Origin of the sequence: Pseudomonas quasicaspiana, from assembly GCF_021147825.1 — a bacterium.
GTDB classification, from domain to species: Bacteria; Pseudomonadota; Gammaproteobacteria; order Pseudomonadales; family Pseudomonadaceae; genus Aquipseudomonas; species Aquipseudomonas quasicaspiana.
The window spans coordinates 1-57,671 of record NZ_JAGTPI010000032.1; the positions used below are offsets into that span (position 1 = coordinate 1).

A 57,671-nucleotide genomic window follows, 5' to 3' on the forward strand; every position below is an offset into this window, starting at 1 on the left:
CGTCTTGTCTGATGCACCGCTATCGCGGCCTCGCGGTGCTCGTGCGCTCCTACAGGGGCAATGTTTGTTTCACGACAGCGTGATGCCATTGAGACCGAAGCCGCTCCAGGTGAGCGCAGAGTCCTTACTTCTTCTGCACAAACGACAACCAGCGTTCCTCTGCCTTGATACCGTCTGCCGATGCCCACCATTTGGCCGACAGCAAAGCCTGGCGTGAGATGTTTTCCGGTGCTGAAGGCAGCTTGGCAGCACGTTCTGCCGGAATCGTGCGGGTCTTGAACGCTTCCGGATTCAGCGGGCCGTAATCGATGATCATCGGCAATGCCGCCTGCAGTTTTGCGTCGATGGCTTCGTTGACGAATTTCATGGCCGCGACCTTGTGTGGCGAGCCTTTGAGCACGCACAGCGAGTTGGTTTCCAGCACACCCTGGTTGTAATCGAAGGCGACCGGGGCGCCGTCGGCCTGCACTGCTGTAATGCGGCCGTTCCACGCTTGAATCATGTCCACTTCGCCGTCGCTGATCAGTTGTGCGGACTGGCCGCCCGATGTCCACCAGGTCGCAATGTGCGGTTTGATTTCTTCCAGTTTCTTGAAGGCGCGTTCTACATCCAGCGGGTAAAGCTTGTCGGGGGCGACGCCGTCAGCCAGCAGGGCGATTTCCAGGGTCGGGCGTGGCAGGTTGCGCAATGAACGCTGGCCGGGGAATTTCTTCGTGTCCCAGAAATCCGCCCAGGTCTTCGGCGCCTTGTCGTCTTTGAAAGCGTCGGTGCGGTAAGCCAGCACGGTGGAATAGCTGATGTAGCCAACGCTGTAATCATCCTTGAGCTCCGCAGGCAATTGCGCTGCGTTGGGGATCAGCGCCAGGTCGAGCTTCTCGAACAAGCCTTCCTGCTGGCCGCGAACGCAGTCGCCGGTGGGCAGGTCCACCACATCCCAGGTGACTTTGCCGCTTTCGACCTGGGTCTTGATGATGGGATAGGCTTTGGGCGAGCTGTCCTGTTTCAGCGTAAGGCCGAGTTTCTTCGCGGCAGGCTCGAGGATCGCCTTGCTTTGCGCTTCCTGATAAGCGCCGCCTTGGGACACAAATGTGATGTCTTCAGCAAACGCCATATTGGCGCAGCCGGTAAGGATTGCCAGACTCGCCAGTTTGAAGCTGCGGATACTCGATGCTGTCATATGAAGGTCTCCCCGATGGTTGGCAGATTTCTTGAGCGAGCTGGAGATTTGCTGTCGGTCGCTCTGCGGGACCGTGCCTTTAATTTACTGGCATGTCGTGAAATGAAGCGGGCACAAATGCGCGGCGCAGAAGCGCTTTATTGCGAAAAGGGGAGGAGGGACGGCATGTCGTGCGTTGCGCGGCCGCCAAGTGTTTTCTCTGTCAGCGACGCGGTGTTTGTAGGAGCTGCCGAAGGCTGCGATAGCGGTGTGTCAGGTTAAACGCTATCGCAGCCTTCGGCAGCTCCTACAGAGAGAGTATGTCAGCTCGCGGTTTGCAGCACCGACACCGGATAAATCGCGGTGAAAGCCCCGTCGTCGACACTGATCGCCCGGCAGTCCACGCCATACACATGGGCAAGGTTTTCCGGGGTCAATGTGCTGCGCGTCGGGCCGCTGCAGTGAACGCGGCCGTGATGCAGCATCAACGTGTCATCGGCGTAGCGGCTGGCCAGATTCATGTCGTGGAAGATCGCCAGGGTGACGATGTTTTCCTTGCGGGTATAAGCGCTGACCGCATCGAGAATCTGCAATTGGTTGGCCAGGTCCAGCGCGGAAGTGGGTTCGTCGAGCAGCAACAGGCGCGGGCTGCGGACCAAAGCCAGTGCCAGGGAAATCATCTGCCGCTCGCCCCCGGACAACTGCCCCGGCTGGCATTCGGCAAAACGCTGCAAACCCAGCAGTTCAAGCATTTCACTGGCTTTGCGCTGCGCATCCTTGCCGGTTGCCCAGCCGCGTGCGCTGCCGTGCTGAGCGAGCAGCAGCAGTTCGTAGGTGGAAAGACGGACGTCCAGATGTGCCAGATCCTGAGCGACGTAGCCGATCAGTTTGGCGCGCACCGCTGCAGATGACCCCAGCAGATCGATGCCGTCGATGGTGGCCGAACCTTGCGCTTTGGTCAGCCCGCACAGGCCTTTCATGAACGTTGATTTGCCCGCGCCGTTGGCACCCAGCAGCGCCAGGGTACGGCCTGCTTCGGCTTTCACCGCCAGCCCGTCGAGGATGGTGCGGCCGTGGATCGTCACGCGATAGTCAGCAGTGGAGAAGCTCATCGGGAAGTCAGTCTCCGGTCGCGCAGGATAAGAATGATGAAGAATGGCAAGCCGATCAGTGAAGTCACCATGCCGATGGGCAGCACTGCGCCCGGCACGATCAACTTGCTGGCCAGCGAAGCGAGGGTGACGAAGATGATGCCGCAGGCAATGGTCACACCGATGGTGAAGCGTTGATCTTCGCCCACCAGCAAGCGCGCAACGTGGGGTGCCACCAAACCGACAAAGCCGATGATGCCAACTACGGAGGTCACCGCACCGGCCAGCAACGCAGCCAGCATCAGCATCACAGTCCGAATACGTCGCACCGGAATACCAAACACCACCGCCTGTTCACCAAAACTGCGCAGTGCGGTCAGCGCCCAGGCCTGAACCAGCACCACCGGAATGGCAATTGCCGCGATAATTGCGCACAGCGTGACCTTGTTCCAGGTCGCGTGCAGCAGCGAACCCATGAGCCAGAACACGATGCTTTGCAGTTGATCGACGCTGGCCACGTATTGCACCAGACCCAGCAACGAACTGAACACGAAGTGCACGGCGATCCCCAGCAGGGTAATCGCTTGCAGGCCTACATGGCCGCGGGTCAGCAGCAGAATGATGCCCACGGTCAGCAACGAGAACAGAAAGGCGTTGCCGGTGACCAACAGGTCGGCACCGAACCCCGGCAGGGCATTGCCGAGGGAAAAGTTGAAAGCCAATGCCAGCGATGCGCCAAAGCCCGCGGCCGAAGAGATACCCAGCGTGAAGGGTTCGGCCAACGGGTTGTCGAGTACCGTCTGCATCATCAGCCCGGCCAGCGCCAGACAGGTGCCCGCAAGCACCGCCATGAGCGTCATGGGCATGCGCAGCTCCCAGAGGATCACGCGGGTGCTGGCGTCGACGCTGTCAGGCTGCAACAGTCCGCTCATGGCCTGACCGAACGTCAGCGTCCCTGAACCGACGATCAGGTCGGCAATGAAAGCCACCACTGCGATCACCAGCAGGCTGATCAGCAACACCGTGCGCTTCCACACGGTGTGGGTGTAGCGGGTCTGGTAGCTGCTGGTGTCAGATGAAACGTTACCGATAGAGGTCGTCATGGTTGCGGGTCATTTACCGGTAGCAGGTGCAGGGGCGTACAGAATCGCAGGAACTGCCTTGATACCGGTCAGGGCGAACAGCGCCTTGAGGCTGGCGTCGGCATCCAGTTGTCTGGCACTGTCCGGATAGAACGCCTGACTGAGGTTTTCCACTGCCAGAATGTTCCAGCTGCTGGCGTAGAACTGATGGTAGACACCGTAAACACGACCGTTCTGGCTGGCCTTGAGTTGAGCGAAGCCCGGACGTTGCTCCAGCAACTTCAACTGACGCTGGATGGCGTCGAGTTTGACGCTGTCACCGAAGCCAAATGGTGGCGAGACGGAGGTATTGCCCGGGAACTGGGTGCCCGTCATGACGTACACGTCCGGCTGTTTGCCCAATACGGTCTCCAGCGTGACGTCGCCCGTCGCGCCCGGCAGCAGTTGCGAACCGAGGTTCACGCCACCTGCCGCTTGAACAAGCTTGCCCCAGTACACATCGCCGTGGGTGAAGCAGCAGGCCGATGCGCCGCCCTGGCCAGCTTTGGCTTCGACGAACACCAAGGGTTTCTTGTTGTGTTCCTGAGTGATGGCTTCGACTTTAGCCAGTCGGGATTTGTAGAAATCGATGTAGGCCTTGGCTTCTTCTTCGCGGTTCAGCACCTGACCGAGCAGGGCTACGGTTTTCTGGCTGTTGACCACCGGCTCCAGATCGCTGTCGACGAACAGCACCGGGATTTTCAGCGCGGCCAGTTTCTGCGCCACACCGGCGTTTTCCAGCGAAGCGCGGGCGCGGGTCTGGAATACCAGCAGGTCCGGGCGAGCGGCCACGACGGCTTCGAGGTTGAGATCACCGTCGTCGCCGAATTTCATGTCGGTGGCTTGATTGGCGGTTTTTGGCCACTGGTTTTCGAAGACTTGCCAGGTGTTGGGATCGGAACGCTTGATGATGTTGTTCCACGCCACAACGCGCTGGAACGGATCTGCGCGGTCGAGCAGGGCCAGGGTGAACAGGTCGCGGCCGTCCTGCAAAACGATGCGTTTTGGTTCGGCGGGGATTTCAACCTGACGGTTGGCAACGTCGGTGACAGTGACTGGATAGGTGGTTGCGAAGGCCAGGGTCTGACCGGCTAGCAGCAGGCTGACGCCGACTGCGAGATGTGTGAACAGGCGCATTGAATTACCCATACCGAGAGATGAGGACGAATCGGCCGCAGGCAGCACGACATATCCGCCGTAAAAAAGTGCGCACAGGGTAACGGAATTGTTCTCATTCGTCAGTTTTTAGCATTGTGGGAGCCGAGCTTGCTCGCGATAAGGATGAGCGCGATTGACCTCAGATCGCATGCGCCTTATCGCGAGCAAGCTCGGCTCCCACAGGTCCAGCGACCGGCTCAAATCATGGGGCAATATCAAAATCGGCGGCGGGAATTCCCGTGACCCACTGATCAGCAATCACTCCGCCAACAACACCGCCGCATCAAAGCCCATCCGCAGGTTGCCCCAGTGGCGGCCGTCGAAGAAGAAGGGCACGTCGATCTCGGTCATGATTTCGCCGGTGTCGCGCAGGTAGGTTTGAAGCAGGAAGCGTTGGGTGTTGCCCGCCGCGCGCAGGCCGATCGGGTCGGAGAACATGCGTTTGTTGCGGCACACCGGCAGGTCGATGGCGCGGTCACCGGTCGGTGGTTTGGATACCCAGCTGTTGTTCACCGGGCAGTAACCCTTGGTGTCGACGATGAAAGACACCTTGCCGCCTTTGGTGCCCTTGGTCAGCTTGTCGCACTCTTCCTGGCAGACCTGGGCGAAGCGTTCGGTGTAGCTGGTCAGGTACTGCTTGGGATCTGTGCCGGGGATCAGCTTGTAGCTTTGATCAAACAGGTTAAGCCCGCTGCGGTGCAATTCTGCCAGTCGCTCCTGCAAGATGTCCCGGCACTGGCTGGCGCGGGTAATGGCGGCATCCAGCGCGCCATGGCCCAGCACAAACTTGCCGAGCATGGTTTGCACACGTTCGGCAACGCCCGACAGATCACGGGTTGCTGTCGCTGAATGCTGCATGCGTTGGTCAATGGACTGGCTGTCGGCGTAAATCTGCGTTACCCGGTCGTTGATCCCGGTGTTACTTTCCGCGAACTGCAGGATGTGCTCGGCGATATCAGCGAGCTTGCCGTTGGTGGATTCGAAGTCGCCGATCATGCTCTCGAAATGACCCGAAGCGCGTTCTACGACTTTTTGCGTTTCCCGAGCGCTATGGCTGATCTGTGTGGTTTGCTCGTGGGTAGAGCTCACCTCTTTGAGCATGGCGTCGATGTTCTGCGAGATATCGTCAGTGGCTTTGCTGACGTTCTGCGCCAGAGTGCGGACTTCATCGGCGACCACCGCAAAGCCCCGGCCACTTTCTCCGGCGCGGGCTGCTTCGATGGCCGCATTGAGCGCCAGCAGATTGGTTTGCGAGGAAATCTGCTGGATCAGGCCCACGATAGACTTGATACTCGTCGAGCGCTGATTGAGCGCCGACACCAGAGTGCCGAATTCATTGAGGCTGCTGGATATTTCGCTGATGTTACCGGTGACTTCCAGCAATTCGGCGTAGGAGTCGCGGGCCATGCTCAGGTTCTGCGCGGTGGTGCTGGAGATGCCCTGGGTCTGCTGGGAAACCTCCTGGATATTGCCTACCGCCATGTTGCTCTGATCCATCACTTCCTTGGCAAAGCGTGCCTGATGGGTGGCGCTGTCGCTGGAGTCGCTGATGTTTTTCAGCGAGCGTGCCGATTCAACGGCGATGTGTACGGTCAGGGCCTGGACGTTGCTGATGATTTCCCGCTGCTTGCCCAGGAAACGGTTGCAGGTGCTGGCCAGCACACGAATCTCGTCGTGGGTCAGCAGGGGCAGGTCTTTGGACAGGTCGCCTTCACCGTTGGCGATCTCTGCAAGGGCATTGGTCATGTGCGTGACCGGGCGCACGATCAGGTGGCGAAAATACCAGACCATGAAGCTGACCATGAACAGCGTAAACAGCGTGCTGAACAGGATGGCGTTGCTGAGCCCGTTCAGGCTGCCTTCAATCTGGCCGAGCAGGGCAGCGTCCAGTTGTGCGCCGCGTAACTGCTGAACGATGTCTGCACGAATGCTCAAGGCAATCCAGTACAGCAATCCACTGACGGCAACCAGCAGAAAAAGGCTGGAGAGCTTTTTCGTCAGAGAATCGAAAAACTGCATTTCGATGGACTCATACAAGGCCTTGAATGTCCCCATGCCGCTGCTCCTCGGAAAACTTATTAATTATTCTTTAATGGGTAATCTTCGACCGCTGAGGCCAAAGCTTTAACCTGAACGGTCGTAGGCAGCTGTAAACAGAAGCGAACCCGCCAGATTGTCAGCAATCTGACGGATATTTTTATAGGTCCACGGTGGCGTTGCTCGCCACTCTGTTCCGGCCTGACGCCTTGGCATAATAAAGCTGCTGATCGGCCCGCTTGATCAACGCAGTTGTATTGGCATCTGCGGTATCGGCCAGGCCAATACCGATGCTCACGGTCACTTGCCCGACCAGGTCGAAGGTTGCATCGGCAACGGCCTTGCGAATTCTTTCTGCAACAACTTCCGGACTTTCCGCGCCTTCCGGCTCTGGCAGCAATACGGCGAACTCTTCACCGCCGTAGCGGGCCACGAAGTCGGTGGCGCGGGTATTTTCATGAATGATCTGAGCCAGTTGATGCAACACGTCGTCACCGGTGGCATGGCCGTAGGTATCGTTGACGTTTTTGAAGTGATCCGCGTCGATGAACAGCAGGGCGAAGGGGCGGCCGCTGCGTTCAAACAGCTGGTTGCATTCGGCAAGCTTTTCGTCAAAGCGGCGACGGTTGTAAACACCGGTCAAGGCGTCATGGGTCGCCATTTTCAACAGATCGGCATTGGCCTGGGTGAGGGCAGCGGTGCGCTGCTCGACGGTGGCCTCAAGAGAGGCGTTGGTGTCTCGCAGTTCGCGTTCCTTGGTCAGCAGCGATTCAGTCATGCTCTGAATGGACTGGCCCAGTTGGGCGATCTCCCGGACCGAATGCGTTTGAGGGAAATCTGCGCCGGGCTGTTTGGCCTCAACCTGTTTGGCAGCCTTGGCCAATTGTTCGATAGGGCGGCTCATGTGCTGCGCCAGGTAGTAAGCGACCAGGCCAAACGCCAGCGCGGCGAACACACCCAATATCAACAGCTTATAAAGCAGGATCCGCGCAGGTTGCAGCGCGGTATCAAGAGGCTGGCGAACCACGATGAACCAGGCCAGATTGGCGGACGGTGGCGTCGGGACCTTCAACACGCTGGACAGATAGTCGGCGTTTTCTGTCCATTCCGGCGCGCCGGCTGGCTTCTCGCTGCTAGAAAGTCGCTGCGTTGCCAGCAGCTCGGGGCGCTTTTGGCCGATCATCTGTTGTGGATACAGCACCACGCCATCGCCATTGACGATCAGCACTTCAAGATCAGCGGTCGCGCCTTCACGCAGAATGGCCGATTCGACAATTCGGGTCATCCAGCTCCAGTGCACGTGAGCGCTCAGCACGCCAACCACGGTGCCGTCGGCGGTGCGGATCGGCGCAGCAAAATCGATGAAACGCAGCAGTTCGCCACTGGCATTGGCGGGCAGCAGTTTGGCGAGCAATACCGCTTCATGAGGATCGCCGGTATACGGTCCTTGCAATCCGGCCTTGAACCATGGGCGTTCCAGCACGGACTGGTTGACCAGCAGGCCATGCACCGCCTGCCGAACGTTGCCTTTGATGTCAGCGACACCCATCCAGGCGTACTCGGAGTGAGACTGGGTGCGCAACTCCATCGACGGCAGAATGTCCGGGTCATCCAGGTTGCCACGTACCAGATGTGGCTCCCGGCTCAGCAGGAATATCTCAAGCTGACGCTCGCGTAACTGAGTGCCCAGCATCATTGCCGCTGACTTGGCGGTGCTCAGCAGCGAACTGCCACTGGCTTGTTTGATTTGCTCGGTGGCGATATGGCCGACATAGAAACCCACGCTCAGCAGGGCGAGCAGCGACAACCCGGCGAACCAGAGTGTCAGGTGGCTGCGCAGGCTGGCTATTATCATGGGTGATATCTGGCTATGTGGAATCACGGCATGTTATGCGCAAGTCGTGCCAGCCGCCAGTGGCGTTTTTTAGTTACGTGCTGATGGTTCGGGGCCGTCACCAGAGCGGCTCGACAGATATTCCCTGAGCCGATGCTGAAAGTGCGTTATAGCGACGTTATTCGCCAGGAAAGCCTCTATGGTCGTGACAGCCCAGCGCTGGCCTTCGTTGCCGAAACGTATGTTGGCGAATGTTCCCGACGGAACCTGTGCCACGAAGAACCAGGTATCGAGGCCGCCCAGCCCCTGGCCCGGGTAAACCCGAGTCCAGACGATATGTTCAGGGGCAATGGTCAGCCCAAACTCCTCCTCGGTTTCACGCAGTGCGCACGCCAGCGGCGTTTCTTCGCCCTCGCGTCCGCCACCGGGGAGGTCCCAGAGGCCAGGCCACGGAATAGAAGTTTTGTCATCGCGCAGGTAGCTCAATATCAAGCCTTCGCAAAGCAAGGCGATTTTTGCGCCGGAGAATGGCGGATGCTTGGGCATGTCTTGGGGCCTGGTGTGCGACTTCAGGGCGGACAAGCCGCTTTTAGTCTGATAAATAATCGATAATCGCACGCTTTTGTATTTCGTGAATCGTGCTACTGCGGCTATTTTGATCCGCTTTTTCGAAGGAAATGTCTTCGCAGAGGTTGGTTTTCGAGGAATTTCAAGAATATTCGATACGCATCTTTTCGGTTTAAGGGTCGATAACCAACGTTTTTGGATATTGACCGAATTAACCGGTTAGTACATTTTCCATGTCATAAACCTTTGCCATCAGAGCGAAGGGACAATAAAAACAATGGAGCCACCCTCATGCGACCGCAATTACTTGTTCTCGATCCCCCTCTCTGTGCTCGACTGTTATCCCCGAATGTAATGGCTCGCGGCGTTTGCGCGTGCGCACCTCAGACCGGTTCAGCCCGGTAACAGCGATGCCGGGTTAATCGCGTCAGGTTCAGGGTTTCCGCGAGGCAATAATAATGAAAAGAATAGTCGACCTGTATTTCAAGCTGCTCAAGTTGCTCATCGTGCTCTGCATGATTGGCATGCTCGTTCTGGTTTTCGGCAACGTGGTGCTCCGTTACGCCTTCAACTCAGGCATCAGCGTCTCGGAAGAACTGTCGCGCTGGCTGTTCGTCTGGATGATCTTTCTTGGTTCGCTGGTAGCGCTCAAAGAACGTGCGCATATGGGCTTCGACAGTCTGGTACGTCGTTTGCCAGCGGGTGGCAAGCGTTTCTGTCTGGTCATCGGCCATGTGCTGATGCTCTACATCTGCTGGCTGATCTTCAGCGGAAGCTGGCAACAAGCGGTTATCAATCTGGATGTGGTCGCGCCAGCGTCGGGTCTGTCCATGGCGTTGTTCTACGCGGCCGGGCTGGTCTTCGGTGCCTGTGCTGCGGTCATTCTGTTGTATGACTTGTACCTGGTGTTGAGCGGCAAGCTGGCGGACGACGAGTTGGTGATGGTCACTGACAGCGATGCCGCCGAGGAGATCAAGCACATCCATACCCCGTCATCGACCACCGAGAGAACTCACCCATGACTCTGGTTATTTTTCTCGGTTCGCTGATCGCCACCATGGCGCCGGGCATTCCAATCGCTTTCGCCTTGTTGCTGGTCAGCGTGGCGTTGATGGTGCAGCTCGATCTGTTCGATGCACAGATCATTGCGCAGAACCTGCTCAACGGTGCCGACAGTTTCCCGTTGATGGCCGTGCCGTTTTTCATGCTGGCTGGCGAAATCATGAACGCGGGCGGCCTGTCCAAACGCATCGTCAACATCGCCATGGCATTGGTGGGGCACAAGCGCGGTGGTTTGGGTTACGTGGCTATTCTTGCCTCCTGCCTGCTGGCCTCGCTGTCGGGTTCTGCGGTGGCCGATGCGGCTGCACTCGCCGCGCTGCTGGTGCCGATGATGGTGCGTGCCGGGCACAACCGGGCTCACTCGGCGGGCTTGATCGCGGCAGGGGGGATTATCGCCCCGGTGATCCCGCCAAGCATCGGGTTCATCGTATTTGGCGTGGCGTCCGGCGTCTCGATTTCCAAGCTGTTTCTGGCCGGGATCGTTCCGGGGTTGATGCTCGGCGCTTCGCTGGCAGTGGCCTGGTGGTACGTCTCCCGCAAGGAAAATATTCAGCCGCCTCCCAAGCAGAGTGCCGCGCAAATCATGCGCGCGTTGATCGAAGGCCTGTGGGCGCTCGGCTTGCCTCTGATAATTGTCTTCGGCCTGAAATTCGGCATTTTTACACCGACCGAGGCGGCAGTGGTCGCAGCGGTGTACTCGCTGTTTGTGGCATTGGTCATTTACAAGGAGCTGAAGATCAACCAACTGTACGACCTGATTCTTTCATCCGCGAAAACCACGTCGGTGGTGATGCTCCTGGTCGCTGCAGCCATGGTCTCCGGTTGGCTGGTGACGATCGCCGAGTTGCCTGAGCAACTGGCGGGCGTGCTTGAACCGTTCATGGACAATCAGACGATTCTCTTGGTCGTGATCATGCTGCTGGTGATTGTGGTGGGCACCGCCATGGACATGACTCCGACGATTCTGCTGCTGACTCCCGTGTTGATGCCCGCGGTGGTCATGGCCGGTATCGATCCGGTGTATTTCGGGGTGCTGTTCATGATCAATTGCGCCATCGGCCTGATCACGCCGCCCGTGGGCACGGTGCTCAACGTGGTGTGCGGCGTTTCCAGAATCAGCATGGATGAAATCATCCGCGGTGTCTGGCCGTTCATGCTGGCGCAGTTTGTTGTCCTGTTTCTGCTGGTGTTGTTCCCTTCGCTGGTGCTTGTACCGCTGAAGTTTTTCACCGGCTGATGTCGGTGGGCATTTCCGTAACTCGACTCTAAAAACAATATGGAGAGTGACATGCAAAAACTGATGAAAACCCTGCTGGCAGGTGCCTGCGCCACAGGCCTTTTACTGGGCAGCATGGCCAGCCACGCGGCGGAAATTCGCGAGCGAACCCTGCGTTTCGCATTCCAGAATGTGCAGGAGCATCCTCAGGGGCAGGGCGCGCAGAAGTTCGCCGAACTGCTGGCCAAAAGCAGTGGCGGCAAGATCAAGGTCAAGCTGTTTCCGGGCGGCACGCTGGGTGGCGACGTCGTCACCGTTTCCGCGTTGCAAGGCGGCACCCTGGACCTGACCGTACTCAACTCCGGCATCCTTGCGGCTCAAGCGCCGGACTTCGCCATGCTGGACTTCCCGTTCCTGTTCAACAACGTCGAAGAGGCTCATGCCGTTATCGACGGCCCGGTTGGACAGAAGCTTGCCGCACAACTGGACAGCAAAGGGCTGGTTAGCCTGGGTTACTGGGATCTGGGATTCCGTAACGTGACCAACAGCAAGCATCCGATCAATAAACTCGAAGACATGCAGGGCCTGAAAATCCGCGTGATCCAGTCGCCGATCTATCTGGACACCTTCAATGCGCTGGGTGCCAACCCGGTGGCGATGGCATTCCCTGAGGTCTATACCGGCCTGGAACAGGGCGTAATCGACGGCCAGGAAAACCCGCTCACGGTAATTCAGGGCAGCAAGTTCTACGAGGTGCAGAAATACATTTCAACCACCGGTCATATCTTCAATCCGCAGTCTTTCATCATTGGCCAGAAGACCTGGAACAAGCTCAATGATGATGAGAAAAAGCTGGTTAAAGAGGCTGCTGTAGAGGCTCAGAAGTATCAGCGAGAAGTCACCGCGAGCAGTATGGCAAGTGCGCGTGGTTATCTTGAGCAGCAGAAAAACGTTGCCGTGAACGATATTTCTGCTGAAGAGAAAGACCGTTTCCGCGAACGCGTTCAGCCTGTGATCAAGAAGTACTCGGAAAAACTGGATGGCAGTCTGGTGAAGCTGATGTACGACGAAATCGCCAAGGTGCGTGCCGGGCAGTAAGCCCTGACGACCAACGCCAGTAGCCAAGCCGTCCTGGAATGCCTTTGACGGCTTGCAGATAACTTTCCATCGGCGATGCGAGCCTTTTCAAGGGCGCGCATGGCTGTGCTCGTCCAAATGAAAGTGGGGATAACAAAAATGGCTAAATTAAATACCCTTGCAGCCAACGTTCTTGGCTTCAGCACCACCGCACTGGGCCTTTCGCTGATTGCGCCGGGTTCGGCAATGGCTGCGGGTTTTGTCGAAGACGCCAAGGTCAATCTGGGCCTGCGCAATTTCTATATCAATCGCAACTTCGTCGATCCTTCAAACCCGCAGAGCAAGGCGGAGGAATGGACTCAGAGTTTCATTCTGGATGCGAAGTCCGGCTTCACCCAGGGCGTGGTGGGTTTTGGTGTTGATGTGCTGGGCATGTGGTCGGTGAAGCTGGACGGCGGTGGCGGTACTTACGGCACGGCTTTGTTGCCCCGCCACAGTGACGGACGTCCGGCGGATGACTTCGGTCGATTGGCGGTCGCGGGCAAGGCGCGTATTTCCAAAACCGAGTTGAAGGTGGGGGAGTGGATGCCGGTATTGCCGATCCTGCGTTCCGATGACGGTCGCTCGTTGCCGCAGACCTTTCAGGGCGCGCAGATTACCTCCAATGAAATCGACGGCCTGACCCTGTATGGCGGCCAGTTTCAGGGCAATAGCCCGCGTAACGATGCCAGCATGGAAGACATGAACTTCGGTGGTGGCGTGTCTGACCGGTTCAACTTCGTTGGCGGTGAATACAAGTTCAACCAGAACCGCACCATGGTCGGCCTGTGGGGAGCGGAACTCAAAGACGTTTACAACCAGCAGTATCTGCAACTGGTTCACAGCCAGCCGCTGGGTGACTGGACGCTGGGCGCGAATCTGGGCTTCTTCAAAGGCGGGGAGGACGGGCGGGAGCTGGCCGGTAAGCTGGATAACAAGACGTACTCGGGGCTGTTCTCGGCCAAGTATGGAGCTCATGTGTTCTACGTGGGTTTGCAGAAAGTCAGTGGCGACACGTGGATGCGGGTTAACGGCACCAGTGGCGGCACCCTGGCCAACGATAGCTACAACGCCAGCTTCGACAACGCGGAGGAACGTTCATGGCAACTGCGTCACGATTATGATTTCGCCGCGCTGGGCGTCCCGGGCCTGACCCTGATGAACCGCTACATCAGCGGTGACAACGTCAGAACATCGGCCACCAATGATGGCAAGGAATGGGCGCGGGAAACCGAACTGGCTTACACCATCCAGAGCGGTGTGCTGAAAAAGCTCAACCTGAAGTGGCGCAACTCCACTATGCGTCGTGATTTCAGCAACAACGAGTTCGATGAAAACCGCCTGATCATCAACTACCCGTTGTCGATTTTGTAAGGCTACAAATGTCAGGTTGGAATGCCATTCCCTTGTAGGAGCGGCTGGACGGCATTCCCACTTGCCCACGATAAACGATAACGTGGTCTGTCTTGAAACTACGACACATGCATCGCGGGCAAGCCTCGCTCCCACAGGGTTCTGCGTTTTGCCTGGTTTACCGGTAGGAGCGAATTCATTCGCGAAGAGGCCGGTACAGACGCCGCCTGTGTTTGGTCTGAAACACCGCCTCCCGAATGAATTCGGTCCCACCGATTCTGCGTCTTGCCTGGGTTACCGGTAGGAGCGAATTCATTCGCGAAGAGGCCAGTACAGACGCCGCCTATGTTTGACCTGAAACACCGCCTTCCCGAATGAATTCGGTCCCACAGGGTTCTGCGTCTGGCCTAGGGTTACCGGTGGGAGCGAATTCATTCGCGAAGAGGCCGGTACATCCGCAGCCTGTATTTCGCCGAAATACCGCCCGGTTTTGCATCTGGCCTGAGTTACCGGTAGGAGCGAATTCATTCGCGAAGAGGCCGGTGCATCCGCAGCCTATGTTTGCCCTGAAACACCGCCTTCCCGAATGAATTCGGTCCCACAGGGTTCTGCGTCTTGCCTGGGTTATCGGTAGGAGCGAATTCATTCGCGAAGAGGCCGGTACAGACGCCGCCTATGTTTGCCCTGAAACACCGCCTTCCCGTGAATTCGGTCCCACAGGATTCTGCGTCTTGCCTGGGTTACCGGTAGGAGCGAATTCATTCGCGAAGAGGCCAGTACAGACACCGCCCATGTTTGGTCTGAAACACCGCCTTCCCGAATGAATTCGGTCCCACAGGGTTCTGCGTCTGGCCTAGGGTTACCGGTGGGAGCGAATTCATTCGCGAAGAGGCCGGTACATCCGCAGCCTGTATTTCGCCGAAATACCGCCTCTCGAATGAATTCGGTCCTACCGATTCTGCGTCTTGCCTCGGTTACCGGCGGGAGCGAATTCATTCGCGAAGAGGCCAGTACAGACGCCGCCTATGTTTGCCCTGAAACACCCCCTTCCCGAATGAATTCGGTCCTACCGGTTACTGCGTCTGGCTCAAGTGACGGTTATGCCCCGCCAGCCTCACTTCAACAGCTGTTTCACCAAATCCGGTGTCACGTAATGCGGGCCGTCGAACAGGTAGAGCGGATAGCCGTCATACGCTTCCAGTTGCGGTTTCAGCTCTTCGGCAGTGGCGGAGCGGAAACCGCCGCCGTATTGCGGCCTGAAAGCCTCGGCGATGATTCTGACGCGATCCTTGCCCAGTCGGTCGCGCATGGCATCGGCGTAAGTGCGAGCCACCGGAGCGGTGCGGGCATAGACCCCGACACCGTCCTGAAAGAACACACCAATGTCATCCGGCAACCATTGCTTGAGCCAGTCAGCGGTAGCAGCAGGGCCGATATTGGCACCGTCGTAAACACTGATCCAGAGTGGTCTAGGCAGCTTGGCCAGCAAGGCGGGCAGGTCTTTGGCCTTGGTCCAGCTTGGATCGACTTCAGCCGGGAAGTAATAACCCGTGACATGCAACGGCAAAGACAGCCTGGCAATGCTCTCCGAAAGTTTCGCCAATTGCTCGACGTTGTCCCGAGAGCGATTTTCGCTGAAATACCCGGCCAGACCGATGATGACGTCTTTGGCCCAAGGCTCTTTGCCGATGCGTGCCCAGTCCGGCATCACCGGTACGGCAGGCAGGCCGGTACCGGGAATGAACGCCTGATCATCGACCACCGTCCACTGCACCAGCAGTTCCCGAGCGCCGAGCTTGTGCCAGTCGCCCTTGATGCCAACCGTGGCATTGTCCGGTTGCCAGACCATACCGACGATGCCGGGTTTCAATGGTTTTACTGCGTTGGTAATCAACATGGCGATCCCTGTCCCTATCATGGCTGCAAGCAGCAGAGCGGTCAGAGTCGCACGGTTAAGGGGCCTTCCCAAAATCCTCAAGGGAGTGCCTGCTTGATGCGCTGATGCCACTGGCTCAACGACACTACGCCTTTGGCGTTCCAGTTGGCTGACGCATCAGGGCCTTGATGGAACTGCCCCTCGTTGAATTGCCAGACGATGACTTGAGGTTTGTGCTGGGCAAAATCCGGGGATTGCAGATATTGCAGCAGGGTAGCCCAAGGTCCGACATCACCGGGGTTCCAGGTCAGCGTAACGGGACGATCCAGCGCGTTGGACAGCTTCTGAGTGAAGCCCAGATAAGGCTGCACAAAGCTGTTGCCGATAACCTGTACAGGCGCTGGGGCATCATCGATCAGCAGGTCTTTTTCCACCTGATGCCGCACGGTGTAAATGTCGCGGCCAATGGCTTTGCGTTTGATGGCTGGCAGGAAGTTACTCGCCAGGTCACCAAAGGCGCGTTTGTCGAACCACTCTCCCAACACCGCACCGCCACCGGGTTCGCCTTGCAGCTTATAGCGCTGGTTTATGAGCCGGGCCGTCGCATCAGCGGTGTTTTCGGCGCTCCAGGCGGTCCAGTGATAGTCGGCCCGGTAGAACGCGGTGTGATCACCTTGTTCGGTCTGTTGCAGGATCGGCTTGATGTTAAGCGTGGTCAGGCCCGCTTTGCTCATCGCGCCCTGCAACTGATCGTAGCGTTGTGCAACAGCGGGACTCAGTGGCTGGTCAGCCGGCAGGCGTTGCGCATAAAACGGCGCTTTCATCGGCACCACCAACACAACCAGAGCGATCTTGTTGCGCTCTAGTTGCTGTTGCAGGTCCTTGATCAAGGCGATGCTGCGAGTCGTACCGGCATTGTCGACCTTGGTCAGGCTTTCCCAGGCCGGAAACAACCAGCCGTCCTTGCCGGTGATCACTGCCGAGGCTGCCTGCGCGGGCTGGCTGGAAACGCCCAGCAGCATCGCGGCGAGCATGGCCGATAACGGCAGACGGCGAGAGGGGCGGGTGTTCGTCGCGGGGACTGCTTTCATAAGCTTGATCATGGCGCAGTCTGATCGACGAGGCCCACCAGACGCGGGGTCTGACCAGAGCCGATCAGGAACAGGCTGTAGCGATCACCGGCCTTGAACGGTTCAAGTTTGAACGGCAGGCTGGCGCTCTGACCACAACTGGCAATCAGGGTCGCCTGCACCGGATTGATGGTGCGCTGCGCCTGACCTTTCAACGGCAGCTGACTGAATACAGTCGAGCCGTTGGCCAGTTTGATGTCGGCCTTGTCACAGCCATTGCTCAGGTTGTAAATGTTCAGCTCGGCGCGCAAATCCTTGCCACGCACGGGCGGATCAATCACCACGCGCGGCGCAGCAGCAGGGTTGCTGTCGAGGATCAGGGTGACAAAAGCATTGGCCGGAGCCTTGAGGTCTTTTATCTCCCGACCATTCACCGTCAGGCGCAAAGGCTGACGGCCATCGACTACCTGAAACGGGCTTGCCAGCGCTGACTGGGCAGACAGATTGAAGCTCGTGCCCTGATCAATGCGGACCTGCATCGTGGAGTCGGTTGGATTGACCACCCGAACCCAGGCCGAGCCTTCCGGTAATTTGGATTCGTACAACTGAGCAATTTCAGATGCGGCGTGGGCTGTTGTGGCGGCCAGGCTCAAGCCCAGCCACACGCAGATTCGAGGGTACATATCAGTCCTCAGTAAGAGTAAGTCAGTCGGGCAAACACGCCTTTGGCGCGATCATCGCCAGACACTTTCACTCGATATTGCAGAGAAAAATCCACGTAAGAGCGTGGCGCGTTGTACGCGTCTTCACGGAACCAGTAGCGCACGTTATTACCCACACCAACGCCCGCGGCGTGGCCTGAAGAGTAATCCGCACGGCCATTGGAGCCGGTTTCGCTATTCATTTTCGAGTCGTAATCGTAGGCCGCCACGACATGCGGGAAGGTGACCCAGCGCGAGCCCGTGCCACCGATGGCATAGCTGCGGCCGCCTTGCCATTCGCTGTTGAAGTAGTTGCGCGAATCATTGACGTAGTGCCCGGCCTCGGCGAACAGTTGCGAAGTCCACCAGCTTGGCGTATCGACGCGCAGATCAGTGCCAATGCTGGAGCCATAGCCCAAGCGCAGCAGCCAGTCGCCGTCGACATTGGACGAGCCCAGCGGGAAGGTACGCTCTGCTGCCGCCATGACGTTCAGTGACGAGAACGGTTTGATCCGAACACCCAATGCGCCCTGGAGCGCGTCCATGCCGGTGTCGGAGTCGCTGTTCTTGGCCCACAGGGTGTCGGTGATCCGCCCGTAAAGCTCAACGAAACGTGCGTTGCGATAACCCAGCGGACGCCACGACAGTTCAGTACTGTTTTGCAGGCTGTCGTTGCTGCTGCCGCCACTTCCGCCGTTGCCATTGCTGCCGGTGCTCGGCGCAGAACTCAAGCCGCTGCTGGAGCTGTTACCGCGATAACTGGTGGTGCTGATCAGGCCCCAGGTGCGCGAGACATCGGCGACTGCGCGACGGGTATCGAACAGCTGTTGCGCAGGCATGTCCAGGGCACCGGCATTCTGTGCATCGATCACCCGCTTGAAGTAGCCCACCGCCTGCTCGTCATCGTTGACGCGCATGGCGTTGTAAGCCGCATCCTGTGTCGCCGTTGGCGGCAGCGGGGCTTCGGCGTCAGCCTTGCGAAATGATTCATGCGCCGCGTCGTCGTCACCGGCCTGTACCGACAGGTACGCAACCTGAAGGTTGCTCATGCCCTCCAGCTCACCGGCATCGCGCGATTGCTGCAAGCGTTCGCGTGCGGTCTTGCGTTGGCCCAATGCAGCGTAAAGGCTGGCTTCTTCGTACGTGGGCAGGCTGCCCAGTGCCAAGGCCTGGGTGAAGTCTTTGCGTGCTCCGGCATCATCTCCGGTTTGTTGGCGCAGACGACCCCGTTGAGCCAACAGGCGAGCGTCGTCGCCATTGGCGGCAATGCCTTCACTGGCGGCGTCGATGGCTTCCGGGAGGCGCTTCTGTTCGGTCAGAGCACTGACCAGAAGGCTGCGATAGGCCGGATTTTGCGGTGCACGACGAATCGCTTCCTGGGCGAGGGTCGCAGCCGAAGCAGCGTCCTTGCGCGCCAGTGCGGCATAGGCCTGCACCGCGGTGTCGGTCCCGGCATCGCGCTGGTTACCCGGCCAGATATCACAGATCAGACCGAAGGCGCTTTCCTGGCAGTTCAACGCGGGGGCAGGGAAGCGAACCGCTGTTTTCAGGCCATTGCTTTTTTGTCGCGCCACGACTTGTGCAGCGGCACGACGACGGGCAACTTCGCCGCCTTCGTCTGGCTTCAATTGTTGCAGCTGGTCGAGTGCTTGTTGCGGGTTGCCGTTGGCCAGGGCCAGATCGGCTGCGAAGAAGCGAATCTCGCGTTCTTCGGAATCCAGCAAACCCTCGATGGCCAGGGCCCGATTCAGGTCGGCCTGTGCGGCCTGGGTTTTGCCCTGGCGATCCAGTGCGTAGCTGCGCAGGATCCAGGGTGCAATTTCACCGTCGTCCTGAGCCAGCGCGGCGGTAGCGGCTTTTTCGGCTGCCGGATAGTCCTTGGAAGCAAGGAGGGCGCTGATCAGCAGTTGCTGATTTGCACTGATTTCCGGCGCCCAGCCGACAGCCCTTCGGGCCTGTTCAACTGCCAAAGGCAGGTTGTTCTGTTCCAGCGCACGATAACCGGCGATGGACAGCGGTGCGGCAATCTGACGGCGAATAGCTTCGCGGCGCATCAACAGTGCGTCGTCGTCCGGGAACACCCGCAGCGCTTCGGTGGTCGCCTGATCGGCTTCGACCAATTGCTGCTGGCGTTGCAAGGACTCGATCAGCAACAGCCGGTAATCCATGCGCTTTGGGGCCAGGGCGATGGCTTTACGAGCGGACTGCGCGGCGAGGCCGAAGTCGTCGCGGTCGTAGGCTTTGAACGCCTGAGCGGCAACGCTGAAACCCGGAGCGGGCTTCGCCTGCGGATAACGACGAGGGTTGTCGCGCGCCTCTTTATCGCGCTGCGCCAGTTCGATCAGCCGATTCAAGCGGGTCACGTCTGCGCGCTGACGCAAAGCCTCGCGGGCTTTGGCAATCGCCAGGTCGTAATCCTTGCGCTCGTAGGCGCTGTAGGCTTCGTTCGCCGCTTGATAGGCGGGGCCGGTCAGCGGCAGCGGCAGTGCTTCGGCGTAGCTTAACGCTGGCAGCAGGCTTGCACCGGCGATTACAAGGCTCAGCAGTGAGCGTTTCATAATGCCGGCTCCGGCTGATAATGGCTGTGCTGACGGGCAACCGCCTGTTCGATGGTTGCGCGAGGCAGCACGCCGATATCCACGAGGTAATCACCGATACGACCATGTTGCTGTGGTTTGTAATGCAGCATCGCATCGTTGAACACGTTGCGATCCAGCAGACCCATTTCGATCAGCAGGTCACCCAGCAGTGGTGCGCTGGCATGCGGCAAGGCGCGATCATCCGGTGCATCAAGTTGACGCAACTGATTGATGATTTCGCTTTCCCGAGCGATCAACTGCACAGGCTCGCTGCCCAGTTGCGCGCTGACCTGCTCAAGTCCTTCGGCTGACAATGGGCTGGCCACGGCAATTTGCTGACGGCCCTCAGGGCTCAGGCCAACAGGCACTGCCCGCCAGCGCAAGGCAAATTCGTCGGCCAGCGCAGGTTCTGCACGCTCAGCCTTGGCGGCCACGTCGAACACCCGCGGCAAGTCGTTCTGGAAGGCAATGGCTTCGGCCAGGGTTTCATCGTCCAGCCAGCCGTTATTGAGCAAAATGCGCCCCAACGGCAGTTGGCGAGTCTGTTGTTCGGCCAGTGCGCTTTCCAGATTGGTGTCGTTGATCGCTTGCCATGACAGCAGCACGCTGCCCAGTTTGCGTGGAGCAACCGCTACCAGGTCAGTGGACGGGAAGTCATGCATGGTTTTGTCCCAGACCAGCTTGCGGTTCATAACCTTGCCAACGATAAACATCTTCCAGGCACGGGAAGCGGCCATGAAGTTGACGAAGTTGCCAACGACCATGCGTGGAATAGACAGCAGCGCATGCTGCCAGCCGTACAACACACCGGTGAAGTAGCAGCGGTGAATGACGCGCCAGGCCAATGCAATACCGTTGGCCAGCAACAGGTATTTGATCCAGCCGTTGGCTTCGAACGGGGTAGGGAAGCTCACATCCCACACGCCGCTTTGACGCAGGATGATCAAGACCAGCAGTTGCACCAGAATCAGGTACGCAATGATGCTGACGAAAGCCGTCACAACACCTTTGCGGTCACGGAACAGCAAATAACGGTTGGCCAGCGAACCGGTCCAGCCCATCTGCTCCCAGCCTTGCAGGCCGATACCCAGTGTCCAGCGGGCTTTCTGACGAAATGCGGTGCGGAACGTATCGGGGAAGAATTCCCGTACGCACAACGGCATTTTCAGTGTCGATTCGTAAGGCTTTCTGAACCACGATTTACGCAGCACCCGGTATTCCACCGGGAAGCGCACGAAGATCGCGTTCATGCCGACTTTGGACAGGCGAGCGCCTACATCATAGTCCTCGGTCAGGCTGTCGGTGTTGAACGGCATGTTCTGGGTTTCCCCGGCCAGCACCTGCAATGCCCGATGGGAGAAGCAGGTGCCAACACCGGCGGAAGGCACGGTATCGCTCATGCTTTCACGCACCACAAGGTCCTTGCCGTGCCATTCGGCAAACTCGTCCATGTAAGTGCCCGCAACCCATTCGTACCAGTTGCGTTCCAGGGACACCACCGGCAGCTGGATCATGTCCTTGCGCGGCAACAGGTAGTTGAACAGACGCAATTCCAGCGGGTGCAGCACGTCTTCACTGTCATGCAGGACCACGCCAGCGAAGGTCATGCCGTGGGTTTTTTCGTGAAGGAAGATCGCCTGAATCACCCAGTTAAGGCAGTCAGCCTTGCAGGTCGGCCCGTCGTGCGGGACTTCTACACGGTGCAACTGCTTGTAACGGCGACGCATGCGTTCGACTTCGTCGATGGTGCGCTGATCGTTAATGTAGGTGCCGACAAAAACCACGTAGTTCTGGTAGTCCAGCGTCGACACCATGTTCTCGATCATCGGTGCGATGACGTCGTATTCCAGCCACGCCGGAACCATGATCGCCAGGGGTTGCTCATCCCGGGCGAGCAGTTGGTCGGCGGTCAGGGGCCGGTATTTGCGCCCTGCGGTGAAGCTGCGGAATATCCGGCGAGACCAGTACCACAGGTCGATGAACAGATCGTCCAGGCTGGAAATCAGGATCAGCACCGCGATCACGATCGTGGCGACTTCCAGAACGCTGTAGTAGTGGGCCAGCCAGTAAGGCCAATAAAGCGACGTCATCTCAGGTTCCCGTTATTGACGATTGCGACGGGCGCTACGGCCAGCCAGCAACAACACGAGGAACAACAGAATGCCGCCCGGAATCAGCCACAGCAGGGAAGGCGTGCGCCATGCATCCAGACCTTTAGGCTCGTCGTCATCAATCATGCGGCTGCCGTTCGGGTCTTTGCTGTCCAGTGTGGTCAACACACCGTTGTTGCCCAGCACGCTGGTATCGCCGCGGGTCAACAGGATTGGTTTGGCGAATTGCGGAGCATCGCTGCCCAGAGCCTGATAGACCAGACCACGCTGACTGCCGGACTCAACCACTTGCAGCGAGGCAAGGTTGTTCAACTGGGTGACATCCAGCAAGACTTTATCTTTGTCGTTGATGCGCAGGCGGCCCTGGTCATCGACTTGCAACGCTTGCTTGCTGTCGGCGACTGGCAGTGCGAAAGCCAGGAAGGATTTTTCCGGCTTGACCGCGGTTTTCGGGTCAGCGCTGACTTTCAATTGCGCGCGCAGTGGCGAAACACCGGTGGCGCTGGCGACTGAAATCACTTGCGGCAAGCTGCTGGCCGGGTGATCAAGCCAGGTTTGCGGGACCAATACCTGAGTATCAACCGCGAAGCGTGCAGCCATGCCTGCGAAGTCATCACTTGGCGTGGTTTTTTCGAGGACGATGTGGCTGGTCGGGCGTACCGAAACCGGGAACGCCTGTGGCGTTTCCAGGCAGCGATCACTGACCGGCTGACGCTGGAAGGAAACGCGCAGGACGTTGGTCGAACCCAATGCGTAACGCGGAATGCGCGCTTCGATGCGTTGCTTCTCGCCTGTGGTATCAAGCTGCTGCGCGCCGATCAGGTAATCATTGAGGAACACCGAAGCGACCGGAGCCGTGTCCGATGCGCCAGGTGCGGCAGCGATATCAATCACCGCTTTGACCGGCAGACGCCCGTCATAAGCCACGGCGCCCAACGGGAACGAGGCGCTCCAGTCAGCCTTGGCCAACACGTCGATAGTGCCCGGCTGTCCGCCCAGTCGCGACAGCGCTACACGGCCATCGGTGTCCAGCGGAGCCTGAGCTTCGCTGATGGACAGCTGGCGGGTGCGGGCCAGTTTGTTCCAGGCCGAGCTGAACATGGTCAGCGCTTTGGTAGTGGCGTCCGGTGCAATCATCAGCATCGGGCGGCTGCCCAGCAATGCCAGACGCACGTTTTCCTTACCGGTTTTCTGGCCAGCGTTGATGTGACGCTCACGCCATTGGTTAAATGCGTCTACCGCAGTCGCGTCGCGGCCTTGAATCTGCGCTTGCAACGCATCCAGCGAATCGTTGATTGCTTTCAGCAACTGCGGATCATTGATTGCCAGGTCAGCCTGTACGTTTGGCGTCTGGCCCAGTACCAACAAGGCACCGATCTGTGCCGGGTCGCTCAGGGTTTGCGTGCCTTTGCCATTAAGGCTGGCGAAGGCCGGGATGTTCAGCAGCTCGGCCGGGATACGCAAAGCGCTCAGGTCGACGCTGTCCTGCAAAGCAGGGAAGGGCAGGATCCGCGCGTGTTTGCCGATGCGCTCCAGAGCCACACCGAGACGCCATGCGGCGTCGTAGCTCTCAGCAGACAGGCTGCCCGGAGCAACCATGATGCCTGGCTTGCCAGGGAGTGCATTCCACGCCGCGCCGATGTCCTTCAGATCATTGGCATCGTAGCTGTAGGTCAGACGGGTCGCTGGATCGATACGCAACACATTGCCGATCACGCGTTCGTCTTCGCACAGTACGCGGGAAACGATCGACGACCAGGCGACGCCCAATCGCACCGAACCGCTGTCGCGGGCGGCCTTGTCAACGCCCAGGGTAGCGCTGGCGTTGCCTTGCGGCTCGGTCAGGCCTTCGGCGCGTACCGGGAAGCCGTCCAGCGACAGCAACATGGTGTTGCGTCCGCCTTCGCCGTTCAGGTAGCTGGCGTCGAATTGCAGGGTTGCGTCAGTCAGCGGTACACCGGCCGGAACCGGAAGATACAGCTCGCGGCGCGAGTCAGTGGAGCCGAGGATGATCGGCGCATCGATACCCAGATCGCTGAGACGGATCTCGCGCTGCTGTTGGGTATCAGTGTTCAGCCGGTTGATTGCCTGAGTGAGCGGGCTGTCCGCGGCCAGGGCGAAATTCGGCATGAGCGCGAGCAGGCTCACGCCACAGGCTAGGGCGCTGAGCGCGCCCGATTGGGTGGCAACGGAAGACTTCATTCAGGCAGATCTCGGGCTGTTAAGGGGCGAATGTTTATTGAAATGTGGAAACTGGCCGGGTGAATTCCGGGTTCGGAATCATCAGGGGCAGTTCAATGTCTCGCGGCGATTTGCCCACCACGAACTCATGCATGGGTCTGCCCAGCAGAACGTCGACAATCCGAGAGCTGGCCTTGCCATCACCATACGGGTTGGCCGCCTGGGAGGCGCGACGCCACAGCAGGTCATCGTCGTACAGGGCCGCAACGCCACTGATGATGGATTCTGGCGCAGTACCGACCAGTCGAACGGTGCCAGCCGCGACAGCTTCAGGGCGTTCGGTAACATCACGCATCACCAGCACTGGCTTGCCGAGGGAAGGGGCTTCTTCCTGCACGCCGCCCGAGTCGGTGAGGATCACGTGGGCACGTTGCATCAGGCGCACAAAGGCCAGATAGTCCAGCGGCTCGATCAGATGTACGTTATCCAGACCGCCCAGATGCTCGTTGACCGGGCCTTGAACGTTAGGGTTCAAGTGCACGGGGTACACGATCTGGATGTCTTTACGGCTGGCCAACTGACGCAGCGCCTTGCAGATATCAAGGAAGCCGTCGCCAAAGTTCTCACGGCGGTGGCCGGTGACCAGCAGCACCTTGCGGCCTGGCTTGATGAACGCAAACTGGCTATCAAGACTGTCACGCAACGCATGGTCCTGATCAATACGGCTGGCGGTCATCTGCAGCGCGTCAATAACCGTGTTGCCAGTGACAAACGAGCGACCTTGCAGACGCTCACTCAACAAGTTGGTGCGGGACTCGAAGGTCGGCGCAAACAACAGGTCGGCACCCAGGTCGATGCAGCGACGGTTCATCTCTTCCGGCCACGGCGAACGAATATCACCGGTGCGCAGGCCAGCTTCAACATGGCCTACCGGAATACGACGGTGGAACGCTGCCATCGCGGCAACCATGGCCGAGGTGGTGTCGCCATGCACCAGAACGCGGTCCGGCTGGAGCATTTCCAGTATCGGATCAATCGCGCCATAAAGAGCAGACGTCAGCGTATTGAGAGTCTGATTGGGCCTCATCACGTCGAGACTGAAATCAGGCGTGAGGTCGAACAGATCCATCACCTGCTTCAGCATGCTTTGATGCTGGCCGGTGACGCAGATCTGGGAGTGGACGCCAGATTCCGCCGCCAGTGCTTTAACCAGCGGAGCCATTTTTATGGCTTCGGGACGCGTGCCGAAGATCGATAGGACCTTAATCCTTGATTCACTGCGAGCGATGATGCCCTCCTCGCGCAATTTTCTTGCGCCGCACAAGTAGACAGCTCAAAGCCTGATGGCATTTTGAGCAAACTACCGAATAGTTTTTAGGCCGGGGTTAAATCGGAAGGAAGCTGATTATTCACTTCGTGTGAGATGGCGCATTGCCTTGCTCCCCGGAACTGGGCCGATTATTAGCAGCATTCGCGGTGGGCGCAAAGTTATAAATGATGTTTTTAAGAATAATTTCAGAGGGCGAAACTTTTACATTTGTAACGAGTCTTTAACAGGTTTTGTGCGGCGTTGTTGCGAGGAGGTAAAGGACGTCTTACTTTTGTTAAATATCTGTTTTTAATAGTTTTTATTATTTTTACAAACCGTTCGTCAATTGCGATTGAATCTTTTCAGTGGTGCGGTGTCGAGCTGAATTCATGTATGAATTCCAAGTCGTTTGGCTGACGCCTGTATATTGTCGTTAATGCAGAGTGTCCGACAATATCGAAAGAACCACAAGTAAAGTTTAATAATGGTTTGAACGGCTCTGATAAATGCCGGTCGGCCCGTGCTCATAATGAGGTTGTCACTCATATGAGGGTAATCACAGGACGGCTTTAATAGCAAACGAATGGTGCTGAAACTGTTGACTGCTGCGACATCACGACAAATAGAAATGAAGCGTTCAATACACCGATGCCGCGACCTGCTGATCAGACATCCTGTCTGGACTTCAAAGTCGGACAGCTCAGTCCGCTCGTGAAAACTTCGATTTAGGCCGGACCCGAGGCCTGTAGTAACTATGTATCGGCTGTGTATCAGGCTAGTACATTAATATTGACGTCAAAGTAATGGCTGCCTATTATCGCGCCGTTTTGCGATATCAATGCGCCACCACAGGGACGTCACGTGTATTTTTCCGCTACAAAACTTGCTGCGCTTCTGGCGCTTTTGGCATTGCCATTCATAGTCTATGGCGCCCCGACACCGGGTGAACAAGACGTTATTCGTGACCGTCAGGACCGCCTGCTCGAAGAACAGCGCCGCCGCCTTTAAGAGCTCAAGGATTTGCCTGGCAGCCAGAAGGCACCATCCGCCCCCGCGGCTCCGGTCGATACACGCTGCTTCCCGATTAAAACCATCCAGCTCAAAGGAGCTGACTCGTTATCAATTCGCGAGCGTGACGCGCTGCTTGAGCCTTTCGTTGGGCAATGTCTGGGCGTTGCTCAACTCAATGGCGTGCTCAAGGCCATCACGGATCATTACCTCGCCAAAGGGCTGGTAACCACGCGCGCTTACTTGCCGCAGCAGGATTTGTCCCAAGGCACGCTTGAAGTGCTGGTCGTGGAAGGCAAGCTGGAAAGCCTCAAGGGCGAAGCGGGCAGTGGCCTCTCGGAGCGGGAACTGGCGATGGCGTTTCCAGGGCGGGAAGGGCAAGAGCTGAACCTGCGCGAGATCGAGCAGTTGCTCGATCAGCTCAACCGCTTGCCGTCCAATCAGGCGCAGATGGAACTGGCACCCGGCGATGCAGTGGGCGGCAGTAATGTATTGGTCAAAAACACCCCGCAAAAGCCATGGCGTGCTTCGTTGGCGCGGCACAACGACGGCCAGAAAAGCACCGGTGAACAGCAGTGGGGCGTAGGGCTGGATTGGGACAGCCCGTTGGGGCTGGCTGATCAGTTGAACCTGCGGGGTGGGCATGATGCGGTCAGCGACCACAGGCGTACTTATCAAAGCAATATGCTCAGTTACAGCTTGCCATGGGGCTGGTGGAACTTCAGTTACTCCTACAGCGACAGCGAATACCGCACCCTCGGCCAAGGTACTGGCTTTGATTTCAAATACACCGGCGAAAGCCAGACCCACCAGTTGCGCGCCGAGCGCGTGATCCATCGTGATGCCAAGAGCAAGACGACCTTGAGCACCGGGCTCAGTCACTTGCGTACCCGCAACTTCATCGAAGACAGTGAGTTGGCGAATGCCAGTCAACGTATTACCGAGGCTCAATTCGGTGTCAGCCACGGTCGTGTAGTAGGCAGTGCTTTTGCCAACCTTGAACTGGGCATGCAGCAGGGCGTTGGTGCCTTGGATGCCATGGGCGAGGAGCGCCGCGCCAGTAACGAACCCACCGCCCGCTACCGCAAATACACCGCGACCCTCAGCTACCTGCAGCCTTTCCAGATCGGTGAAGAGCGCTTCACCTTCAGCAGCCTCGCTACCGGCCAGCGCAGCGAAGACATGCTCTACAACAGCCAGCGCTTCAGCGTCAGCGGTCAGTCAGCCGTTCGCGGCTACAAGGATCAGTTTCTTTCCGGCGACAGCGGTGGCTACTGGCGCAACGACTTGCGCTGGACCCGCCCTGTCACCCTCGACTGGTTGCAACCGGTGCTGCAGCAATACGGCGTCGGGGTCGGCTATGACCAGGGCGTCATTCGCCGTGATGACAACAGCGGCGGGCAGAACGGTCGGGTGTCCAGCAACTCTCTGGAACTGTTCGCTCGCGGCAAACACGTGTCCGCCAGCGTGACGTTCGCTCACTCACTGGAGCGACCTGTGGCACTGAGTGAGCGTGAAGCTCCGATCTATTTCCGTCTCGAACTTCTTCTCTGATCCCGCGCCAAGGAACCCTCTACATGGACGTTAAACAGCTGGCCTTCCTGGCGCGTCAACCTTCGGCCGCGCTGAATTCGCGTGAAAGCTTCTGGGGCATGCCCAAACGCGGCATTGCGCTGATCCTCGCCAACGCGATGTTCTGGCAGCCGCTGATGGTCCAGGCCGAGGGCATCGCTGTCAGTGGCGGCGGGACCAGTCTGACCACCGCAGGCAACGGTGTTCAGGTCATCAACATCGCCAAGCCCAATGGCACGGGGCTGTCCCATAACACGTTCGATCAGTACAACGTCGGCAGCCAGGGCGTCATCCTCAACAACGCCACGTCCCAGACCCAGAGCACCCAGCTGGGCGGCATCATCATCGGCAACAGCAACCTGCAGGGCACTGCCGCCACCACCATTCTCAACGAAGTCACCGGCAACAACCGCACTCAGCTCAAGGGCTATACGGAAGTGGCGGGGCAAGCCGCGCGGGTCATCATCGCCAACCCATATGGCATCACCTGCAACGGCTGCGGTTTCATCAATACCCCGCAGGCAACGCTAACCACCGGCAAGCCGGTTCTGGATCAAGGTCGTCTGGATCACTTCCAGGTCGATGGTGGCGATATCAGCCTTGAAGGCGCTGGTCTCAACGCCAGCAACATCGAACAGTTCGACCTGATTACCCGTTCGGCAACACTCAACGCCAAGCTCTACGCGAAGAAACTCAACGTCGTCACCGGGCGTAACAAGGTCGACGCGAAGACTCTGGATGCAACAGCCCTGGCCGACGACGGCAGCGTAAAACCCGAGCTGGCCATCGACAGCAGTGCGCTGGGCGGTATGTACGCGGGTTCGATCAAGCTGGTGGGCACTGAGCAAGGCGTGGGTGTGAGGCTCAACGGCGAGCTTGCCGCCAGTGCTGGTGATATTCAGCTTGATGCCAATGGCAACCTGCGAATGGCTCAGGCTTCAGCCAACGGCACCGTCAAGATCAAGGCTGACAGCCTGGATGTGCAGGGTGTGGTGTCCGGCAATAGCGTCGATCTGCAAACCACGCAGGCGCTCAACGTCCACCAAAACATCGTGGCGCGGGATAAGGTCACCCTCACAAGTGGTGGGCAACTGACCAACAACGCGGTCATCGAGTCCGGGGTGGATGCTGATAATAGTCGCAACACCACAGGCGATATCAGCCTGACCGCAAAAGACCTGCGTAACGTCGGCAGTGTGGTCGCCAGCCGGGACTTGAAAGTCAAAACCACCCAAGACCTCAATAACGACGCCGGAACACTGGCCAGTAACGCCGCGCTTGAACTGGAAGTTGACGGCCTGCTGTCCAACCAGAACGACGGTCTGATCTACAGCCGCAACGCCAACACGAAAATAAAGGCAGGCTCACTCGACAACAGCAAGGGCACGCTGCTCGCCGCACAAGGTCTGGATGTCAACGTCACTGGCGATATCGCCAATCGCAACGGGCGAGTCATTGCCCGGGACGGTGTACTCAGTGTCAAGGCCGCCAACCTGAATAACGCCGGTCAGCTAACAGGCAAATCCGTTGATCTTGCTGTGATCAATGCGCTGAACAATCGCGATGGCTCCATCGAAAGCGACACCACGCTGACCGTCAGTGCTGCCAGCGTCGATAACCAGAACGGCACTTTACGTGCGGTGGGCACCAGTGGCCTGACGCGCTTTAGTATCGGCGGCGCTTTCGATAACAGCGACGGTACCGTAGAGACTGCGAACAACGCGCTCGAATTGTCCGTTGGCAGCCTGATCAACACCGGTGGCAGCGTGCTACACATCGGCCGTGGCGATTTTGGCCTTTCAACCCGCACCGTCATGCGCGCCGGCGGCAGCCTTGTCACCCATGGCGATCTGACCCTTAACGCCGACAGCTGGATCAACAGCAGCGTGATCCAGGCCGGGCGGCTGATCGTCAATGTCGACCACTTCACCCAGACCGCCGACGGCCAACTACTGGCCTCCACCGAGCTACAAGGCAGCGGAGTCGACTGGACCAACAACGGTTTGATTGCCAGTGACGGCGATCTCATGATTGACCTCAGCGGTGAATACGCCGGAGCCGGACAAGCCACTAGCCAGGGTGATCTGTGGCTCGATGTGGGCAGCCTGAAGCTGGCCGAGGCGGGGCGGATCACCGGCGGCGGTACAACGGACGTCTACGTCAGTGGCGCGCTCAATAACGCCGGGCGCATCAGCGCCAGTCAGGACCTGCTGATCAATGCAGGATCTCTCGAAAACCGAGGCACTCTCAGCGCTGCTGAATACGTCACGATCAACACCGGAGAACTGCTGAACGAAGGCGGTTTGATCTTCAGCGGCGCGGACATGGAACTGCGCGGCACCAAGGTCACCAACCGTTTTGGTGATATCTACAGCATGGGTGATCTGACCATCGCCAAAAACGCCGCAGGCGACCGTGCGCAGGTCATCGAAAACATTTCCGGCACACTCGAAAGTGCCGGTGACATGAGCCTGTCCGCTGACGCCGTCACTAACCGCAAGGATGTCCTGGCCCTCGCCAATAAGCGAGTCAATGCCTATATCACCCACAGCTGTTCGCACTGCTCGGATGAGTGGAACGTCTGGTACTACGTCAACGAAATCTATGAGCGCACCGTCACAGAGGATTCAGCGTCCGCGTTCATGACCATTGGCGGCAACCTTACCGTTACTGGTACCAGCTTCCTTAACCAGTACAGCTCGGTATCGGCGGTCAAAGACATCGACATCACCGTCGACGATTTCAAGAACGAAGGCACCACGTTAGCGACCATCACCTACCGCGCTCATTACCGAAACCCCGCTGACCAGGAACCGGGCAGCATCTATCTTGGGCTGATTGATCCGGGTGGAGCGGTCAACGAATTCAACAAGTACAGCGCCAAATACGTGCCGTTGTACCGACGCGCTGATGGCAGTTATTTCTACCAGCAGGAGAGCGGCTTAAGTACCACGCTCAACCCTGATTACGACCCTACCAAAAACATGCCGGTGCCCACCGCTGTGACCCGGTATGGCGTGTTTTCCGCAACCCAGGTGACCACACCGGGCAAAAGCATCGATGCCGTGATTCAGTCCGGTGGCGACACCACCATCGTCGCTGACGACGAGTTCAACAACAGCATCCAGAAAGTCAGCGCCCCCATCGTCACCAGCGACAGCCAGGTCGATGCATCCGGCGCACTGCAGGCCACCACACCTTTTATTGCCCAGCTCAACACCCAGCTTCCGGCAGACCTGGCTCAACAGCAGGTCGACCCGCTGACGTTGCCGGGCTTTGTGATCCCCGACAGCGAAAATGGCTTGTTCCGGCTCAGCAGTGGGCCCACTAGCCAGAACATCCCCGATGCCAACGGTCAGGTCACCCCGCACAAATACCTGATCGAAACCAACTCAGCACTCACCGACCTCAAGCAATTCATGAGCTCGGATTACCTGCTGGATAAGCTGGGTTATGACCCCGCACTCAGCGCCAAACGCCTGGGTGACGGCCTCTACGAACAGCGTCTGATCCAGCAAGCCATCGTCGCCCGCACCGGTCAGCGTTTCATCGACGGCCAGACCTCCGACGAAGCGCAGTTCAAATACCTGATGAACAACGCTGCTGCCAGCAAAGACGCGCTGAATCTGTCCGTGGGCGTGACCCTGACCGCAGAGCAAGTCGCGGCCCTGACCGATGACATCGCCTGGATGGAAGAGCGTGAAGTAAAGGGCGAAAAAGTGTTGGTGCCTGTGCTCTATCTGGCTCAGGCCGACAACCGTCTGGCCCCGACCGGAGCGCTGATTGCGGGTAACAATGTTTCGCTGACTTCCGGTGCCAATCTGGAAAACGCCGGAACGCTGCGTGCCGGTAACAACCTGTCCGCCCTGTCGGGCAAAGACTTGATCAACAGCGGCCTGATGCAGGCGAACGCCCGCCTGGATGCGTTGGCTACAAACAACATCGCCAACCAGGCGGGCGGCATCATCAAGGGCAACGACGTATCGATCACCTCGCTTTTCGGCAGCGTGCTCAACGAACGTACCGTCACCACCTATGCGGGCAGCAACACCAGCGGCAAAGGCAACTGGAACTGGTCCCAGGACTTCGTCGACAACGCCGCCCGCATCGAAGCGGGCAACACGCTGGGCATCAATGCCGCAGGTGATTTCACCAGCATCGGCAGCGTGCTCAGCAGCGGCGCAGACATGAAGATCGACGCAGGCGGCAGCGTCAACATCCTCTCGACCCAACAAAACAACCGCATCGCCGACGGCGAGTCCCACGACGACTCCACGATCCGTCAGCACGCCTCGCAAGTCATTGCAGGCGGGTCTCTTACCGTAAACGCCGACAACGACATCACCGCCGTCGCCAGCCAGATCGAAGCCAAAACCGACGTCACCCTGACCGCTGGCAAGAACCTGACCCTGGCCTCAGCCGCTGACGAAGATCACACGTACACCAAAGGCTCAAGCATCACCCGGCAGGAAGATCATGTTCGCCAGGTTGCAGCGACCGTCAAGGCGGGCGGGGATGTGAAGCTGAGTGCGACTGAAGACTTGACGATGATTGCCAGCCGGATTGCGGCGGGTGACGAAGCCAGTCTGATCGCGGGTAAAGACCTCAACATCCTCGCCGCACAAAACAGCGACTACACGCTGTTCGACATGAAAAAAGAGGGCGGTTTCGGCAGTAAGGAAACCCAGCGTGATGAAGTTACGCAAATCACCCATGTCGGCAGCGAGATCACCACGGGTGGCAACCTGACCCTCAAGAGTACCGGGGATCAGCTGTATCAGGCGGCCAAGCTCGACAGTGGAAAAGACCTGACGATTGATAGTGGTGGGGCGATTACGTTTGAGGGTGTGAAGGATCTGCATCAGGAGAGTCACGAGAAGAGTAGCAACAGTTTGGCCTGGACCTCTATGTCGGGTAAGGGCAATACCGACGAGACCTTGCGCCAGACCCAGATGATTGCCAAGGGAGAACTGGCAATCAGGGCTGTTGATGGCTTGAAAATCGACGTCAAGGAAGTCAACAAGCAAACGGTAAGCCAAACCATTGATGCCATGGTCAAGGCCGATCCGCAGTTGGCGTGGCTGAAGGAAGCCGAGAAGCGCGGGGATGTGGATTGGCAACTGATCAAAGAGACACACGACGCCTATAAGTACAGCCACTCAAGCCTGGGCCAGGGCGCGATGTTGGCGATCATTATCATTGTGACCATCGTCACTGCGGGAACTGGCACTGCTGCGACAGTTGGGGTCGCTGCCAGTGACGCTATGGTGGCAGCAGGGTTTGCAGGCGCTGCAACTGCTGCAAGTGCCGCGGCTGTTGCGAGTTTTTCTGCCGCAGTTGCACAAGCTGCCGTCAGCGTAGTGAACAATAAAGGTGACTTGGGCGCGGCGTTTAAGGATGTTACGTCTGCGGACGCGATGAAAGGCTACCTGATCAGCGGGCTCGCGGCTGGTTTCGCAGCCGGGGTACTCGACAAGTCATTTGGCGTTAAAACTGCGGATTTATCTAAGGCTACCCACGGTTTCGAACTTGGAACCATGGATGGTTTTACCAAATTTGCAGGCTATACCGCTGCTCAGGGAGGCTTTAACGCGGTTGCAAATACCGCAATCAATGGCGGGAGTCTCAAGGATAACCTGGCTCAAGTCGCAATCAGCTCTGCAGCCGATGTATTGACGGCAGGTATCTACAACAAACTTGGGTCCCAGCTGGTGTTCTCCGGACTTACAGCGAAAGTAGGTGCGCATGCTCTGGTTGGCGGGTTGATTGCAGAGTTGGCGGGAGGGGATTTCCGGACCGGAGCATTGGCCGCAGGGGCAAACGAGGCATTTGTTGCTTCGGTAGGCGACAAGATATTTGCCGAAAACTCTCGCGACCAACTGCTGGCGATGACCTCTCAACTGATTGGGCTAACGGTCGCTGCGGCTGCGGGAGGGTCTGATAAGGATCAGGCTGTTGCGTCATGGGTTGCTTCACAGGCAACGAAGTTCAACAGTCTTGATCACCCGACGGCCGAGAGACTACTTGATCAGTTGAAAGCGTGCAGCGCTAACCGCTGTAGCGCAGATGAGCAGCGCAACCTGATTGCAAAGTTCGAGAAAATCTCGGCCGACCGTTCAGCCCTGCTGGCGGCTTGTCCTACTGCTGAATGTAGGGAAAATATTCGAGCCAATACGATAGCGTTGGATGATCCCGTCGCCCAAGAGTTGGTGGCTTGGTATCGGGAGCGTGTTTCGTACGATATGGTCGGTCTGCTGACGGGGGATCCGAGCCAGATCGCAATGCCAGCACAAGGGTATGATCCTTGGGGGGCAAAATATGTAACAGATGACCAAATAATTCTGGCATTGAATATTCAGCAGAATACGCTGACCCCTGCTCAGCAGGCTTACCTGGACTCGTGGAATAAAGAAACGGGCTGGATGGACCGGGCTGTAGGGCGAGTATTGACGGTTGCTGAAAAAGCAGAAATGCTTGTATCGCTTGGCAACGCTATGCTGACGGAGGGCTGGGGGAAAGCCTCGAGTGGTAATAGCGCTTCTGGAAATGGAGTTGTTCAAGGTGGAACCGGTGCTGGTCCAAAAGTAACAGTAGGTCCTGCAAAAGTTGAACAAGCGCCAAGCTTTTCAAATCAATTTCCAGATCACGCAATAGGTGCACCAACACTTATCTCGGATACGAAATTGACGCAGGGAGCGGGCAAGTATAATTATGTTGTTCTTGAGGGCGGTGAGCTCTTGGTTGGTCGTAGGAGTAAGGATGTTGGTGGTGGTCATATCGATCTCGCAAACGGTAAGCCGGTCATAGCAGCAGGAGAGGTGAAGATTTTGAATGGGAAGGTTAAATATATTGATAATACGTCTGGGCACTATGAGCCGTCTGGTCCCGCTGCTCAGGCTGCGGCCGAAAAAGCTTTTTCCCAGAAAGGCCTTGATGTAAACGGGACGTACATAGAAAAAATCTGGTTGCCAAATCCGAGTAAACCTAGCTCGGGTGCTTGGGTGCCCAAAAAATGAGTGACGTCATGGAACAGTTTGACGAACTTTGCGACGCGGCAATGGCTGCTTTCGGCGAGGAGCTAGGAACGTCGTATGAGTCGTCTTTGTTGAGGGTGTTAGAGTTTGTTAAGAGTAATTTGGAGTTTAGGAAAAAATTCATACCCAGATTTGAAGCTATATTAATGTCGAACAACTCCCCCTTCGAGGTCGTGGCATTTTGTATGCGCGAGCTTCAGTGGCCGGAAATAAAAGACTTTGTAATTTTGGAGATGGACCTCTCGCAAGATCCTAGAAGCGAAGTTTTGCGAGATGTCCTCACGGCATATGATGAGTTTTGGCCCGATGCAGACTTGTATAAATATTATGATGATGAGGATGATGGTCCTAAGTGATTTACGAGGGGCGCGCCAACCAGAGAAAACGAGGAAAAACGGGGTCAGACCACGATTGTTTTATTCGATCTTTAATAGTTTTGTTTTTTAAATGATTAGGTTGTACTTGATCGTGGTCTGACCCCAGTTTCTCCAGTGTGGATCGAAAACAGGTTATTGGTCTTGTTGATGACGCGTGGGCCTCGAGGGTTGGGCCTTGTACGCTACAAGCTAACGGCAGCCGTGTATGGGTTGTCGACATGGGGCGGCAAGTCGGAACGAGCGGACAAGCCTCGATTCAGATTGTGGTTCGCGATGGAACAACTCAAGTTATCACGGCTTTCCCGAAATGAAACTCTGTCCTTTCTGTCTGCAAGATGTTGTTTGGCGTGTTCGGCTTAAAACTATCCCCGAGCATCGTTTCTTAATGTGCTTCGAATGCGATTCAGTATGGCTTGAAGATCAACCCGTTTCAGATCTGGTAGGAACGGTTTTTGACAAGCACATGCAATCACTTGGGCTCGCACCGGATTGGAAAGACATCGAGAAGATCGAATCGTTGGAGTGATCCTGCCCATCCAAAGGAAAAACGGGGTCAGACCACGATTGTTTTATTCGATCCTTAATAGTTTGGTTTTTTAAATGATTAGGTTGTGCTCAATCGTGGTCTGACCCCAGTTTCTCTCAAGATGTGGTAAATGGAAATTATAGACCTGGTAAGAACGTTGCAACTTTGGACGATTCATGCTGTGTAACAAAAAAACCAGTTGATATGCACGTCCCTATTAAACAGGACTAACTTATGGACTTTGAAGCACTTAAGCTGAAATTGAGAGATGTGGACGGTGTGGTTTTTGATGACGTATCTAGGTTTCTAGAGAGATTGTCTATAATGATATCGACAAAAAATAATAAATATTTTGTTTCTTGTTTGCGATTGCCTGATGAGCATGAGATGAGTTTGATTGAGGGTTTGTATGGATTTTTAGTTCCTTTTTTAGTTGATTCTACAGAGCTGCAATGTGATATCTATTGTTATGATTTTGAGAAAAAAGAAGATCCTAATATTGTAGTTTTTTCAAGCGATGGTATTGTCAGCAGATGGGAGTCAGCTACGGACTTCATAAGATGGTTGAAGCGGGCAGGTGAATAGAATAAGTTGTGAAAAAATCAAACTTAGGCGAAAGAAAACGAAGAAAAATGCGGTCAGACCATGATTTTTTTTTAGCTGTTCGGTTTTTCTGAGATTATTGGTTTGTGCTTAATCGTGGTCTGACCCCGATTCTTCCCGATTCTTCCTCGGATTGTGGAAGGCTATGGGTGTTTTGGAATGGGTTTGATGCAGATCCGTTTTGTTACGCTCCGGAGTAAACGTGTGGAAAGGCTGAAAAAACGGGGCCAGATCACGATTTTAATTTAATAGTTCGGTAATCGTGGTCTGACCCCAATTTTCCCGACCAGAGGTGGCGTATCTGTTGTGGCAATTCGAGATCCCCATGGGAGCCAATATTTTAGCCCCGTAAGTACGTTTGAAAAATATTTTACCGGTGAAGTTGCTGTTCCTCGGAGTGCGCTAAAGTGATATTAAATATAAAGTTTCCACGAAATCTTATTGCGGAAAATCTGGTTGTTCAGGAGCGGATACCATGCCTGTGTAAGGTTTCAGATAAATTTGAAATATTATTCCAATCTCCGATTGTGGTTGCTGAAGGTATAGTGATCGGTTGGGATCGAAAAAAGCTGGAGGAGCGTGCGCTTGCTGGTGCTGGTGGGGCATACACCCACTGTGCTTCAGGGCTTATTACATTAAAAAAAATAGAGCCCGATAAATTTAGTGTTTATGAGTTGTTGTTATTTTATGCTGATTTTGGATGGTGCCCGGTTATAGTTGACGGAGATTATGCTGTTCCGAAGAAATTCTGGGGTGACGATTTTTAGGAGCGGAGAATATGGAGGAAAATGGGTCAGGCCACGATTGTTGTATTCGTTCTTAATAGTTCGGTTTTTCTGAATGATTGGTTTGTGCTTAATCGTGGTCTGACCCAGTTTTTCCAAATTGTCAGTAATCCCAAGAAAGGGTGGCAATGCTAGCCTCGCAAGCACTAATGACGGTAAACAGGCTAGCGAAAGCTGAACACTGGGATCCGGGCGGCTTGAGAAGGCGGTGGGGTTGGACTCTGCACGAGACATCGCAAGCGCGATTAAGACTGGACGCATCGAGATCTGGGTTGTAAGGACGGGGGCAAATGGGTCGACTGAAATCCAAGTGCTTGATTCTTTAGGTAAGCCCAAGGCCATTGATACGTCGAAGATACTTTCCACCAATACAAATCTTGCTGGAGCAGAACCATGATCCGAGATTCCATAGCTGACGTTAATTACTGGCGTGAGCGGGTTGCTAAGGATGTGCTCTGGATAGAGAAATCGGGAGAACTATTGTCTCGACCTTCACAGAATCCTGTTTACGACTCCCAGTTTTCGTTTGATCTATCAAAAGATATCTTACGTCTAATGCTTAGACGATACTCCCAAGGCGATCCGATATCTGAAATAGGTTTATCTTTCTCAAAGTTATTGGATGCTTGGGAGTTGTCGAATGACTTGGCCGAGCAAGTGTGTGCTGAGCACAAACTGCAAACTTGTCGTGATTGGGTGTTTGATGTTTCTAATCTCAACCATTATATCTGGTGTTTTTGGTTGGTCGGGTTGGCGCTCGCATTAGGTATTCCCGACGAGCAGTGGAACCGATTGTTGATGCTCATAGCTCAAGAAGGCAAAGACACTTTGTTGGATCGCATAATTGCTAGTCGCCAAACTTCACGCATTATTGGTGATGTTCTTTTGCATGCCAAACCTTATGCGCGACTGCTGAAAGCCATTGATGCGTCCGAAGATCAGCAGGCATTTCTGCTGCATGATTTTGTTGATGCTTGGTATCCGGAGGTCAACCGACGCGGCAAACAGCAGCCTTGGTGGTACCACTACGGTGATCCTGAAAAAAATCCGCTTGAGATGGGCAGCTATTTCGGTCGTTGGTGCATTGAGGCGATCGCTGCCGTCGAAGCTTTCAAGCTGGATGACAGCCGATGTGTTGGGCATCCGCACTATCCCGGCGACCTACTTTGTCCTGAGGTGGCTGGCACTCACGGACCGCAGAAGGAAGGCAAAAAAATCCGAAGTCTGCGGGAGGCCTTTGGACGTTGGTTCACGAGGTAGTAGAGTTGTGTGACGGAAAAACGGGGTCCGGAAAAACGGGGTCAGACCCCGATTGGTTTTAATAATTTGGTTGTTTTTAAGTTGGTAGGTTTTACTTAATCGTGGCCTGACCCCAATTTCCATTGGCTGTCCAAAAAAGTAGACGTATAGCTTTTATTTTTTAATCGTGGTCTGACATCAATTTCCCCCGTTTTCTAGGGTTTAAATGCTGTGAGGATAAAATGTGAGTGATGCTAATGTTATTGATTGTTGCTCTGTTTTGTTGGCTGATCTTGGGTTTGGAAATGAAACTCTAGAATCGCTCATTATGAAGTGGCGCTTTCTTGTTGGGCAGTGCCGTGAAGGATATGAGTGGGACTATTCAGAGTATAAAAATGAAATTAGAGCTAGGTGTCTGATAAATGAATTACAGAATTATCCTGGTATTTATGGCTCGATTGAACTGAAGGGGTTTTTTAACGATGTGGCTTTGCTGGATGAAGAGTTCAAGAGTTTGTTGCAGCCGGGTGTGGATGTGAATGAGGGGGGCAGTTGGAAAGAAATCGGGGTCAGACCACGATTGTTTTATTCGATCTTTAATAGTTTGGTTTTTTTGAAGTGATTAGGGTGTGCTTAATCGTGGTCTGACCCTAATTTTCCCTTGATGCCATGGTCAAGGCCGATCCGCAGTTGGCATGGCTGAAGGAAGCCGAGAAGCGCGGGGATGTGGATTGGCGACAAGTAAAGGAAATACACGAGTCCTTCAAATACAACACTTCGGGCCTTGGGCCAGCTTCGCAACTGATCATCGCAATCATGTTATCGATGGTGATGGGACCGATGATGGCTGGCTGGACCACGATGGCGCAGGCAGGAACAATCGCGGTTGCAACCAAGGCAACCGTCAGCACTATCGACAACAGAGGCAATCTCGGAGCTGTATTTAAGGACGTGACGTCCACTGACAGCCTCAAAGGATACGCCGTTGCTATGGCGACGGCGGGGGTTGCAGACGGCCTCAACTACTCCCCTGGCACGGTGAGTTTTAACCCCGAAAGCCTGAAGATAGTCGCCATGAAAGTGGCTGCGGATGCTGCGATCAAAACCGCGGTTTATGGTGGTAGCTTCCAGGACAACCTCGCAAGCTCCCTTGCAGGCACAGCCGCCAGCATAGGCGGTGCCTACGGGGCGGGGAAAATCGGCGATCTTGGATTGGTAGAGGGAAGTCTTGAGAAGATAGCTCTGCACGCCGCATTGGGCGGTCTTTTGGCTGAGGCTATGGGCGGGGACTTCCGTACAGGTGCCATCGCCGGTGGTGCCAACGAGGCATTGGTTGGGTTGTTGGGGAGTACGCTACTACCCGAAGGCTTAAAGCCTGGTACACCAGAATATTTGCAAGCCCAAGCGAATCTTGTCGCGCTATCGAAGATTGTTGGGGTGCTGGGAGCTGCAGCGTCCAATGGTGATATCAACGTTGCTGCTGAAGTGGCAGCCAATGCGACGCAAAACAACTATCTGAACCATACCGAGAACAATGAGCGGTTTAAGGCTGCTCAGGCGTGCAAGGCTGGCAGTCAAGAAGCCTGTGTTCGAAGGGATGAGCTTAATCAACTAGACGAAGATCGGGATAAGGCGCTGCGGACAGCATGCGACGGGGCAGCCATGAGTTCTGCCTGCACCGAGAAACGCTTGGAAGCTCAGACGGCGAGGATTGACTTGCTGAAGCACAAAAATACGCCTGAAGCGCGAGAGCAAATACAGCTGGCATTCAAGGACCCAGAGTTAATCAACTACACCCTTCTGCTTGAGCTACGCAGCAACCAGAAGCTGGAAAATGCTGTTGTTGAACAAATTGCGACTAGCATCGGCAAAAGCTTACTGTCGCTGGGTGCGGACATGACGCCGGTGATCGGCGACGTGAAGGCATTTTCCGAAGCGGAAGATAACTGGGATTATCTCTTCGCTTCAATTGGCATTCTTCCGGGGGTAGGTGACGCCCTGTCAAAGGGGCTGCGTGAAGCGAAGGCGCTGCTTAAGGAGGGGAAAGCGCAGGAAGCTAGCGAACTGCTGGAAAAGTTGGCACAGTATGAAGGCGGTGCAAAAGGTATTTCTCCGGTTGTCACCGCAGAGGGAAAAATTGGAGATGCGGCATTTACTGATGTAAACCAAACAGCTCGTCCAGTAGCTCAGGCAAATCCAGATGAGCCAACTCTGATAGCTGATCGAGTAACGGCCAAAACTGAAGCAACAGGAAAATCTTTGCCGAATGGAAATATGGCTGACGCTCATGCAGAAATTGGCGTCATACAGCAGGCATATAATGCTGGCAAGACTCAAGGTGCTGATATGGCTATGAGCGTTGCAGGTAAAGATGTATGTGGATTTTGCAAAGGTGATATAGCGGCCGCTGCGGAAAAATCCGGATTGAGTTCTTTGACTATTCAAGCGATAGACGACGTAACTGGATTACCAAAAAAATATAATTGGGTGCCGGGAATGCGGTCGATTAAGGAGGTGCCATGAGTATGGTTTTTGGCGGCTATATTGTTGACGCTGATGGATATCGCCATCAGTTAGAAGCTATCATGGATCCCGAAGAATTGGATGTTCGAGGGGTATTGACTTCCATTGGTAAAGGCTCCGGCGTTATCAAGATGCGGTGCGAGTCTGAATCTGAAGGTCGCCCCTATGAATTGGCGCTTTATGTTGAAAGTGAAAGTTTTTTACTGATGCTTAGCGAGTATGATAAAGATGGTGAGCATGTCGTCAGAGCTATGACTGATCTCAACTCAAAAAACGAACTCGTCAGCATTTTAGGGGAGATGTATCCTGCTAGAGCGGTCACACATGATGTGGAAATTGTTTGTTCTATTTTTATCGAGTTTGCTCGTTCAGGAAATGTGTCTGTGGATATCATGGCGTAAGTTTCACTAAATATCGTCTGACTAGTTGGTGCAAAAACGACAGGCGAAGCTGCGATTCATGTCCCTGGCCGAGTGCAGTCACGGATTAACCTTCAAACTGGTACAAACAAATTCGGCATGAATCATATCCTCAAGGAGCACTTGAGCGGAAAAGCCAATAAGAGTCAGTTTAATATGCCTGAAGGGGAATTGCGGCAACTGTTGCAGAGTAATCAGGTGGTTAGCTCACCTGTTGTCAAAACACTTGAAAGCAAGACTCATGGAGTTTTGTATGTTAGACAGGTAGATGTTGGCAGGACTATAGGGACGGACTACCTAAAAAACAATAATGCAACCTCAATTATTACCACGCAAACTGACAGGTTTGGAAATATAGTTACGGCATTTCCGGGTATATAAATGAACAAGGTAGAGATTGAGAGTGAGTTGCTGGGGTCGCGTAAATGGTTCGACTCTAATGAGGCTGTTGCGATTAAGGGTTTTCTTGCGAGAGAATTCGGGGGGCTTATGAGTCTGTTTGTTCTGCATCACCATTTCGGTCAATCTGAAGAGCATTATGTGGTAATGATAGATGGGAAGTATATTGCGGAGCTTGAGGTGAGTAACAGCGAAATTGTGGGTTTTGATAAACATGAGCTTGCCAATTATTTAAAAGATAATCCGAAAATGCCAAAACTCTTTAGGTTTCGTATAGAGACCGCACAGGCCCTAAGCGGTAAATCGGGGTTAGACCACGATAAAGAGCATTGAAGTCGCATTGCGCCGAAGAGAAAACGGGGTCAGACCACGATTGTTTTATTCGATCTTTAATAATTTGGTTTTTTAAATGATTAGGTTATGCTTAATCGTGGTCTGACCCCAGTTTCTCACAATGTGGATCGAAAACAGGTTATTGGTCTTGTTGATGACGCGTGGGCCTCGAGGGTTGGGCCTGGTACGCTACAAGCTAACGGCAACCGTGTATGGGTTGTCGACATGGGGCGGCAAGTCGGAACGAGCGGACAAGCCTCGATTCAGATTGTGGTTCGCGATGGAACAACTCAAGTTATCACGGCTTTCCCGAAATGAAACTCTGTCCTTTCTGTCTGCAAGATGTTGTTTGGCGTGTTCGGCTTAAAACTATCCCCGAGCATCGTTTCTTAATGTGCTTCGAATGCGATTCAGTATGGCTTGAAGATCAACCCGTTTCAGATCTGGTAGGAACGGTTTTTGACAAGCACATGCAATCACTTGGGCTCGCACCGGATTGGAAAGACATCGAGAAGATCGAATCGTTGGAGTGATCCTGCCCACCCAATGTTCAAGAAAGCGGGGGCAGAACACGAATGTTAATTTATTCTTTAACAGTTTGGTTTTCCTGAAATGATTGGGAGCTGAGCCCAATTCTCCAGAAAATATAAATAGACATGCAGCGCACTGACTTATAAATGCAGGACTCTAAAATGCCTAAGCGCTTTCTCATAGCCTTTCTGATGCTTTCATTGGCTGGTTGTGCTGCCAATCTCAAACGCGAATATCAGGATCAGCTCCGGAACTCGACAACGCTGATTGCATATTCATTTAAGCAAGCCATACAGCAGGCCTCGTCCACACCGTTGCCTATCGGTTGGGAAGTCTTTCCCAAAAAGTGGGAGATTAGTGGTACTGATCCGCGTCTGGCCGTTGACCAAGAGCCCGGGAGCTATCGAGTATTCGACTTTCAACTCAAGAAGGGGCAAGCCTATGTTATTCAACTCAGATCGATGTGCAATTACATGTGCTTAGCGCTTCTCAATACCGCTTTGAAACCTCGGGTGGCAGTGGTTAATGCCCAAGGTGATTTGATTGTCGATCATTTACTTAACGACAACTCCATGATCATTAAGTGGTCCGGCGTAGCACCTTACGATGGAAAATATTTTTTGATTGTGGCTGCAGATAATCAAGCCCCCGGAGAGTTTTTCTACTACGCTTACAAGTCAATTTCCCCAGGAGTGATTGTCTCTGACGCGATGATAAGCGCGCCGTTTGGGGTGGTGACTGCCTATGTTGAAATTCCGGATGACTAGATGGGCGCTAAGTAAGGCGGGATCAGAAAGCGATTTAATTATTATTCTTTAGTAGTTTGATTTTTGAAATGATTGGGTTGTTCTTAATCCTGGTCTGGCCCCGGTTTCCCAGACATGCAAAAAAGCGCTGCAGGAGGTCGGTATGGCTGATCGGAAAGGTAATATTCTTACTGGTGATAAGCGACAATGAACTATCAAGGTCCCCAAACTATTAATAGAAAAGCTGTAGAAAAAGCTTTCGCTTCGAGGGATGTTAAAAGTATTTGTGAGGCGCTTGTGTCCGTTGCTTTAAATGATCCTGATTGGAGATGGGCACAGAGTAAATGCTTAGACCTCCTCGACAACGAAAGCCCAGATGTTAGAGGGCTTGCAGCAACTTGTCTTGGGCATATAGCAAGGATTCACCGCCAGCTTGATAAAGAGAAGGTGTTGATTGCTCTTCGTGAACATCTAGATGACAGCACCATCTCAGGGCAAATTGCGGATGCTCTGGATGATGTTGATATGTTTTTGAGTTAGTGTCACATTGATATTGCCGCGCTGAAAAAAACGCGGTCAGATCATGATTTTTTTAGTTCTTTAATTGTTCGGTTTTCTGAAGTGACTGGATTGTGCTTAATCGTGGTCTGACCCCGGTGTCTCTTCAGTTTCTCTTAAACATACCGAGCTTGATATGCTTGCGTCGTCATGCAACCCTTTTTCCGCTAGCCAAAATTAATACCGCTCAGAGAATCAGAAATGGATTGTTCTTTCAAAAAAATACCAACCTGTATATGCCTCTTCGCCTCGCTGGCAGGGTGCGTCACCAAAGACCTGTCCAACGAAAACAGGCAACTTGTCAAATCCATCTGGATTGTCCCGATTGACATGTCTTTGGGGAAATTCAAGTACAACAGCATGGATCAGGCCTGGGAAGCCGGACTTGGCGCGGGAGTAGGAGTTTCTTCAGGTATGGTGACTGGCTCCAAGATTTCACCAGCGGTATTGGCGGGAGCGAGTGCTGGTTCGGCGACGGATAACAGTAGGGTCAGTCCGGCTGAAGCGATCCGTCTCAATATGCAGCGCAACGATATCGATGTGGGCGTGATCCTTCGAGAGCGACTTGAGGCGCGGATAACGAAAGAAAAACTATTTACCATCACTCCGGATGCTGCCACAGCCGATGCAAAAATAGAGTTCATTGTGACGGAGTGGGGCGTGTCATTGAAAAATTTCAGTACTGAGCTGTACCCGACGATAGGTCTTTCTGCAGTCATGCGGCGTGGTGACGAACAGATCTGGCGTAACTTTGAGACCATCACGGCGCTCAGTGACGGCAATGATCTAGCATTTACTCCCCAGCGCTACGCTACGGACCCAGAGGCATTGCGGACTGCTTTTGGTCATGCCGTTTATTTAATGGTCGACAAGCTCATGATTGATTTGAAGCAGTAATCAGGTCAGCTGATTGCGCAGGCGTAATCATGAATGATTTAGCATTCAAGCCTGCTTGGGATTGCTCTTTTTTACTTCTGGCTTGTTGCGGCAGCAATACTCTACGCGCGATGACTACATGGCAGAACTCTCCAGGCCTGTAGGACTATTCCGAAATTTTGCTATATCGGACAGCGCTTGTTGCACCGCTCTCAGTCACCGAATAATCTCCGGCCGTCGTGTAACCAGCGACCGGTTTTGACAGGCCGCCCCAATCGAGGAGTAACAATCGCCAACCAGTGCGCTGACATTAAACCAGCAGCCTGCGCCATGGCGTCTCAATCTATTAGGGAGATCCCACATGATCAAATCCGCACCAAACTTCAGCCTCTTCACGGTAAAACCAGATGTCAGCGTTAATGACGCTCTGGTACTCGCTTGCGAATACTTAACCTGCGCCGCAGCTACGGCTTACGAATCTGCAGATAACCATACGCCGGAGTTCCGGGCATTGGCGCGCTCGGTTGTGCATCAGTTGGAGGCGGCGCGTGCGCTGGTTGAGGCGTCGTTGATGGGGTTGGAGGGGCAGCGCAAGGCGATTTAGTGTGTCTTGGTAGGAGCGTTTTTCAATGGCGGTGGATGTGAGTCGTTAATTCGCCTGATGCACCATAGCGCCCATATCGCGGGCAAGCCTCGCTCCCACAGGGAGTTTGAGTTTGCAGGGACATCCCACAGATGCATCTCAATATTAGTGAAAGGTCGTGGGAACAGGCTTTAACAAAGCCAATAAAAAACCCGCTGTCACTATTAGGTGGCAGCGGGTTTTTATTGTTATCGATTACTTGCTGTCAGGCAGCGCGTAAGCGATTACGTAGTCACCGCGATCCGGGGACTGACGGCCACCACCGGCGGTGATGACCACGTATTGCTTGCCGGTTTTCGGCGAAACAAAGGTCATCGGGCCACCCTGGCTGCCGACGGGCAAACGGGCTTTCCAGGCTTCTTCACCATTCGCCGAGTTGAAGGCGCGCAGGTAGTAGTCCTGCGTACCGGCGATGAAGATCAAGCCGCCCTGAGTAGACAGGGTGCCACCCAGTGTCGGCATGCCGATTGGCAGTGGGAGGTGCATTTTGATGCCCAGTGGACCTGTGTCTTCAACGGTGCCGACCGGGACTTGCCAGGCGACTTTCTGGGTCTTCATGTCGATCGCGGTCAGGGTGCCGAACGGCGGGGCCTGGCACGGAATACCGGCAATCGACAGGAAGCGGTTTTTGTTCACGGCATACGGCGTGCCTTTGAGCGGCACTGCGCCCATGCCGGTGTTCAGCGCTTCGCCACCGGAAGAAGCCTTGGCGTCTTTCTGCTGCGGCACCATCTGGACCCACAGGCCCAGACGCATGTCGTTGACGAAGATGAAGCCGTGGACCGGGTCAGTCGAGAGGCTGCCCCAGTTCATGCCACCCAGGGAGCCCGGGAAACTCAGCGACTTGTCGGTGCCCGGCGCGGTGTACAGGCCTTCGTAGCGCATTTGCTTGAACGAGATACGGCACAGCATCTGATCAAACGGCGTCGCGCCCCACATGTCCGATTCGGTCATGCGCTTGGTGCCGATCTGCGGCATGCCGCTCGACAGGGGTTGAGTCAGCGAGTAAGGCTCGTTGGGGATGTTGCCAGCATTGACCGCTACATCTTCAACTTTGGTCAACGGCTTGCCGGTAACGCGGTCGAGCACGAAGATCTGACCGGCCTTGGTGCCGATCACCACGGCCGGCACTTTGCTGCCGTCCGCTTTGGTGAAGTCGATCAGGCTAGGCTGCATCGGCAGGTCGAAGTCCCACAGGTCATTGTGGACGGTCTGGTAAACCCACTTCTCTTCGCCGGTAGTCGCGTTCAGCGCCAGAATCGAAGCGCCGTACTTGTGGTCCAGCTCGGTACGTTCAACACCGTAGATGTCGGTGGACGAGCTGCCCATGGGCAGGAAAATGGTGTTCATCGCCGGGTCATAAGACATCGGCGCCCAGCTGTTTGGCGTACTGCGCACATACGTGGCGTCGCCCGCTGGTGCATTTTTGTCTTCCGGGTTGCCCGGGTCGAATGCCCAGCGCATCGCGCCGGTGATCACGTCAAAACCACGGATCACGCCGCCTGGCATGTCGGCCTGAACGTTGTCAGCCACACGACCGCCCACGACTACCGTGGAACCGGCCATCAGCGGTGCGGACGACAGTTGATAGTAGGAGTCCGGCACGTTACCCAGGCCAGCCTTCAGATCAACCTGGCCATTGGTGCCGAAGCCCTGGCAGAACTCGCCAGTGTCAGCATCCACGGCAATCAGGCGCGCGTCGATGGTGTTGGTCAGCAGACGACGCTGGCAATTGGCGCCGGCGGGTACCGATACAGCAGTGGCGGGCGTGCTGCCGTCAACCGGCTGAGCCAGTGCCGCTGTCGAATCGAAATACGCCAGGCCACGGCAGCGCTGCCAGACCTTGCTCTGTGCGTTGATTTCGTTCTTCCACAGCTGCTTGCCGGTGTCGGCATCCAGTGCGATGACGTTGTTGTGCGGGGTGCAGATGAACACTTTGTCGCCGACTTGCAGCGGGGTCATCTGGTCTTCGGCACCGTTGCCGTCGCTGATCGCCACGTCGCCGGTCTGGTAAGTCCAGGCGGGCACCAGGCTGGCGACGTTGCTGCGGTTGATCTGGTCCAGCGCCGCGAAACGGCTGCCGCCTTCATCGTTACCGTAATGGGCCCAGTCTTTCTGCGCTTTGGCAGGGTCGACTTTGGTCAGGCCCGGGCCGTCACCGGTCGGGGAGACCGACGCGTGAGGGATGAACATGCCCCATACGCCGCCAACGATGGCCAGGGCCAGCACGCCGCTCAGCGCGTAACCGCCGCGACCGCTCACAAGGCCATTGGCTTTGCGCAGGGTCGGATAGACCAGCGCAACCACGAGGCTCAATACGCCCAGTGCGAAAAGGCGGGAGATTTGCGGCCAGAAGTTCAGACCGGCGTCAGCCAGGGCCCAGATGATGGACAGCACCATGACGACCGCGAACAGCCAGGCACCTGTCAGCCGCTGTTTGAAAAGCAGTACTGCCGAGACGAGCATACCGAGACCGGCAAGCAGGAAGTACCAACTGCCGCCAACCGTGACGAGAAAGCCGCCCAGTCCTGTGAACAGTAATCCAAATACCAACACGCCGAGTGCCGCGACCCAGATGGGCCAGCGGCTGACGGATGCCGTAGGTTGAGACTTAGTCATGGTGCATGATCCTGATAACGCGTGAGCGTTTGTGTGAAAGGTTAAGCGTAGTGGAGGAAGCGGTCGGTGATGCTGCTTCCGGGCAGAGGTCGCGAGCGAACTTTTCGGGCTCGACGCAGACGACACGGCTCAGTTCGATGGAACTCCGCAGACAATTAACTAACTGGTTACTTTTGCAACGATATCAAAAAAAGCCCTGCCTGCGACAAATTGTCATTCCGCATTTAGGGAAAACACTGTTGCGGGATTGGTAATAATTGCGAATTATTGAGCTGCTTGAGGGCGTTATTTCAAACGCATTGTTCTAGGCTGAACTGGATCTTGTAGGAGTGAGCTTGCTCGCGATTCCATTTTGCTATGGAAAAATTATCGCCTGAACTGACGCTATCGCGAGCAAGCTCGCTCCTACAGTTGCAATTTGCCGTGCCTAAAATTATCAGGAGAAAACATGAGCGAAATATCCCCGGCGGTACTGGCTGACCTGGCGCCTGACGATGTTCTGCGCGCTGCCATCAATTTTGGCAATCCGGTGCTCGCGCAGCAGGCGGCCGATGGCAGCCCTCAAGGGGTTTCCGTTCAGCTCGCAAAAGCCTTGGCCGAAGAACTGGGCGTGCGTCTGGAAATGGTTACGTTCGACGCGGCAGGCAAGGTGTTCGCCGCACTGGAACAGGCTGCATGGACCGTCGCATTTCTGGCCATCGAGCCCGTGCGCGCTGAGCAGATCGCGTTCAGTGATCCTTACGTAGCCATCGAAGGAACTTACCTTGTCGCCGCAGATTCTGCGTTCAAGGAAGTGGACGAACTGGATCGCAGTGGCCTGCGACTGGCGGTGGGTAAAGGCGCGGCTTACGACCTCTATCTGAGCAGAACACTGCAGCACGCCGAACTGTGCCGCGCAGAAACCTCTGCTGCGGCAGTCGATTTGTTTCTGGAACAAGGGCTGGACGCAGCAGCCGGGGTTCGCCAGCCACTGGAGAAATTCGCCGCTGCTCATTCAGGTTATCGGGTGCTGGAAGGGGCGTTCACCTCGATTCGCCAGGCGATGGCCGTTCCTCGCCAGCGCGCGGCGGGTGCTGAGTTTGTGCAGCGCTTTATCGAACGGCAGAAAGCCAGTGGGTTTGTACGCCAGGCGCTGGATGCTACGGGGCATGGCGATGTTGCGGTTCCTGTTTGACAGGAGGCTCGGGCTACAGTGCGCTGTCGCGCGGCTGACATCGGGCCTGTAGGAGCTGCCGAAGGCTGCGATCGGGGTGTATCAGGATAAATGCCTCGCAGCCTTCGGCAGCTCCTACAGGAATCGCATTTCAATCCAGATGATCAGTGTTTTTCACACGCTCTTCGATCACGTCCCGATCCATCCGCCGCCCCAGATACCACCCCGTGACCGCCCAGAGTGCCGCACAGATTGCGCCCACCAAGGCCACCAGCGCAGTGCCTTGACCCAGCATGTCCAGCAGACTCTTGGCCCAGCCACTGATGGCGTCGCCGCCGCGATAGACCACGGTATCGATGAAGTTCTTGGCTTTGTATTTGGTCTCGGCATCCAGCGGGGCGAAGAGCATCTCCCGACCGGGCCGAATAAACGCGTAATCACCGATGCGGCGCACGATCATCAGTCCGGCCAACATGGCGAAGGTCGGTGCCAGCGCCAGGCCGATGAAACCGATGCAGACCAGCGCCGGTACGCCCGCCAGCAGCACCCGGATACCGAAGCGTTGAGCGATGCGTCCGGTGATGAACAATTGCGAGACCAGAGCACCGGCCTGCACCGCAAAGTCGATCAGGCCAAACACGCGGATCTGTTCTTCACGCGTAGCAAACAACTCCGAAACCAGTCGCGCCTGCTCGAAATACAGAAAGGTGCTGGCAGTGGCGAGCAATACGACGAACAGGCACACGCCCAGCAGATAGGGCGAACGCAGCACTCGCAGCATGCCACTGAACGGGTTGCCCGCCACTGGCCGACGCGGGTTTTCAGCGGGTGGTGCACCGGGCCGTCCTGCGCCGCCAGATTCGCGCCACGCCATGAGGTAGCGTTTCAGTGCCAATGCCAGCAGCAGCAATAACGCACTGAACAGCGCCAGTCCGCCTTGGCCGAGCACGTCAATCGAGAACGCACTGATCAGTGGCCCCACCAAGCCGCCCACACTGGCGCCCGCCGCGATAAACGCAAACAACCGCCGTGCCTGCGCGCCATCGAACGCGTCGGCCATGAGGCTCCAGGCCACTGACACCACGTACAGGTTGTAGACCGAGATCCACACGTAGAACGCTCGCGCCAGCCAGACGCTGTCGTCATGAAGGGCAAAGGTCAGGGCAAAAAACAGCAGGTTGATGGCAAAGAATCCGTATACCCAGTCGACGAACTGGACGCGTGGCACTACAGAGTTGAGCCAGCCAAACAGCGGTACGGCAATCAGCATGACCACAAACGTGGCTGTGAATAACCACTGCAGATTCTCTACGCCCGCCTGAATCCCCATCGCTTCACGAATCGGGCGCAGCATAAAATAGCCACAGAACAGGCAGAAGAAGAGGGCAAAGCCAGCCAGTGCCGGGCGCAACTCTTCTGGCTCGGCGTTGATGGCCCGAGCCGCGCGATGGATCAGTGGGTGGTCAACAAAGGACACGGATACGCTCCCGGCTGTGGGTGATCAGGCGAACTGTTCGGCGATCCGCTCACGCAACCTGGCGTCCGGCAATCGGCCTTGGCCTGCCAGAAGGTTGTCGGCAGCATAACGCGGGTTGCTGGTTGCCGGAATCACTGCGGTTAGGGCTGGGTTGGCGAGCACAAATTTGAGCATCAGTTGTGCCCATGAACTGGCGTCCAGTTCGGCAGATGCCCAATCCGGCAATGGCTTGCCTTTGACCTTGGCAAACAGTCGACCGGCCTCGAAGGTGCGGTTGGCCAGCACTGCGACGCCATTATCGGCGCACCAGGGCAATAGACGCTTTTCAGCATTGCGGGCGCCAATGGAATAGTTGACCTGAACGAAATCCACTTTCTCTTTCTGTAGCACCGCCAGCAGTTCATCGTGAGCCGACTCGACGTAATGCGTCACGCCGATGTAGCGAATACGGCCCTGTTGCTTGAGTTCGCGCAAGGTCTGCAACTGAGTGGTCGTGTCTTGCAGGTTGTGCACCTGAATCAGGTCGATACGCTCGGTCTGCAGTTGTTTGAACGCTTGCTCTATTTGCTGCAAACCCGCCTCACGTCCTGTAGACGAAACCTTGGTGGCGATAAACGCCTGGCCATGGGCTTTGGCGCGGGTCAGCAATTCACCTGTGACGGATTGTGATTCCCCGTAACTCGGCGCGGTGTCGATCAACTTTGCGCCGCCATTCAGTAGCGTCTTGAGTACTTCCAGCGCCGGAGTCATCTCTTCTGAAGTCAGTGCAAAATTGAAGGTGCGGGCGGTGCCCAGGCCAATCACCGGCAAGTCTTCGCCTGATGAGGGAATCTTGCGGGTCAACAGCGATGTCGCCGCAAATGCCGGAAGCAGGGGAGACAAGGCAGCCATTGCGGCCAGCGTTGAGCTTGCTTGAATGAAGTGGCGGCGGCTTAACGAGTGGGCGGGCATGCGACGACTCCTTTCATTCTTGAATGTGTAACAGAGGTGTCATGGATAGAAACACATCCAAACCCCTTGAGAAGCGCGCCCGTCGGTGAGATGGTCGGTGATGTTTTACAAATCGTTACCTTCGGGTATCTGATTTTTCGGTAGGTTGTTTGTTCTGATATTCCTTGAGGTAATTAAAAACATACTATTAATTCTTTTGAATGCGCTGTGCGAATTGCCATCATTCGTCCCCCCACACGGGTCAACAACGTCAACAGGATCACCTCGATGAAGTCTCTAGGTTTCTACGCGCGAGTCATTGCCGCTGCGCTGCTGTCCACTGTTTCCATCGCTCAGGCAGCCGAATCGGCCTCGACCTGGAAACAGATCCATGATTCAGGCGAACTACGGATTGGTGTCGCTCAGGGGGAGCCCTGGTTTTTCAAGGATCCTGCCACCGAAGAGTGGAACGGCATCGGCTACAACGTGGGCAAGGACATCGCCAAGGAACTGGGCGTCAAACTGGTTACGGTCGAAACTACGTGGGGTAATTCGGTCGCTGCACTGCAATCCGGTCAGATTGACCTGATGCTGGTGCTGGACCCGACTGAAGAACGTCGCAAGGCTGTGGATTTTCCCGAGCAGCCATTCTTCTGGTATGCCCAAGGCGTATTGCTGCGTGACGGCCTGACCGCGACCACCTGGGAAGACCTGGACCGTGACGACGTGCGTATTGGCGTCACCCAAGGCAGCAGTCCGGACTTGATCCTCAGCAAGACCTTCAAAAAGGCCCATCTGGAGCGCTACACCAACATGGACGAAGGCGTTGCCGCGTTCTATGCAGGACGTGTCGACGGCCTATCTTACTTCCACCCGGCGCTGGCTCTGCAACAAGCCAAGGTACGTAAAGGGACGTTGATCCTGCCAACGCCTATCGTCGCGGTGAGCACCAGTGGCGCTGTGCGTTACGAGGATGACAAGACCTTCCGGGATTTCGTCGGCAAGGAATTCGCCAAACTCTATGAAAGCGGAACCACCCAGAAGTACTACGAAGACGCTCTGCGCTTGCGCGGCGTAGACCCTAGCAAAGTACCGCCGGTGATCAAGGAACAGTGGGCGAAGTAACTCGACACCTGTGAACGAGCTGTAGGAGCTGCCGAAGGCTGCGATAGCGGTGTTTCTGACACAGCTCTGATCGGCTCTGTGGGAGCTGGGCTTGCCCGCGATACAGACACCGCGGTTTGTCAGGCAGATTACCTGAACCTTATCGCGGGCAAGCCCGGCTCCCACAGGGTTTTGAATTGTTCACGACCCGCCGCCTGCGCGGCGTAGACCCAATCAAAGTACCGCCGGTGATCAAGGAACAGTGGGCGAAGTAACTCGACACCTGTGAACGAGCTGTAGGAGCTGCCGAAGGCTGAGATAGCGGTGTTTCTGACACAGCTCTGATCGGCTCTGTGGGAGCTGGGCTTGCCCGCGATACAGACACCGCGGTTTGTCAGGTAGATTACCTGAACCTTATCGCGGGCAAGCCCGGCTCCCACAGGGTTCTGAATTGTTCACGACCCGCCGCCTGCGCGGCGTAGACCCAAGCAAAGTACCGCCAGTGATCAAGGAGCAGTGGGCGAAGTAACTCGACACCTGTGAACGAGCTGTAGGAGCTGCCGAAGGCTGCGATAGCGGTGTTTCTGACACAGCTCTGATCGGCTCTGTGGGAGCTGGGCTTGCCCGCGATACAGACACCGCAGTTTGTCAGGCAGATTACCTGAACCTTATCGCGGGCAAGCCCGGCTCCCACAGGGTTCTGAGTTGTTCACGACCCGCCGGCGCCCGAGTGGGGTGAATCAGGTCCAGACAACCCCTCCAGCAATACCGCCACATCCTCGCACTCTTCAATTGCAAACAACCCCGCCAGTATCAATTCGACGTTATGAGCAGCTCCGCCCAATGGCGCGTACTGGCGGAATTTGTCTGCCACCTGTTCGTGGCTCAATGGCCTTTCGCGGCAACCCAGCGGATAGTCCAGTCGTAGGCCGGTAATCAGTTCTTCACCCAGTCGTACCTGCACTTGCCCGGCGGGGCGGCGGGTATCGGCCATCAGCGCGTTCAGTTCCGGGTCGACCTCGGCAACCACCCGGTCCGCCAACGCCTGAATCTGCGGATCATTCAAGGTGCGAGCTGTATGCCAATCCTGTTTCGCGATGCCCAGCGCAAGACACGCCATTGTATGAGGCAGGCTGAATTGAGCGTCCACCTCGTTGGCGGGACGTTTGTCCATGAAGTCGCGGGCCTGGGTGGTGCCGGTCAGCACGCGGATCTCGCTGATGGCCGAGGCGTGGAAGGAATGGCTCGATTGCAATTGCTCGAACGACTCCAGCGCCGTGTGTATCCAGCGGCAGGCGGGGTAGTGCTTGAGGCTGGCGTTGGCTGCAAGCCATTCGCTGCCCAGGTCGGCGATTAGTTGGTTTGGATCAAACCGATCGGAGCCGAGCATGCGCCACAAGCCCTGATCACCATCCAGCACCGATTGAGCGCCTACCCACTGATGCTGTTGCAGGCGCACCGCGCGGACCCCGGCCTCGGCGGCTGGTGCGGTGAAGTCCTTGAATGACACCAATGGGCGGGATTCCCAGTTGTATTTACGCAGGCTCGGCAGTGGCGTCAGCGTGCCCGCCAGACCCAGGGCATTTTCCAGACTTGCCGGTTCCAGCTGCATCAGCTTGCCAAACGCAACCGCAGCACCCAATGCCTGATGCTGGCAAACGCCGTACACCTGACGAAAGCGTTCAATGCTTGGCTGCACAGCGATGATTACCCGAGCGTTGATCTCGTAAGCGGCGATCAGCGCTTCCAGCAGTTCAACGCCAGAGGTTTTGCGCAGCCAGATACCACTGAGTGCCGAAGCTACCAGACTTGCACCCGGATGGCCCATGCCGCGGCCATCCACCTCAAAGCCGTCATCATGGTCCAGCGCATTGATTGCCATGCCGTTGTACAGCGCAGCGCCCACCGGTGCCAGACGCACGGAGGTGCCCAACAGCGCGCAGGGGCCCGCAGCGTATTCTTCGATGCAATGCTGCTGGAATCTGACTGCCAGTTCGCTGCGCGTTGAGGCAAGACCGCAGGCGAGGGCGTCGATCAGGTGCAGTTTGATCTGCTCACGCACCACGTCGGGCACGTGCGTCAACTTCAGGTCTGCAGCGAATCGCGCGAGGGTGTGGGTCAGTGAATCGCTGCTCATGGCGGTGCCCGTGTGAAAACATCAAAGGCTACTGCTTACGCAATCGAATGGCATATGGATTGCTAGAACAAAAACGAATATGCAAATGCATATCAGGTATTTATCGCTATTTGTGTCCAGCTATTACCATGCGCGGCCTTTGTCTGGCGAAGGCAATGCTGAGCGGCCTCAGAGGGGAACACCCCAGGAGAGAAACAACGAGTGTATACCTGGAATTTTTCTGCGATATGGCCCTATAGCGGCTTGCTGTTCGAAGGCCTGTTGGGCACGTTGCGTATCGCGCTGGTCTCACTGTTTTTCGGTGTCCTGCTGGGTGCTTTGATGGCGGTGTTGCGCATGTCATCGCGGGCCGTGCTGCGTTACCCGGCGATGGCCTTTATCGGTTTCTACCGCAATACCCCGGCCATCGTGCATTTCTTCTGGTTTTTCTACGCGTTGCCGGTACTGGCACCGGTCAGTCTGTCGCCGTTTACGGCTGCCGTACTGGCGCTGTCGATCCAGTCCAGCGCCTTTTACGCCGAAGTGTTGCGCGGCGGCATTGCGTCCATGGAACGTGGCCAGTGGGAGGGCGCCAAGGCATTGGGCATGACCCAGGCCAGAGTGCTGCGCAGGATCATCCTGCCGCAAGCACTGCGCCGCATGCTCGCACCCTTTCTGGAACGCAGTTTCGAGCTGGTCAAAACCACGGCGCTGGCGTCGTCGCTGGCGTATGCCGAACTCCTGTATCAGGCCATGCAGATCAATACTCAGACGTTCAGGCCACTGGAGGTCTATAGCGTGATTGCCGTGATGTATTTCAGTGTGCTGTTTGCGGCGAGTCTGGCCAGCCAGCGTCTTGAACGTCACCTGGCGAGGAGCGCTTGAGATGGATTACACCTGGGATTTCCAGATCGTCATCGACAACTTGCCAGTGCTGCTGCGCGGGCTGAAAGTCACCCTGCAATTGTTTGTGATCGCCGCGCTGGTTGGCGTGCCAGTCGGGCTGATGCTGGGCGTCGCGCGTTTGTCGCCCAAACGGCGCGTGACCTTGCCTGCCGTTGCCTTTATTGAAGTGTTCCGCAACACGCCGGTGCTGATTCAGCTGATCTGGATCTACTACGCCTTTCCGGTACTGCTGGGCGTGCGCTTCACGCCATTCTTCGCGGCGGCGCTGGCGCTGAGCTTGTACACCGCGGCCTACTGCGCGGAAATTTTTCGTGCCGGTCTTCAGTCGGTAGTCCGCGGTCAGTGGGAGGGCGCCAAAGCGCTAGGCATGAGCCGTGCCCGTGCGTTACGGCGGATCATCTTGCCGCAGGCCTGCCAGCGCATGCTTCCCGCACTGACCAATCGCATGATTGAACTGGTCAAGGTGACGTCACTGGCCTCGACCCTGGCAGTGACCGAAGTGATGTATCAGGGGCGCTTGCTCAGCTCCAGCTACTATCGACCGCTGGAAATTCTGACGGTGGTTGCGCTGCTGTATTTCTGCCTGATCTGGCCGTTCAGCTTCCTCGCTGCGCGCCTTGAACGCCGTCTGGCGCTTCGCTGATTTGTTGAGAATTGTCATGACCGAACAACCGTTGTTCCGTATTCGCCAGTTGCACAAGAATTTCGATCAACCAGTGCTAAAAGGGATTGATCTGGACGTCCGTCGCGGTGAACGCATCGCAATCATCGGTGGCAGCGGATCGGGCAAAAGCACCTTGTTGCGCTGCCTGAATTTCATGGAAATGCCCACCAGCGGCGAGATCGAACTCAATGGTGTGCTGCTGGGGGAGGAGCGTGGCGGTGAGCGCTCCTATCAAGAGCGTCAACTGCGCGAAGTGCGCGAACGGGTCGGCATGGTCTTTCAGCAGTTCAACCTGTTCCCGCACATGAGCGTGCTGGAAAATGTCATGGAAGGGCTGATCTCGGTGAAAAAGATCCCGCAGGCCGAAGCGCGTGAACGTGCGTTGGCGCAGCTGGAAAAAGTCGGTCTGGCCGACCGCCGCGATACCTACCCGGGGCGTTTGTCAGGCGGTCAGCAACAGCGCGTGGCGATTGCTCGTGCGTTGGTCATGGAACCTGAGGTCTTGCTGTTTGACGAGCCGACGTCTTCGCTTGACCCCGAATTGGTCGGCGAAGTCCTGCGGGTGATTCGCCAACTGGCTGACGAAGGTCGCACCTTGTTGCTGGTGACTCACGAACTGGGCTTCGCTTACCACTTTGCCGAGCGGGTACTGTTTCTCGAAAATGGCGTCATCCATGAGCAGGGCACGCCTGATCAAGTGCTGAAGAACCCGCAGCAACCCCGTACCCAGGAATTCCTCGCCCGCTTTGCCGAGCGTTCTTTTTAAGACCGGAGACCCCCATGCTTTCAACCACCAGCAGTCAGGCGTATGCACCAGACCCGCGCAATGCGGACGTCAAGGTCTACCTCAACGGTGAGTTCGTTCATCGCGATGCCGCCAAGGTATCGATCTTCGACGCCGGTTTTGTCTGCGGCGATGGCGTCTGGGAAGGACTGCGACTGGTGCAAGGCCGTCTGGTTGCCCTGCAGGCGCATCTGGACCGGTTGTTCGA

40 protein-coding genes and 2 pseudogenes (1 of these 42 running past the window's edge) are annotated in these 57,671 nt (G+C 56.1%); 24 read left to right on the top strand and 18 right to left on the bottom strand.

The window, feature by feature from the left end:
- Positions 1-124: 124 nt before the first annotated feature.
- From KDX30_RS17995 to KDX30_RS18025, 7 genes are all read right to left on the bottom strand, one after another.
- The gene (locus KDX30_RS17995) at positions 125-1,177 is read right to left on the bottom strand and encodes an ABC transporter substrate-binding protein (protein WP_231677101.1); all 1,053 of its coding nucleotides are present in this window, start codon (positions 1,175-1,177) and stop codon (positions 125-127) included.
- 302 nt (positions 1,178-1,479) lie between these two features.
- Positions 1,480-2,268, bottom strand: coding sequence for an ABC transporter ATP-binding protein (locus KDX30_RS18000; protein ID WP_231677102.1), 789 nt, complete (start codon positions 2,266-2,268; stop codon positions 1,480-1,482).
- Positions 2,265-3,350 carry a FecCD family ABC transporter permease gene (locus KDX30_RS18005; protein WP_231677103.1) on the bottom strand — a complete coding sequence of 362 codons (1,086 nt, stop codon included), beginning with the start codon at positions 3,348-3,350 and terminating at the stop codon, positions 2,265-2,267. Before KDX30_RS18005 ends, KDX30_RS18000 begins: the two co-directional genes overlap by 4 nt.
- 9 nt (positions 3,351-3,359) lie before the next feature.
- The gene (locus tag KDX30_RS18010; RefSeq protein ID WP_231677104.1) at positions 3,360-4,505 is read right to left on the bottom strand and encodes an ABC transporter substrate-binding protein; all 1,146 of its coding nucleotides are present in this window, start codon (positions 4,503-4,505) and stop codon (positions 3,360-3,362) included.
- A 279-nt stretch (positions 4,506-4,784) separates the two neighbouring features.
- Positions 4,785-6,581: a methyl-accepting chemotaxis protein gene (locus tag KDX30_RS18015; protein WP_231677105.1), complete on the bottom strand. Its 1,797-nt coding sequence runs from the start codon at positions 6,579-6,581 to the stop codon at positions 4,785-4,787.
- A 142-nt stretch (positions 6,582-6,723) separates the two neighbouring features.
- Entirely contained in the window at positions 6,724-8,418 is a 1,695-nt protein-coding gene (locus KDX30_RS18020; RefSeq protein WP_231677106.1) for a sensor domain-containing diguanylate cyclase, read from the bottom strand.
- A 69-nt stretch (positions 8,419-8,487) separates the two neighbouring features.
- A complete protein-coding gene (locus KDX30_RS18025) occupies positions 8,488-8,943 on the bottom strand; it encodes an NUDIX hydrolase (RefSeq protein ID WP_231677107.1) in 456 nt (151 codons plus the stop codon).
- Positions 8,944-9,422: 479 nt separating this feature from the next.
- On the opposite strand from KDX30_RS18025, the gene KDX30_RS18030 reads away from it, so the two are divergent.
- The 4 genes from KDX30_RS18030 (at position 9,423) to KDX30_RS18045 (ending at position 13,732) form a co-directional block, all read left to right on the top strand.
- Entirely contained in the window at positions 9,423-9,986 is a 564-nt protein-coding gene (locus KDX30_RS18030; RefSeq protein WP_099269412.1) for a TRAP transporter small permease, read from the top strand.
- A complete protein-coding gene (locus KDX30_RS18035; RefSeq protein ID WP_231677108.1) occupies positions 9,983-11,263 on the top strand; it encodes a TRAP transporter large permease subunit in 1,281 nt (426 codons plus the stop codon). Before KDX30_RS18030 ends, KDX30_RS18035 begins: the two co-directional genes overlap by 4 nt.
- Positions 11,264-11,314: 51 nt before the next feature.
- Entirely contained in the window at positions 11,315-12,340 is a 1,026-nt protein-coding gene (locus KDX30_RS18040) for a TRAP transporter substrate-binding protein (RefSeq protein WP_027900488.1), read from the top strand.
- 225 nt (positions 12,341-12,565) lie between these two features.
- Complete coding sequence (locus tag KDX30_RS18045; RefSeq protein ID WP_231677135.1) at positions 12,566-13,732, top strand: OprD family porin; 1,167 nt, start codon at positions 12,566-12,568, stop codon at positions 13,730-13,732.
- Positions 13,733-14,825: 1,093 nt separating this feature from the next.
- Here KDX30_RS18045 and KDX30_RS18050 read toward each other — a convergent pair.
- Genes KDX30_RS18050 through wecB form a run of 7 tightly spaced genes read right to left on the bottom strand, consistent with a single transcriptional unit; the run spans position 14,826 to position 25,517 of the window.
- The gene (locus KDX30_RS18050; RefSeq protein ID WP_406643943.1) at positions 14,826-15,629 is read right to left on the bottom strand and encodes an alpha-amylase family protein; all 804 of its coding nucleotides are present in this window, start codon (positions 15,627-15,629) and stop codon (positions 14,826-14,828) included.
- 56 nt (positions 15,630-15,685) lie between these two features.
- A complete protein-coding gene (locus KDX30_RS18055) occupies positions 15,686-16,678 on the bottom strand; it encodes an alginate O-acetyltransferase AlgX-related protein (RefSeq protein WP_231665818.1) in 993 nt (330 codons plus the stop codon).
- An 8-nt stretch (positions 16,679-16,686) separates the two neighbouring features.
- The gene (locus KDX30_RS18060) at positions 16,687-17,340 is read right to left on the bottom strand and encodes an alginate O-acetyltransferase AlgF (protein WP_122704014.1); all 654 of its coding nucleotides are present in this window, start codon (positions 17,338-17,340) and stop codon (positions 16,687-16,689) included.
- 8 nt (positions 17,341-17,348) lie between these two features.
- Complete coding sequence (locus tag KDX30_RS18065) at positions 17,349-19,916, bottom strand: NfrA family protein (protein ID WP_231672518.1); 2,568 nt, start codon at positions 19,914-19,916, stop codon at positions 17,349-17,351.
- Positions 19,913-22,027 carry a glycosyl transferase family protein gene (locus tag KDX30_RS18070; protein ID WP_231677109.1) on the bottom strand — a complete coding sequence of 705 codons (2,115 nt, stop codon included), beginning with the start codon at positions 22,025-22,027 and terminating at the stop codon, positions 19,913-19,915. Before KDX30_RS18070 ends, KDX30_RS18065 begins: the two co-directional genes overlap by 4 nt.
- Before the next feature lie 12 nt (positions 22,028-22,039).
- Positions 22,040-24,250, bottom strand: coding sequence for a cellulose biosynthesis cyclic di-GMP-binding regulatory protein BcsB (locus KDX30_RS18075; RefSeq protein ID WP_231677110.1), 2,211 nt, complete (start codon positions 24,248-24,250; stop codon positions 22,040-22,042).
- A gap of 34 nt (positions 24,251-24,284) precedes the next feature.
- Positions 24,285-25,517 (bottom strand): non-hydrolyzing UDP-N-acetylglucosamine 2-epimerase, encoded by a 1,233-nt coding sequence (wecB, locus tag KDX30_RS18080; protein WP_027900480.1) that lies wholly within the window; start codon positions 25,515-25,517, stop codon positions 24,285-24,287.
- An 882-nt stretch (positions 25,518-26,399) separates the two neighbouring features.
- Here wecB and KDX30_RS18085 point away from each other — a divergent pair.
- The 14 genes and pseudogenes from KDX30_RS18085 to KDX30_RS18150 all read left to right on the top strand — a co-directional run bounded on the left by KDX30_RS18085 (position 26,400) and on the right by KDX30_RS18150 (position 45,671).
- A pseudogene (locus KDX30_RS18085) lies at positions 26,400-28,100 on the top strand (ShlB/FhaC/HecB family hemolysin secretion/activation protein).
- A 23-nt stretch (positions 28,101-28,123) separates the two neighbouring features.
- Positions 28,124-35,134 carry a two-partner secretion domain-containing protein gene (locus tag KDX30_RS18090; RefSeq protein ID WP_231677111.1) on the top strand — a complete coding sequence of 2,337 codons (7,011 nt, stop codon included), beginning with the start codon at positions 28,124-28,126 and terminating at the stop codon, positions 35,132-35,134.
- 8 nt (positions 35,135-35,142) lie between these two features.
- The gene (locus tag KDX30_RS18095; protein ID WP_231677112.1) at positions 35,143-35,508 is read left to right on the top strand and encodes a hypothetical protein; all 366 of its coding nucleotides are present in this window, start codon (positions 35,143-35,145) and stop codon (positions 35,506-35,508) included.
- 781 nt (positions 35,509-36,289) lie between these two features.
- Positions 36,290-36,640 (top strand): hypothetical protein, encoded by a 351-nt coding sequence (locus KDX30_RS18100; RefSeq protein ID WP_231677113.1) that lies wholly within the window; start codon positions 36,290-36,292, stop codon positions 36,638-36,640.
- A gap of 425 nt (positions 36,641-37,065) precedes the next feature.
- Entirely contained in the window at positions 37,066-37,425 is a 360-nt protein-coding gene (locus KDX30_RS18105; protein ID WP_231677114.1) for a hypothetical protein, read from the top strand.
- A 411-nt stretch (positions 37,426-37,836) separates the two neighbouring features.
- Positions 37,837-38,703, top strand: coding sequence for a PoNe immunity protein domain-containing protein (locus KDX30_RS18110; RefSeq protein WP_231677115.1), 867 nt, complete (start codon positions 37,837-37,839; stop codon positions 38,701-38,703).
- Between the two features lie 223 nt (positions 38,704-38,926).
- Positions 38,927-39,304, top strand: coding sequence for a hypothetical protein (locus KDX30_RS18115; protein WP_231677116.1), 378 nt, complete (start codon positions 38,927-38,929; stop codon positions 39,302-39,304).
- Between the two features lie 35 nt (positions 39,305-39,339).
- Positions 39,340-41,205: pseudogene (locus KDX30_RS18120) on the top strand (DUF637 domain-containing protein); the annotation flags it as partial.
- Positions 41,202-41,606: a DUF6911 family protein gene (locus KDX30_RS18125; RefSeq protein ID WP_010428175.1), complete on the top strand. Its 405-nt coding sequence runs from the start codon at positions 41,202-41,204 to the stop codon at positions 41,604-41,606. The pseudogene KDX30_RS18120 and the gene KDX30_RS18125, both read left to right, overlap by 4 nt.
- Before the next feature lie 399 nt (positions 41,607-42,005).
- Complete coding sequence (locus KDX30_RS18130) at positions 42,006-42,356, top strand: hypothetical protein (RefSeq protein WP_122806198.1); 351 nt, start codon at positions 42,006-42,008, stop codon at positions 42,354-42,356.
- 692 nt (positions 42,357-43,048) lie between these two features.
- A complete protein-coding gene (locus KDX30_RS18135; protein WP_231677118.1) occupies positions 43,049-43,654 on the top strand; it encodes a hypothetical protein in 606 nt (201 codons plus the stop codon).
- 186 nt (positions 43,655-43,840) lie between these two features.
- On the top strand, positions 43,841-44,173 hold the full coding sequence (locus tag KDX30_RS18140; protein WP_122806202.1) for a hypothetical protein: 333 nt from the start codon (positions 43,841-43,843) through the stop codon (positions 44,171-44,173).
- Positions 44,174-44,392: 219 nt separating this feature from the next.
- Complete coding sequence (locus tag KDX30_RS18145) at positions 44,393-45,088, top strand: hypothetical protein (protein ID WP_231677119.1); 696 nt, start codon at positions 44,393-44,395, stop codon at positions 45,086-45,088.
- 340 nt (positions 45,089-45,428) lie between these two features.
- The gene (locus KDX30_RS18150) at positions 45,429-45,671 is read left to right on the top strand and encodes a DUF6124 family protein (RefSeq protein ID WP_231677120.1); all 243 of its coding nucleotides are present in this window, start codon (positions 45,429-45,431) and stop codon (positions 45,669-45,671) included.
- A 234-nt stretch (positions 45,672-45,905) separates the two neighbouring features.
- Here the strand turns inward: KDX30_RS18150 and KDX30_RS18155 are convergent, their stop codons facing one another.
- A complete protein-coding gene (locus tag KDX30_RS18155) occupies positions 45,906-48,329 on the bottom strand; it encodes a glucose/quinate/shikimate family membrane-bound PQQ-dependent dehydrogenase (RefSeq protein ID WP_231677121.1) in 2,424 nt (807 codons plus the stop codon).
- Positions 48,330-48,777: 448 nt separating this feature from the next.
- Here KDX30_RS18155 and KDX30_RS18160 point away from each other — a divergent pair, with 448 nt between their 5' ends.
- Positions 48,778-49,503, top strand: coding sequence for a transporter substrate-binding domain-containing protein (locus KDX30_RS18160; RefSeq protein ID WP_231677122.1), 726 nt, complete (start codon positions 48,778-48,780; stop codon positions 49,501-49,503).
- A gap of 130 nt (positions 49,504-49,633) precedes the next feature.
- Here KDX30_RS18160 and KDX30_RS18165 read toward each other — a convergent pair whose 3' ends face one another.
- Both KDX30_RS18165 and KDX30_RS18170 read right to left on the bottom strand, forming a co-directional pair.
- A complete protein-coding gene (locus tag KDX30_RS18165; RefSeq protein ID WP_231677123.1) occupies positions 49,634-50,959 on the bottom strand; it encodes an NTP/NDP exchange transporter in 1,326 nt (441 codons plus the stop codon).
- A gap of 24 nt (positions 50,960-50,983) precedes the next feature.
- Positions 50,984-51,910, bottom strand: coding sequence for an aldo/keto reductase (locus KDX30_RS18170; protein WP_231677124.1), 927 nt, complete (start codon positions 51,908-51,910; stop codon positions 50,984-50,986).
- 267 nt (positions 51,911-52,177) lie between these two features.
- Here KDX30_RS18170 and KDX30_RS18175 point away from each other — a divergent pair, with 267 nt between their 5' ends.
- Positions 52,178-53,014, top strand: coding sequence for a transporter substrate-binding domain-containing protein (locus KDX30_RS18175; RefSeq protein ID WP_122394657.1), 837 nt, complete (start codon positions 52,178-52,180; stop codon positions 53,012-53,014).
- Positions 53,015-53,702: 688 nt separating this feature from the next.
- Here the strand turns inward: KDX30_RS18175 and KDX30_RS18180 are convergent.
- A complete protein-coding gene (locus tag KDX30_RS18180; protein WP_231677125.1) occupies positions 53,703-55,130 on the bottom strand; it encodes an MmgE/PrpD family protein in 1,428 nt (475 codons plus the stop codon).
- A 201-nt stretch (positions 55,131-55,331) separates the two neighbouring features.
- Here KDX30_RS18180 and KDX30_RS18185 point away from each other — a divergent pair, with 201 nt between their 5' ends.
- The 4 genes in view from KDX30_RS18185 to KDX30_RS18200 are tightly spaced (at most 16 nt apart) and all read left to right on the top strand, a layout consistent with a single transcriptional unit that may run on beyond the window.
- Entirely contained in the window at positions 55,332-55,994 is a 663-nt protein-coding gene (locus KDX30_RS18185; protein WP_206197252.1) for an amino acid ABC transporter permease, read from the top strand.
- Between the two features lies 1 nt (position 55,995).
- On the top strand, positions 55,996-56,658 hold the full coding sequence (locus KDX30_RS18190; RefSeq protein ID WP_122704036.1) for an amino acid ABC transporter permease: 663 nt from the start codon (positions 55,996-55,998) through the stop codon (positions 56,656-56,658).
- A gap of 16 nt (positions 56,659-56,674) precedes the next feature.
- On the top strand, positions 56,675-57,445 hold the full coding sequence (locus KDX30_RS18195; RefSeq protein ID WP_122397735.1) for an amino acid ABC transporter ATP-binding protein: 771 nt from the start codon (positions 56,675-56,677) through the stop codon (positions 57,443-57,445).
- Between the two features lie 14 nt (positions 57,446-57,459).
- Positions 57,460-57,671, top strand: partial view of an aminotransferase class IV gene (locus tag KDX30_RS18200; RefSeq protein ID WP_231677126.1) — the 5' portion only. Its footprint extends 700 nt past the window's final position; the window shows 212 of its 912 coding nt (coding positions 1-212); its start codon is at positions 57,460-57,462; its stop codon lies off the right edge, out of view.

Coding starts and splice junctions, on each gene's coding strand:
- KDX30_RS18130 (WP_122806198.1), top strand. CDS start 42,006: ATGAACAAGGTAGAGATTGAGAGTGAGTTGCTGGGGTCGCGTAAATGG.
- KDX30_RS18140 (WP_122806202.1), top strand. CDS start 43,841: ATGAACTATCAAGGTCCCCAAACTATTAATAGAAAAGCTGTAGAAAAA.
- KDX30_RS18035 (WP_231677108.1), top strand. CDS start 9,983: ATGACTCTGGTTATTTTTCTCGGTTCGCTGATCGCCACCATGGCGCCG.
- KDX30_RS17995 (WP_231677101.1), bottom strand. CDS start 1,177: ATGACAGCATCGAGTATCCGCAGCTTCAAACTGGCGAGTCTGGCAATC.
- KDX30_RS18100 (WP_231677113.1), top strand. CDS start 36,290: ATGGACTTTGAAGCACTTAAGCTGAAATTGAGAGATGTGGACGGTGTG.
- KDX30_RS18090 (WP_231677111.1), top strand. CDS start 28,124: ATGGACGTTAAACAGCTGGCCTTCCTGGCGCGTCAACCTTCGGCCGCG.
- KDX30_RS18125 (WP_010428175.1), top strand. CDS start 41,202: ATGAGTATGGTTTTTGGCGGCTATATTGTTGACGCTGATGGATATCGC.
- KDX30_RS18150 (WP_231677120.1), top strand. CDS start 45,429: ATGATCAAATCCGCACCAAACTTCAGCCTCTTCACGGTAAAACCAGAT.
- KDX30_RS18190 (WP_122704036.1), top strand. CDS start 55,996: ATGGATTACACCTGGGATTTCCAGATCGTCATCGACAACTTGCCAGTG.
- KDX30_RS18145 (WP_231677119.1), top strand. CDS start 44,393: ATGGATTGTTCTTTCAAAAAAATACCAACCTGTATATGCCTCTTCGCC.
- KDX30_RS18160 (WP_231677122.1), top strand. CDS start 48,778: ATGAGCGAAATATCCCCGGCGGTACTGGCTGACCTGGCGCCTGACGAT.
- KDX30_RS18175 (WP_122394657.1), top strand. CDS start 52,178: ATGAAGTCTCTAGGTTTCTACGCGCGAGTCATTGCCGCTGCGCTGCTG.
- KDX30_RS18070 (WP_231677109.1), bottom strand. CDS start 22,027: ATGACGTCGCTTTATTGGCCTTACTGGCTGGCCCACTACTACAGCGTT.
- KDX30_RS18075 (WP_231677110.1), bottom strand. CDS start 24,250: ATGAAGTCTTCCGTTGCCACCCAATCGGGCGCGCTCAGCGCCCTAGCC.
- KDX30_RS18040 (WP_027900488.1), top strand. CDS start 11,315: ATGCAAAAACTGATGAAAACCCTGCTGGCAGGTGCCTGCGCCACAGGC.
- KDX30_RS18010 (WP_231677104.1), bottom strand. CDS start 4,505: ATGCGCCTGTTCACACATCTCGCAGTCGGCGTCAGCCTGCTGCTAGCC.
- KDX30_RS18155 (WP_231677121.1), bottom strand. CDS start 48,329: ATGACTAAGTCTCAACCTACGGCATCCGTCAGCCGCTGGCCCATCTGG.
- KDX30_RS18065 (WP_231672518.1), bottom strand. CDS start 19,916: ATGAAACGCTCACTGCTGAGCCTTGTAATCGCCGGTGCAAGCCTGCTG.
- KDX30_RS18025 (WP_231677107.1), bottom strand. CDS start 8,943: ATGCCCAAGCATCCGCCATTCTCCGGCGCAAAAATCGCCTTGCTTTGC.
- KDX30_RS18110 (WP_231677115.1), top strand. CDS start 37,837: ATGATCCGAGATTCCATAGCTGACGTTAATTACTGGCGTGAGCGGGTT.
- KDX30_RS18030 (WP_099269412.1), top strand. CDS start 9,423: ATGAAAAGAATAGTCGACCTGTATTTCAAGCTGCTCAAGTTGCTCATC.
- KDX30_RS18045 (WP_231677135.1), top strand. CDS start 12,566: ATGGCTGCGGGTTTTGTCGAAGACGCCAAGGTCAATCTGGGCCTGCGC.
- KDX30_RS18135 (WP_231677118.1), top strand. CDS start 43,049: ATGCCTAAGCGCTTTCTCATAGCCTTTCTGATGCTTTCATTGGCTGGT.
- KDX30_RS18195 (WP_122397735.1), top strand. CDS start 56,675: ATGACCGAACAACCGTTGTTCCGTATTCGCCAGTTGCACAAGAATTTC.
- KDX30_RS18005 (WP_231677103.1), bottom strand. CDS start 3,350: ATGACGACCTCTATCGGTAACGTTTCATCTGACACCAGCAGCTACCAG.
- KDX30_RS18000 (WP_231677102.1), bottom strand. CDS start 2,268: ATGAGCTTCTCCACTGCTGACTATCGCGTGACGATCCACGGCCGCACC.
- KDX30_RS18095 (WP_231677112.1), top strand. CDS start 35,143: ATGGAACAGTTTGACGAACTTTGCGACGCGGCAATGGCTGCTTTCGGC.
- KDX30_RS18180 (WP_231677125.1), bottom strand. CDS start 55,130: ATGAGCAGCGATTCACTGACCCACACCCTCGCGCGATTCGCTGCAGAC.
- KDX30_RS18020 (WP_231677106.1), bottom strand. CDS start 8,418: ATGATAATAGCCAGCCTGCGCAGCCACCTGACACTCTGGTTCGCCGGG.
- KDX30_RS18055 (WP_231665818.1), bottom strand. CDS start 16,678: ATGAAAGCAGTCCCCGCGACGAACACCCGCCCCTCTCGCCGTCTGCCG.
- KDX30_RS18015 (WP_231677105.1), bottom strand. CDS start 6,581: ATGGGGACATTCAAGGCCTTGTATGAGTCCATCGAAATGCAGTTTTTC.
- KDX30_RS18170 (WP_231677124.1), bottom strand. CDS start 51,910: ATGCCCGCCCACTCGTTAAGCCGCCGCCACTTCATTCAAGCAAGCTCA.
- KDX30_RS18060 (WP_122704014.1), bottom strand. CDS start 17,340: ATGTACCCTCGAATCTGCGTGTGGCTGGGCTTGAGCCTGGCCGCCACA.
- KDX30_RS18050 (WP_406643943.1), bottom strand. CDS start 15,629: ATGATAGGGACAGGGATCGCCATGTTGATTACCAACGCAGTAAAACCA.